Origin of the sequence: Pseudomonas sp. KCJK8993 (assembly GCF_046230915.1) — a bacterium.
Lineage (GTDB): Bacteria > Pseudomonadota > Gammaproteobacteria > Pseudomonadales > Pseudomonadaceae > Aquipseudomonas > Aquipseudomonas piscis.
In genome coordinates this window covers 1-47,888 of sequence record NZ_JBJJLO010000042.1, presented here as the reverse complement: position 1 = coordinate 47,888, position 47,888 = coordinate 1, and the positions used below count along the sequence as shown (strand labels likewise).

Annotated in this window: 49 protein-coding genes and 1 pseudogene; 24 read left to right on the top strand and 26 right to left on the bottom strand. The window is 66.1% G+C overall.

The genetic code is table 11. The annotated features are described in order from the left end of the window. Nucleotides 1-562: 562 nt before the first annotated feature. Nucleotides 563-925: a hypothetical protein gene (locus ACK6AU_RS15575; RefSeq protein WP_185701730.1), complete on the bottom strand. Its 363-nt coding sequence runs from the start codon at nucleotides 923-925 to the stop codon at nucleotides 563-565. A 218-nt stretch (nucleotides 926-1,143) separates the two neighbouring features. On the opposite strand from ACK6AU_RS15575, the gene ACK6AU_RS15570 reads away from it, so the two are divergent. Beyond that, complete coding sequence (locus tag ACK6AU_RS15570; protein WP_185701731.1) at nucleotides 1,144-1,320, top strand: hypothetical protein; 177 nt, start codon at nucleotides 1,144-1,146, stop codon at nucleotides 1,318-1,320. 252 nt (nucleotides 1,321-1,572) lie between these two features. Here ACK6AU_RS15570 and ACK6AU_RS15565 read toward each other — a convergent pair whose 3' ends face one another. Beyond that, nucleotides 1,573-2,331: an SDR family NAD(P)-dependent oxidoreductase gene (locus tag ACK6AU_RS15565; protein WP_185701732.1), complete on the bottom strand. Its 759-nt coding sequence runs from the start codon at nucleotides 2,329-2,331 to the stop codon at nucleotides 1,573-1,575. Nucleotides 2,332-2,474: 143 nt separating this feature from the next. Here ACK6AU_RS15565 and ACK6AU_RS15560 point away from each other — a divergent pair, with 143 nt between their 5' ends. Continuing rightward, nucleotides 2,475-3,395 carry a LysR family transcriptional regulator gene (locus ACK6AU_RS15560; RefSeq protein WP_409299890.1) on the top strand — a complete coding sequence of 307 codons (921 nt, stop codon included), beginning with the start codon at nucleotides 2,475-2,477 and terminating at the stop codon, nucleotides 3,393-3,395. Between the two features lie 143 nt (nucleotides 3,396-3,538). Next, a complete protein-coding gene (locus tag ACK6AU_RS15555) occupies nucleotides 3,539-4,186 on the top strand; it encodes a Qnr family pentapeptide repeat protein (protein WP_185701734.1) in 648 nt (215 codons plus the stop codon). A 33-nt stretch (nucleotides 4,187-4,219) separates the two neighbouring features. Here ACK6AU_RS15555 and ACK6AU_RS15550 read toward each other — a convergent pair whose 3' ends face one another. Next, nucleotides 4,220-4,873, bottom strand: a complete 654-nt coding sequence (locus ACK6AU_RS15550) for an acetyltransferase (protein ID WP_409299888.1) — start codon at nucleotides 4,871-4,873, stop codon at nucleotides 4,220-4,222. Nucleotides 4,874-5,064: 191 nt separating this feature from the next. On the opposite strand from ACK6AU_RS15550, the gene ACK6AU_RS15545 reads away from it, so the two are divergent. Then, nucleotides 5,065-5,763, top strand: a complete 699-nt coding sequence (locus ACK6AU_RS15545; RefSeq protein WP_409299886.1) for a pentapeptide repeat-containing protein — start codon at nucleotides 5,065-5,067, stop codon at nucleotides 5,761-5,763. 1 nt (nucleotide 5,764) lies between these two features. Here ACK6AU_RS15545 and ACK6AU_RS15540 read toward each other — a convergent pair whose 3' ends face one another. Then, a complete protein-coding gene (locus ACK6AU_RS15540) occupies nucleotides 5,765-6,670 on the bottom strand; it encodes a LysR family transcriptional regulator (RefSeq protein ID WP_185701737.1) in 906 nt (301 codons plus the stop codon). A gap of 95 nt (nucleotides 6,671-6,765) precedes the next feature. Between ACK6AU_RS15540 and ACK6AU_RS15535 the strand changes: the two genes are divergently transcribed. From ACK6AU_RS15535 to ACK6AU_RS15520, 4 genes are all read left to right on the top strand, one after another. Beyond that, nucleotides 6,766-7,953, top strand: a complete 1,188-nt coding sequence (locus tag ACK6AU_RS15535) for an MFS transporter (RefSeq protein ID WP_409299884.1) — start codon at nucleotides 6,766-6,768, stop codon at nucleotides 7,951-7,953. 1 nt (nucleotide 7,954) lies between these two features. Beyond that, nucleotides 7,955-8,308, top strand: coding sequence for a hypothetical protein (locus tag ACK6AU_RS15530; RefSeq protein ID WP_185701739.1), 354 nt, complete (start codon nucleotides 7,955-7,957; stop codon nucleotides 8,306-8,308). After that, complete coding sequence (locus ACK6AU_RS15525) at nucleotides 8,301-9,521, top strand: MFS transporter (RefSeq protein WP_409299881.1); 1,221 nt, start codon at nucleotides 8,301-8,303, stop codon at nucleotides 9,519-9,521. The genes ACK6AU_RS15530 and ACK6AU_RS15525 overlap by 8 nt, the downstream gene beginning before the upstream one ends. 178 nt (nucleotides 9,522-9,699) lie before the next feature. Continuing rightward, a complete protein-coding gene (locus tag ACK6AU_RS15520) occupies nucleotides 9,700-10,425 on the top strand; it encodes a GNAT family N-acetyltransferase (RefSeq protein WP_185701741.1) in 726 nt (241 codons plus the stop codon). 69 nt (nucleotides 10,426-10,494) lie between these two features. Here the strand turns inward: ACK6AU_RS15520 and ACK6AU_RS15515 are convergent, their stop codons facing one another. The 8 genes from ACK6AU_RS15515 to ACK6AU_RS15480 all read right to left on the bottom strand — a co-directional run bounded on the left by ACK6AU_RS15515 (nucleotide 10,495) and on the right by ACK6AU_RS15480 (nucleotide 17,896). Next, nucleotides 10,495-11,289 carry a helix-turn-helix transcriptional regulator gene (locus tag ACK6AU_RS15515; protein ID WP_185701742.1) on the bottom strand — a complete coding sequence of 265 codons (795 nt, stop codon included), beginning with the start codon at nucleotides 11,287-11,289 and terminating at the stop codon, nucleotides 10,495-10,497. A gap of 693 nt (nucleotides 11,290-11,982) precedes the next feature. After that, on the bottom strand, nucleotides 11,983-12,762 hold the full coding sequence (locus ACK6AU_RS15510; protein WP_185701743.1) for a helix-turn-helix transcriptional regulator: 780 nt from the start codon (nucleotides 12,760-12,762) through the stop codon (nucleotides 11,983-11,985). Nucleotides 12,763-13,175: 413 nt separating this feature from the next. Then, entirely contained in the window at nucleotides 13,176-13,592 is a 417-nt protein-coding gene (locus ACK6AU_RS15505) for a VOC family protein (RefSeq protein ID WP_185701744.1), read from the bottom strand. A 175-nt stretch (nucleotides 13,593-13,767) separates the two neighbouring features. Continuing rightward, nucleotides 13,768-15,234 carry a GDL motif peptide-associated radical SAM/SPASM maturase gene (locus ACK6AU_RS15500; protein WP_409299878.1) on the bottom strand — a complete coding sequence of 489 codons (1,467 nt, stop codon included), beginning with the start codon at nucleotides 15,232-15,234 and terminating at the stop codon, nucleotides 13,768-13,770. Nucleotides 15,235-15,369: 135 nt separating this feature from the next. After that, nucleotides 15,370-15,990, bottom strand: coding sequence for a DUF1842 domain-containing protein (locus tag ACK6AU_RS15495; protein WP_185701746.1), 621 nt, complete (start codon nucleotides 15,988-15,990; stop codon nucleotides 15,370-15,372). A 51-nt stretch (nucleotides 15,991-16,041) separates the two neighbouring features. Then, nucleotides 16,042-16,668, bottom strand: a complete 627-nt coding sequence (locus ACK6AU_RS15490) for a DUF1842 domain-containing protein (RefSeq protein WP_185701747.1) — start codon at nucleotides 16,666-16,668, stop codon at nucleotides 16,042-16,044. Nucleotides 16,669-16,704: 36 nt separating this feature from the next. Continuing rightward, nucleotides 16,705-16,893, bottom strand: a complete 189-nt coding sequence (locus ACK6AU_RS15485; protein ID WP_185701748.1) for a DUF1843 domain-containing protein — start codon at nucleotides 16,891-16,893, stop codon at nucleotides 16,705-16,707. Nucleotides 16,894-17,266: 373 nt separating this feature from the next. Continuing rightward, complete coding sequence (locus ACK6AU_RS15480) at nucleotides 17,267-17,896, bottom strand: HAD family hydrolase (RefSeq protein WP_409299875.1); 630 nt, start codon at nucleotides 17,894-17,896, stop codon at nucleotides 17,267-17,269. Between the two features lie 162 nt (nucleotides 17,897-18,058). On the opposite strand from ACK6AU_RS15480, the gene ACK6AU_RS15475 reads away from it, so the two are divergent. Together ACK6AU_RS15475 and ACK6AU_RS15470 are read left to right on the top strand one after the other, a co-directional pair. Continuing rightward, the gene (locus ACK6AU_RS15475) at nucleotides 18,059-18,265 is read left to right on the top strand and encodes a DUF6021 family protein (RefSeq protein WP_185701756.1); all 207 of its coding nucleotides are present in this window, start codon (nucleotides 18,059-18,061) and stop codon (nucleotides 18,263-18,265) included. Between the two features lie 93 nt (nucleotides 18,266-18,358). Then, entirely contained in the window at nucleotides 18,359-18,544 is a 186-nt protein-coding gene (locus ACK6AU_RS15470; protein ID WP_068584415.1) for a DUF2188 domain-containing protein, read from the top strand. A 242-nt stretch (nucleotides 18,545-18,786) separates the two neighbouring features. Here the strand turns inward: ACK6AU_RS15470 and ACK6AU_RS15465 are convergent, their stop codons facing one another. Next, the gene (locus ACK6AU_RS15465) at nucleotides 18,787-20,313 is read right to left on the bottom strand and encodes an MFS transporter (protein WP_409299872.1); all 1,527 of its coding nucleotides are present in this window, start codon (nucleotides 20,311-20,313) and stop codon (nucleotides 18,787-18,789) included. A 117-nt stretch (nucleotides 20,314-20,430) separates the two neighbouring features. Here ACK6AU_RS15465 and ACK6AU_RS15460 point away from each other — a divergent pair, with 117 nt between their 5' ends. After that, entirely contained in the window at nucleotides 20,431-21,312 is an 882-nt protein-coding gene (locus ACK6AU_RS15460; protein WP_260498109.1) for a LysR family transcriptional regulator, read from the top strand. Nucleotides 21,313-21,490: 178 nt separating this feature from the next. Here ACK6AU_RS15460 and ACK6AU_RS15455 read toward each other — a convergent pair whose 3' ends face one another. The 4 genes from ACK6AU_RS15455 to ACK6AU_RS15440 all read right to left on the bottom strand — a co-directional run bounded on the left by ACK6AU_RS15455 (nucleotide 21,491) and on the right by ACK6AU_RS15440 (nucleotide 26,179). Then, nucleotides 21,491-22,105, bottom strand: coding sequence for a hypothetical protein (locus ACK6AU_RS15455; RefSeq protein ID WP_409299870.1), 615 nt, complete (start codon nucleotides 22,103-22,105; stop codon nucleotides 21,491-21,493). 41 nt (nucleotides 22,106-22,146) lie between these two features. Beyond that, on the bottom strand, nucleotides 22,147-22,560 hold the full coding sequence (locus ACK6AU_RS15450; protein ID WP_185701758.1) for an LIC_13387 family protein: 414 nt from the start codon (nucleotides 22,558-22,560) through the stop codon (nucleotides 22,147-22,149). Between the two features lie 110 nt (nucleotides 22,561-22,670). Beyond that, nucleotides 22,671-24,443, bottom strand: a complete 1,773-nt coding sequence (locus tag ACK6AU_RS15445) for an acyl-CoA dehydrogenase C-terminal domain-containing protein (RefSeq protein ID WP_185701759.1) — start codon at nucleotides 24,441-24,443, stop codon at nucleotides 22,671-22,673. A 113-nt stretch (nucleotides 24,444-24,556) separates the two neighbouring features. After that, the gene (locus ACK6AU_RS15440; protein ID WP_185701760.1) at nucleotides 24,557-26,179 is read right to left on the bottom strand and encodes an acyl-CoA synthetase; all 1,623 of its coding nucleotides are present in this window, start codon (nucleotides 26,177-26,179) and stop codon (nucleotides 24,557-24,559) included. Between the two features lie 176 nt (nucleotides 26,180-26,355). Here ACK6AU_RS15440 and ACK6AU_RS15435 point away from each other — a divergent pair, with 176 nt between their 5' ends. Both ACK6AU_RS15435 and ACK6AU_RS15430 read left to right on the top strand, forming a co-directional pair. Then, the gene (locus ACK6AU_RS15435) at nucleotides 26,356-28,245 is read left to right on the top strand and encodes a PAS domain S-box protein (protein WP_409299868.1); all 1,890 of its coding nucleotides are present in this window, start codon (nucleotides 26,356-26,358) and stop codon (nucleotides 28,243-28,245) included. Further along, complete coding sequence (locus tag ACK6AU_RS15430) at nucleotides 28,242-28,877, top strand: response regulator transcription factor (protein WP_409299866.1); 636 nt, start codon at nucleotides 28,242-28,244, stop codon at nucleotides 28,875-28,877. Before ACK6AU_RS15435 ends, ACK6AU_RS15430 begins: the two co-directional genes overlap by 4 nt. Before the next feature lie 9 nt (nucleotides 28,878-28,886). Here the strand turns inward: ACK6AU_RS15430 and ACK6AU_RS15425 are convergent, their stop codons facing one another. Both ACK6AU_RS15425 and ACK6AU_RS15420 read right to left on the bottom strand, forming a co-directional pair. Further along, on the bottom strand, nucleotides 28,887-29,483 hold the full coding sequence (locus tag ACK6AU_RS15425) for a TetR/AcrR family transcriptional regulator (protein ID WP_409299899.1): 597 nt from the start codon (nucleotides 29,481-29,483) through the stop codon (nucleotides 28,887-28,889). Further along, nucleotides 29,476-30,327, bottom strand: coding sequence for a 3-hydroxybutyryl-CoA dehydrogenase (locus ACK6AU_RS15420; RefSeq protein WP_409299864.1), 852 nt, complete (start codon nucleotides 30,325-30,327; stop codon nucleotides 29,476-29,478). Before ACK6AU_RS15420 ends, ACK6AU_RS15425 begins: the two co-directional genes overlap by 8 nt. A gap of 170 nt (nucleotides 30,328-30,497) precedes the next feature. Between ACK6AU_RS15420 and ACK6AU_RS15415 the strand changes: the two genes are divergently transcribed. Then, entirely contained in the window at nucleotides 30,498-31,517 is a 1,020-nt protein-coding gene (locus ACK6AU_RS15415) for an AraC family transcriptional regulator ligand-binding domain-containing protein (RefSeq protein ID WP_409299862.1), read from the top strand. A 25-nt stretch (nucleotides 31,518-31,542) separates the two neighbouring features. Here ACK6AU_RS15415 and ACK6AU_RS15410 read toward each other — a convergent pair whose 3' ends face one another. Together ACK6AU_RS15410 and ACK6AU_RS15405 are read right to left on the bottom strand one after the other, a co-directional pair. Then, nucleotides 31,543-32,220 (bottom strand): TetR/AcrR family transcriptional regulator, encoded by a 678-nt coding sequence (locus tag ACK6AU_RS15410; protein ID WP_185701765.1) that lies wholly within the window; start codon nucleotides 32,218-32,220, stop codon nucleotides 31,543-31,545. A gap of 181 nt (nucleotides 32,221-32,401) precedes the next feature. Continuing rightward, nucleotides 32,402-34,273 carry a sigma-54-dependent Fis family transcriptional regulator gene (locus tag ACK6AU_RS15405; RefSeq protein ID WP_185701766.1) on the bottom strand — a complete coding sequence of 624 codons (1,872 nt, stop codon included), beginning with the start codon at nucleotides 34,271-34,273 and terminating at the stop codon, nucleotides 32,402-32,404. A gap of 342 nt (nucleotides 34,274-34,615) precedes the next feature. Between ACK6AU_RS15405 and ACK6AU_RS15400 the strand changes: the two genes are divergently transcribed. The 6 genes from ACK6AU_RS15400 (at nucleotide 34,616) to ACK6AU_RS15375 (ending at nucleotide 41,004) form a co-directional block, all read left to right on the top strand. Next, nucleotides 34,616-35,692 carry an ATP-NAD kinase family protein gene (locus ACK6AU_RS15400; protein ID WP_409299859.1) on the top strand — a complete coding sequence of 359 codons (1,077 nt, stop codon included), beginning with the start codon at nucleotides 34,616-34,618 and terminating at the stop codon, nucleotides 35,690-35,692. A gap of 2 nt (nucleotides 35,693-35,694) precedes the next feature. Beyond that, the gene (locus ACK6AU_RS15395) at nucleotides 35,695-36,672 is read left to right on the top strand and encodes a thiamine pyrophosphate-dependent dehydrogenase E1 component subunit alpha (protein WP_185701768.1); all 978 of its coding nucleotides are present in this window, start codon (nucleotides 35,695-35,697) and stop codon (nucleotides 36,670-36,672) included. Nucleotides 36,673-36,848: 176 nt separating this feature from the next. Next, nucleotides 36,849-37,865, top strand: a complete 1,017-nt coding sequence (locus ACK6AU_RS15390) for an alpha-ketoacid dehydrogenase subunit beta (RefSeq protein ID WP_185701769.1) — start codon at nucleotides 36,849-36,851, stop codon at nucleotides 37,863-37,865. Continuing rightward, nucleotides 37,862-38,974: an acetoin dehydrogenase dihydrolipoyllysine-residue acetyltransferase subunit gene (locus ACK6AU_RS15385; RefSeq protein WP_409299856.1), complete on the top strand. Its 1,113-nt coding sequence runs from the start codon at nucleotides 37,862-37,864 to the stop codon at nucleotides 38,972-38,974. Before ACK6AU_RS15390 ends, ACK6AU_RS15385 begins: the two co-directional genes overlap by 4 nt. Before the next feature lie 88 nt (nucleotides 38,975-39,062). After that, nucleotides 39,063-40,127, top strand: a complete 1,065-nt coding sequence (locus ACK6AU_RS15380) for a 2,3-butanediol dehydrogenase (RefSeq protein ID WP_409299897.1) — start codon at nucleotides 39,063-39,065, stop codon at nucleotides 40,125-40,127. A gap of 151 nt (nucleotides 40,128-40,278) precedes the next feature. Continuing rightward, nucleotides 40,279-41,004 carry a hypothetical protein gene (locus ACK6AU_RS15375; RefSeq protein ID WP_409299895.1) on the top strand — a complete coding sequence of 242 codons (726 nt, stop codon included), beginning with the start codon at nucleotides 40,279-40,281 and terminating at the stop codon, nucleotides 41,002-41,004. Between the two features lie 57 nt (nucleotides 41,005-41,061). Here the strand turns inward: ACK6AU_RS15375 and ACK6AU_RS15370 are convergent, their stop codons facing one another. Together ACK6AU_RS15370 and ACK6AU_RS15365 are read right to left on the bottom strand one after the other, a co-directional pair. Further along, nucleotides 41,062-41,490, bottom strand: coding sequence for a type II toxin-antitoxin system HicB family antitoxin (locus tag ACK6AU_RS15370; RefSeq protein WP_185701772.1), 429 nt, complete (start codon nucleotides 41,488-41,490; stop codon nucleotides 41,062-41,064). Between the two features lie 197 nt (nucleotides 41,491-41,687). After that, nucleotides 41,688-42,353, bottom strand: coding sequence for a TetR family transcriptional regulator (locus ACK6AU_RS15365; protein ID WP_409299854.1), 666 nt, complete (start codon nucleotides 42,351-42,353; stop codon nucleotides 41,688-41,690). 102 nt (nucleotides 42,354-42,455) lie between these two features. Here ACK6AU_RS15365 and ACK6AU_RS15360 point away from each other — a divergent pair, with 102 nt between their 5' ends. The 3 genes and pseudogenes from ACK6AU_RS15360 to ACK6AU_RS15350 all read left to right on the top strand — a co-directional run bounded on the left by ACK6AU_RS15360 (nucleotide 42,456) and on the right by ACK6AU_RS15350 (nucleotide 45,446). Then, entirely contained in the window at nucleotides 42,456-43,112 is a 657-nt protein-coding gene (locus ACK6AU_RS15360) for an O-methyltransferase (RefSeq protein WP_185701774.1), read from the top strand. A gap of 708 nt (nucleotides 43,113-43,820) precedes the next feature. Beyond that, nucleotides 43,821-44,591: pseudogene (locus ACK6AU_RS15355) on the top strand (MCP four helix bundle domain-containing protein); the annotation flags it as partial. After that, the gene (locus tag ACK6AU_RS15350) at nucleotides 44,583-45,446 is read left to right on the top strand and encodes a methyl-accepting chemotaxis protein (protein WP_409299893.1); all 864 of its coding nucleotides are present in this window, start codon (nucleotides 44,583-44,585) and stop codon (nucleotides 45,444-45,446) included. The pseudogene ACK6AU_RS15355 and the gene ACK6AU_RS15350, both read left to right, overlap by 9 nt. A 546-nt stretch (nucleotides 45,447-45,992) precedes the next feature. On the opposite strand, the gene ACK6AU_RS15345 is transcribed toward ACK6AU_RS15350, so the two are convergent. The 3 genes from ACK6AU_RS15345 to ACK6AU_RS15335 are packed head-to-tail and all read right to left on the bottom strand — an operon-like array spanning nucleotide 45,993 to nucleotide 47,516. Beyond that, nucleotides 45,993-46,424, bottom strand: a complete 432-nt coding sequence (locus tag ACK6AU_RS15345; protein ID WP_409299852.1) for a carboxymuconolactone decarboxylase family protein — start codon at nucleotides 46,422-46,424, stop codon at nucleotides 45,993-45,995. Nucleotides 46,425-46,452: 28 nt separating this feature from the next. Then, nucleotides 46,453-47,073 carry an FMN-dependent NADH-azoreductase gene (locus ACK6AU_RS15340; RefSeq protein ID WP_409299850.1) on the bottom strand — a complete coding sequence of 207 codons (621 nt, stop codon included), beginning with the start codon at nucleotides 47,071-47,073 and terminating at the stop codon, nucleotides 46,453-46,455. Beyond that, entirely contained in the window at nucleotides 47,070-47,516 is a 447-nt protein-coding gene (locus ACK6AU_RS15335; protein ID WP_409299848.1) for a GNAT family N-acetyltransferase, read from the bottom strand. Before ACK6AU_RS15335 ends, ACK6AU_RS15340 begins: the two co-directional genes overlap by 4 nt. An 87-nt stretch (nucleotides 47,517-47,603) precedes the next feature. On the opposite strand from ACK6AU_RS15335, the gene ACK6AU_RS15330 reads away from it, so the two are divergent. Further along, a partial coding sequence (locus ACK6AU_RS15330; RefSeq protein ID WP_409299846.1) for a GntR family transcriptional regulator occupies nucleotides 47,604-47,888 on the top strand: 285 nt, incomplete at its 3' end.

The window sequence follows — 47,888 nt, the reverse complement described above, 5'->3', positions numbered from 1 at the left end:
TGTCGGTTACGGCAGCGATTGACCGTCCCGGTTCATATGCTTGGATACCGGGGGCTCTATCGAGGCTGACGCTTAAGTCGGGAAGCTATAGGAGACCAGACTCTTTGCGGGCTGAGACTTAGCAACCTGTGTGCCAAGCCTGAGAGTTCCGTAAATCAAGGCCTCCCGGAAAGGAGGGCTGTGGCAAATGCAGAAAAGCGGCAATGGTTTTCCGCGCATTCTTTACAAAGTGGCAACGGCGTTGCCGCTTTATTCAGGGATTGACCAGCATGTATGCCCGAAACAAGTAACCGCCCCGACATTCCTCCTTGCGCAGGAAAGCCAACGATCTCCTGATCGTTACGACCGACTATCCAGCGAGTCTGCGGGTGGCCGTAGAGACGGAGGTTGTCGCGCCCTTGCTGTGGCGATAACGGTGGGCGGGTGGCAGACATCAACGAGGAGATCCATCGAGGCGACCAAGGGTAAACGCCGCGCTCGTCCGGGTAACAGCAAGCAGCATTAGACGGCCGGTTTCTCCAGGTTTGTCCAAGGTTCGACGACCTTCGCCTGTGACTGGCTGTCACCAACCCCCTGGAAACCACTGGCGAGCGAGCTTGACTGTCACTCGAAGTGCAACCTGAGCTTCATTGCACTGTGCTTCCTGCTCTTCAGTCGTTGCAGGTCTATGCCAGCGAGGGGTAGCGGAAAGACCTTTCGCATAGGTCTTTTCAAACTCAGGGCTGGCCGCCTTGGCCAGTTGCATCGCCTTGGCGTAGTCAGTTTCGAGGTCATCGGGCAGCGCTTTACAAGCCAGCTTGGCTTGCTGATATCTAACGGCGTACATGTAGCCGTCCGTTGGTGCCTGGTCGTAGTTGTAAGGGGATGGCTGCGCAGCCAGGGTTGGGGCGATGAATAGCGCGCAGAGATACAAGCGTCCGTGCATGGGGCTGATGCCTCGAAAAATCGGCGGATTATACCCAGCTCGTCGGCGCTGCGGATCTCCCTGCACTAGCTCGTTGGAATGCATTGATAAAAGGCGGCGCCGGTTGGCTCATGATGTTGCTCCAGATCTGCGCCATCGCCGTGCGGGTGACAATCCAGTTGCTCGTTTGGAAAGACCATGCCCCTCTGGTAGGTTCGCTCCCAAAGTGGGAGGACCCGATGAAGTACAAGCGTTTTAAGGTAGTGATCCTGTACGTCGGTGCTGGCGCCATGGTCGTACAGGCGGGGCGGCATCTGGCGGGCGGTTTCACTGACCTCGACAATGCAGCGCCTGCCTTGTTCGCCCTGGGCATCGCTTATTACCTGGTCAGGCGCGCAAGATCCTGTGCGGGGTAGCAAGAGGGATGGGGCTATTGCGGCCCTCCTGGTTCAATCCCTGGGGATTGCCACGTAGCCTCGAGCGCCGGCTTGCCATTCACATCCCCAGGCCTGGCCATCTCTCCTTGATAGCGGTTGACCCCATTGGGCACGAGCCACTCCACGAGCCCAATCGGCGCAGGTGCACAGCTCACTGGGCTTGGCTTGGGTCGAGCTCTCAATACCTTGGCTCCTGATGGGCGCAAGCAGGGAGCAGGTGCGTGACGCCACTCAATGCGCATGGAAATGCATGCCGCCATCGACGGGTATCACCGCCCCGGTGATATAGCGAGCCAGGGGCGAGGCGAGGAATGCGACCACCGGGGCAACATCTTGCGGTTCGCCGAAGTAACCGATGGGGATATGACGGGCAATGAATGCCTGCCGGCTGTCTTGCGTTGGGTGCAACCTTTCCAGCACCTGGGCGCTGTTGATTCGGCCGGGGGCGATACAGTTGACCGTGACCCCCTCGGAGGCCACCTCGCATGACAACCCCTTGGCCCAGAGATGCAGGGCGCCTTTGGCGGCGGTAGCGGCGTTCAGCGATCGGGGTTCCATCGAGCCGCTGAGGTTGATGATGCGGCCCCATTGGCGTGCCCGCATTGTTGGCAGTACAGCCTGAGTCAGTCGTCGCGCCGCGGAGAAGTTGAGGGCAAAGGCTTCCTCCCAGTCGTCATCGCAAGCATAAAGCCCGGTGGGGCGGGCGCCGCCAGCGCAATTGACCAGGATGTCGATGCCACCCAAGACCCTGGCGGTTTCGGCAGCGACATGGGCGACATCGCTTGCATTCGTCACATCTGCGCTGAGGACAATCGGCGCGGCAGCCCCCGCGGCTTCGATATGGGCGGCAACCTCTTGCAAGCGATCAGACTGGCGCGCGGTGAGGGCGATGCGTACCCCCTCCCGGGCGAGCACCCGCGCAACGCCAGCCCCGATGCCGTTGCTGGCTCCAGAAATCAGGGCCGTACGGCCTGCCAGATTCAAATCCATGATTTTCTCCTGTGAGAGCGTTCAGCCGCTTCTGTGGCCGGGTGGCCTCTATCCGATCGGCTGAGCGCTTGCGGAGAGTTTATTGATTACCTCAAGGAGATAAACTTGCATCCAGTTGCATGACTTGGAACCAGGAGTTTCGAATGGATTTATTGGACAGCATGCGGGTGTACGTCCTGACGGTAGAGAAGGGCAGCCTGAGTGCCGCCGCCGTTGCCCTGGGTATCTCCGCGGCCATGGCTGGCAAGCACCTGCGCTCCCTCGAGGCACGCCTGGCCATGCAACTGCTCAAGCGGACGACGCGGCGCCAGCATCTGACGAGCTTCGGTGAGGACTACTATCTGCGCTGCAAGGAAATCCTGCGGTTGGTGGCCGAGACCGACGAGCAAGCCCAGCACCAGCATCTGGCGCCCGTGGGCAAGCTGCGGGTCACGGCGCCGGTGACCTTCGCAACAGACGCGTTGATGCCGGTCTTGTCGAGCTACATGGATCGTTATCCCGAGGTCCGGCTCGAGGTGGTGCTCTGCGACCGGGTCACGGACCTGGCGGAGGAGGGCTTCGAGGTAGCCATTCGCATTGGCGCGCTGCCGGAGGATGCGCCGCTGGTGGCCAGGCCCCTGGCCCCCTACCGGCTGATGATGTGCGCCTCTCCGGGCTACCTGGCGCGTCGGGGCATGCCGCGAAGAATGGAGGACTTGCTGCATCACGAATGCCTGTCGTTCAGTCCGACAGCATTCAACGACTGGCCCGGCGCCCGGGAAGAGCTGGCCCACCGAGCGCCATCGGCGCGGCTGCAGGTCAACAACGGCCAGGCGCTGCGTGTCGCTGCCCTGCATGGCCTGGGGATCGTCCTGCAACCTGCGTTCTTGTTGCAGGCGGATGTCCAGGCGGGCCGCCTGGTGCAGCTGTTTCCCGAGCAGAGCCTGCCGGGCCGCCCGGTGCATGCGGTTTACCTGCCGGATCGCTATCACTCGACCAGGCTGCGCAGCTTCGTGGAGTTCCTTATCGAACAGTTTCCCCCTGAGGCCGGGGAGCCACGCCCTGGCCTCGTCGCTGTTTTATGAAAAGAACGGGCTCAGCTGTTCAGCTTCGCCGCCAATAGCGCTCGTTCCCGGGTGAGCGGCTTGAGACACAAAGGCTTCAAATGGCTCTGCCCGGGATGCTAGGTTTGTCGCGTTATCGGTCACGGATTGTGTAGGAAAGCGCCATGGAATCCCAAGTTTTTGAGAACAAGCGCATTGGCGCGGAGGAGTTTACCGGTCAGGTGGTCACGGGTATGACCTTCCTGGATTGCGATTTTTCCCGGGTCGACCTGTCGGAAACCCAGTTCATCGATTGCAGTTTCTATGACCCCGAGCGTCAGGTCGGCTGCAACTTTCGCAGCGCCAAGCTCAAGGGCGCCTCGTTCAAGCGCTGTGACCTGACGGTCTGCCTATTCAACTTCGCCAGCGCCCTGGGGTTGGAGATTACCGAGTGCAAGGCCCAGGGCGCCGACTTCAGCAGCGCCAGCTTCATGAACGTGATTTCCAGCAAGTCCTGGTTCTGCAATGCCTATATCAACAAGAGCAACCTGGCCTACGCCAACTTCTCCAAGGTCAACCTCGAGAAGTGCGAGCTGTGGGACAACCGCTGGACCGGTGCCAATGTCACCGGCGCCAGCTTTGCCGGGTCGGACTTGTCCGGTGGCGAGTTCAGCCTCCTGGACTGGCGATCCGCCGATTTCACCGGCTGCGACCTGACCAACTCGCAGTTGGGCGACCTGGATATCCGGCTGGTCAACCTGGACGGAGTCAAGCTCGATCGCGATCAGATGAGCCACCTCGCCGCGCGCCTGGGGATCAACGTGATCGGCTAGCGAGATCTACATCCAGCTAGCTGGCCGGCCAGGTCACTCCTTATGCAAAGGGCGGGCAGGGTTGCCGCAGACGGTGGTGTAGGGCGCTACGCTCTTGGTCACCACAGCCCCCATGCCGACCACGGCGCCCTGACCAATGACGATGGGGCGCTCCGGAGTGCCTTGCTTGATGATCGCCCCTGAGCCGATGTAGGCGTGGTCTTCGATCACCACGGCACCATTGCAATGGACGTTGGGAGCGAAGGTGACAAAGTCACCGATGATGCAGTCATGGGCGACATAGCTGTAGATGTTGGCGTGGAAGAAACGCCCGATCTTGGCGTTCGCCGTCACCATGGAAAAGGGGCACATGATGGCGCCTTCGCCAATTTCATTGCCGGCCAGGTCCTGGGCATTTTCCGCCGAGATGGCAAATGGCGAGGCACCTGCACTGATCAGCCGGTTAGCCAGAGTTTCACGAACCTTGCTGGAGGCGATGGCGATGTTGAAGTAGCGCCGAGCATCCAGGGCCAGGAACTCGTCGAAGGTCAATACGCTGAAACCGTTGACGGTGGAGCCGGCCAACTGGTCATCGACGAATACCAGGCGTGGCTGTTCTGGGTTGTCTACCTTGTGCAGCTGTTTGATCGCCAGAGGCATTACCTCGCGACCAAAACCTCCAGCCCCACAGATTGCGTAGACGTCCATAGGGTACGGTTCCTCGTTTCGATGTTGTGGTTACGTTGGCCGGCCGCGCAGCCTAACAGATTCACGATATTGAAGGAGGTACCCATCTGCTGGGGCGATCGTTCAGGCAGTTGTGTGTCCACTCCCAACCTTGACCTGCCGGTCCGCTATCCAGAAGATGCCTACCTTCAATCCCAGGCTCAGGAGAGGGCATGCAGGCGCAAGACGGCTACTTCGAAATCACCCCCGAGGATCTGCAAGAGCGCTCCCTGGCGCAACTGGCCGCCAGCCAACCGCTGCCCGTGCATGGCGTGGGCCTGGACCTGAGCGGCCAGGACCTGTCCCGCAGCGACCTGGCCGGTGCCCATTTCGAACGCTGCAGCTTCATGGGTAGCAACCTCACCGCCGCCAACCTGGCCAACAGCCGCTGGACCAGCTGCCGGGCCGGCCAGGCGACCCTGCGCTCGGCGGTGCTCACCGATGCCCGCTTCGAACGCTGCGACCTGAACAACACCCTGTGGCAACGCAGCAAGGTCGCCCATGTGCAGTTCGAGGGCTGCAAGCTCACCGGCGCCAACTTCGCCGATGTCTCGGCCCTGGGCCTGGGCTTCTCCGACTGCTTGCTTAACAGCGCCATGCTGTCCGGTATCTCGTTCTACAAGGCGCAGCTGTATCGCATCGATTTCAGCGAAGCGGACCTGACCTATTGCGACTTTCGCAAGGCCGTGTTCATCGAGGGGGGCAGCCTGTCCCTGGCCAGGGTGAACAATGCCCGTTTCGACGACGCCGACCTGCGTGAAGCCAGCCTGCAGGGCCTGCGGCTGGTGGACGCGAAGCTGTTCAAGGGCGCGATCATCTCCCGTAGCCAGGCCGGCATGCTCCTGGCCGGCCTGGGCCTGACGGTCCTCTGACTCAGGCCCGCCTGGCCTGGTGCAGGTTTTCCAGGACGCCGATGAAGGCCTGCGCCAGGGGGCTGCGCTTCTGGCTGTGGGTCAGGACCAGCAACGGAGCGGTAGCGCCCAGGTCCACCACCGGTCGGTAGCTCACGCCTTTTTTCGCCAGGGTCCGGGTGCAGCTGGGCACCAGGGCGATACCCTGGCCGGCGGCGACCAGGGCGATGATCGAGGTGATCTGGCGCCCGCTGGGCCCCGGCCGCAGGGGCAGGTCGTTACGACGGTACAGCTGCTCGATGGCTTCGTTGAGCCCCGAGCCATAGCCGGCCGGAAACAGGATCAGCGGCGCTTCGCTGAGCTCGGCCAGGGTCACCTCGGCCTGGGCCGCCAGCGGGCTGTCGCTGGCCAGCGCCGCCACCAGCGGCTCGTCCCCCAGGGACAGGGTATGGATCTCGGCCAACTCGTCCGGCGGCCGCATCCGGCTCAGGCCGATGTCGATCCGCCCATCGACGATCTGCGCCCACTGGCTGGCCGAGGCGCCTTCCACCAGCGTCAACTGCACCTCGGGAAAGCGCTGGGCGAAGGCCTGGATCGCCTCGCTGAACAACTCCGACAAGGCGATCGAGCTGGCATATCCCAGGGCCAGTTGCCCAGCGCTGCCGGCGGCCAGCTTGGCGGCCATGGCCTCGGCCAGCGCCATTTGCTCCAGCACCGCCCGGGCATAGGGCAAAAAATGCTGGCCCTGGGCCGTGAGGGTCACGCTGCGGCTGGTGCGATCGAACAAGCGAAACCCCAGCTCGCTCTCCAGCGCCGAGATCTGCCGGGTCAGAGGAGGTTGCGCCAGGTGCAGGCGCAACGCGGCGCGGCCGAAGTGCAGTTCTTCGGCGACGGTCAGAAAGTAACGCAGCCTGCGTAGATCGAGCATCCTGTTCCCTGGGTATTGATCGGTCGGAAATCGGTATTGGTCCTGCTCCAGCGGCGTATTTTATAAAAGCCTTTCGGCACAAAACGAGAGGTTTCATGTCCCCGCTTGCACGCCATGCCCGCCTGGCCCTGTTTCTATGTGGCTGCGCCGCCTTCCTCAACCTGTATGCGACCCAGGGCATCCTCCCGGTGTTCGCCGCGGATTTTGCCGTGAGCGTCAGGGAAGCGGGCTGGAGCATCACCGTCACCACCCTGGCGGTGGCTCTCGGGGCGCCATTCACCAGCCGCCTGACCAGTGCCTGGGATCAACGCCGGGTGATAGTGCTGGCGGCGCTGGCCCTGGCGCTGCCGGCTGGGTTGGTGGCCTGCGCTGGCAACCTGGCCCAGTTGCTGCTGTGGCGTTTCGTCGAAGGCCTGCTGATTCCCCTGGTCTTCGCCACCAGCGTTGCCTACATCGGCGACCGCTGGCGCGGCGGCCTGGTCACCGAGGTCACCAGCCTGTATGTGGCCGGCACCGTGCTCGGCGGGTTCGCCGGGCGCTTGCTCACCGGTGTCGCGACCCAGTACCTGGGCTGGCGCGAGGCCTTCGCGCTGTTGGCGGGCCTGAGCCTGCTGCTCGGCCTGGCCATCCACTGGCTGTTGCCGGCCAATCCGCCGGCGGCCGAGCGCCATCTTGCCGAGCGCCGTGGCAGCTGGCGCCCACTCTGCGGCAAGCCCTTGCTGGCGTCCTATGCCGTGGGGTTCTGCGTGTTGTTCGCGCAAGTCGCCACCTTCACCTACGCCGGGCTCTACCTTGGGCTGCCGCCATTCGAGTTGGGACCGGCGGCCCTGGGCGCGCTCTATGGTGTGTTCCTGCTGGCGCTGGTGGTGATCCCGCTCGCCGGGCGCCTGAGCAAGTCCCGGCCCCAGGCCGAGCTGTTGCTGGTGGCGGCGTCGCTGGGTGTCTGCGGCTCGGCCCTGAGCCTGTTGTCGTCATTGTGGCTGATGGTGCTGGGCCTGGCCCTGAGCTCCACCGGGGTGTTCCTGGCCCAGGCGGCGGCCAATGCCTTCATCAGCGCCAGCGCCGGGCCGGACAAGGCCAGGGCGGTGGGGCTGTACCTGACCTGCTACTACCTGGGCGGCAGCGCTGGCGCCGTGCTTCCGGCAGCACTCTGGAACCGCTGGGGCTGGCCGGGCTGCGTGGCGTTGATCCTGGTGTCCCAGGTGCTGGCCCCGCTGATCGGCTGGCACGGTTGGCGCGCGCCGCGGCCACGCCAGCAACTGGCCCCTCCAAGGACTACCTGAGATGAGCCTGAGCGATTGGCCGCTGCGCCAGAGCCAAGTGTTGAAATTCGTCGAGCCGTTGCTCAACGACATGCCCGCCAGTGCCTGCAAGCATGCGCTGTTCGAGGGATTCTGGAACCAGCGGCGCGGCCTGCTGGCCATCGAGGATGCCTGCTTGAAGCTGGTCGAATACCCGGGGCTGGGGCTGGCAGCCGTCGACGCCTGCACCGAGGCCATGGCGATCGCCTCCGACGAGCCCGCCGCCCGCAACCTGTTCGCCCGGTACCTGCAGCGCCGCTCCCGGGCCATGTTCGATCGCGCCCGGGCATTGTCCGCTGACTCTTCCCCCAACCCATCCGGCCACCCCCATGAATGACCAGAACCCCGCGATTCCCGCTGTAGCCTCCGCCAGCGCTGCCCAGGTGCGGCGCCGCTCGCTGCTGGCCGGTTGCAGCGCCCATGCCGTGCACGATGGCCTCACCGATGTGATCTATGTCCTGTTGCCGGTGTGGCAGGCCCAGTTCGCCATGAGCTATGCCCAGGTCGGCCTCTTGCGCGGGGTCTATGCCGGGATGATGGCCGGCGTCCAACTGTTGGCCAGCCGCGCGGCCGGGCGCTGGGGGCGCGAGCGCCTGCTGGTGGCAGGAACCGCGCTGGCCGGCCTGGCCTATCTGCTGGCCGGGCAGGCGACCGGCCTGGGCGTGCTGTTCCTGGCGCTGTTGCTGGGCGGCCTGGGGGCCAGTACCCAGCACCCGCTGGCCTCCTCGCTGATCACCGATACCCATGAGGCCGGCGGCGGGGTCAAGGAGGCCCTGGCGCAATACAACTTCGCCGGCGATATCGGCAAGACCCTGGTCCCCGGCGTGGTGGGCCTGTTGCTGGCGCTGGTCAGCTGGCGCGCCAGCGTGACCCTGGTGGGCCTGCTGGGGTTGGCCGCGGCGTTGCTGCTGTGGTGGTTGCTCCCGTCCCGGGCCAGCACTTGGGCCCTGCGCGACAAGGCGCCCACGGTCCTCAGCGGCCAGGGTTCGGCCGCTGGCCTGTGGGCGCTGATCGTCACCGGCACCCTGGACAGTGCGGTGCGCATGGGCTTCTTGACCTTCCTGCCGTTCCTGCTCAAGGCCAAGGGGGCCGGCAGCGCCGGAATCGGCCTGGCCCTGACCCTGCTGTTCATCGGCGGCGCGTTCGGCAAGCTGTTCTGCGGTTACCTGGGGGCACGCATCGGCATGATGCAGACCGTCTGGCTGACCGAATCCAGCACGGCGTGCCTGATCGTCCTGGCGGTGTTCCTGCCCTATGGCGCCCTGATGGTGGCGCTGCCGCTGCTGGGCCTGGTACTCAACGGCACGTCGTCGGTGCTGTATGGCGCAGTGCCGGACCTGGCGCGGGCCGGCAAGCGCGAGCAGGCATTCTCGCTGTTCTACACCGGCACCATCGGCGGCGGCGCGTTGGCCCCGATGTTGGCCGGACTGCTCAGCGATGTCGCCGGCGTGGCGCCGGCGGTGATGGTCCTGGCGGCGCTCCTGCTGCTGACGTTGCCCCTGTCCTGGCAGGTGCAGCGCGGGCTGTCAGCTGAAGCTGGCGCGCCATGAACGAAGGCTCGAGGACGGGAAGAGACCAGGGCATGGCGCGGCTGGCGTGGTGTTCCTGCACTGTTTTTCACACAGATTTACAGCGGCCGGAACAGCACCGCGCTAGCCTGGACACTCGCAGGCCACCAGCCAGGAGAGGAGTGTGGTCACCCAATGACAACCCCGATGGATGACCCTGATGAGCCTGTTTGCAACGACTATTGACCACTACTGGCAATCCTGCTTGCGCGCCCCTGAAGGCTTGCGCGAGGACGGCGGCTTCAGCGTGCGGGTCGATCCCGGGCTGGCAGACCCATCGCGCCTGATGCTGCTGCGCACTCCCGGCGGCAGCCAGGCAGTGTTGACCCCGGGCTTGGCGCAGATCCTCGGCCTGGCCGAGGGGCCGGTGGATACCGAGGCCGCCTTCCTGGCCCGCCTGGAGCAGGCCGGTATCCGCCTCAACGGCGCCGACCATGTGTTCTATTACCCCCGGCAACGTCACGCCGAGCTGTTGCGCGATACGGCCCTGGGCGATACCCGGGCATTGTCGGCAGCGGACGAGCAGCGGTTCGCCCGCTTCCAGTCCAGTGCCAGCGCAGAGGACCTGGACAATGCCTATGTCGAACTGGATCACTGGGCGGTGTTCGGCGCTTTCGAGCAGGACCGGCTGGTGGCGGCGGCGAGCATGTATGCCTGGGACGGGTCGCCACTGGCCGATCTGGGCGTGCTGACCCTGGAGGCGTTTCGCGGCCGGGGCCATGCCCGCAGGCTGGTGCGGGCGATCTGTCGGCATGCCCTGGCGCAGGGCCAGGAGCCGCAGTACCGCTGCCAGGTCGATAACCTGGCCTCGGTGGCGCTGGCTCGGGCCGCGGGGCTGGAGCTGTTCGGCCAGTGGCGGGTGATCCACCCCGATTGCGAGATCTGACGGCTCAGTGGTACAGGCGGGCGCGGCCCGGGCCGGGGATATCCTCCCGGGAGTCCGGGCCGTGCCGGTTCAGGCGCCCACCATCCACTTGGCCAGGCCGTGGCGGCCACTGACCCCGAGCTTGGCGGCGGCGCGCTTGAGGTAGGTCTCGATGGAGCTGTTCTTCACGCTCAGGCGCTGGGCCATCTCCGGCACGGTGCCGCCGGTGAGCAGCCCCAGGCAGACTTCTTTTTCCCGGGCCGAGAGGGTGATGTCGCCCAGCGACAGGCGTTCGTCGAACTCGCGCTGCAATGGCGACTGCTCCTGGTTGTCCCGGGGCCGGCTGGTCCAACTGCGCAGGTTCTTCAGGGCCTGCTGGCGATGCATCTGGGCATGGCGTTCCAGCAGCGGCAGCAGGGTCGAGGACAGGCTCTTGAGGAACGACAGCTCGGCCAGGGAAAATCCACTCTGGGTCGATTCGCGGTAGAGCGCGATCACGCAGCGGCGGTTGGCCTTGCGTGACACCAGGTGGCACTGGTGCGGGGTATTGCGCGCTTGCCGGGCATGGACCTGGGCGTTGATCTGGATCAGCAGCGAATCGTCCATTTCCAGCATTTTGTGCAGCAGCGGTTCTTGGCGCCGGGCGGCTTCCGGCAGTTGTTCCGGCTGTCCGGCACGTCCCAGCAGGGTGATTTCCTCGGCGCGGGTCTGGCGCTCGTCGAGGGTCCATTCACTGAGCACCAGGTGATCGGCCGGCACCAGTTTGTTCACCAGCTCGAGCATGTTCGCAGCGAACTGGCCCTGGCCGGTGTTGGAGATCAACTGCCCCAGTTCCAAGTAGAAATTCGGTGTTTCCAGGTTGGCGATACTGCTGGTCAGACTCATATCCCTATCATCCTTGATCAAGGCAAATCGCTGATCGAAGCCTTGAAACCTTATTGCGACGGCACACCGCAGCAGGTCCTCCATGAACCCGATCCGGTCAGATGCGTCTGATTTAAGCCTAAGCATTTGCTTCGCGTCTGTAAGGGTAAACCGGGACAGGAAACCCCGGGCCGGGCTCGCCAAGCCCCGGCGCCGGTCCCTGGCCAGTGCTCCGCAGACCCGTGGACACGGGACTGCAGCAAGTTGCAACGGACTTCGGCGACAGGTTTTGCAAAGAGTTCGGGGCTGGACTGGCGCGTCAGGAACCTCAGGTACGGATGGTCAATTTCCTACAGCTAATTCAGCTGATCCGTAAACCATCGCCAACCTCTCGACAGCCGCCAGGGCCGCGCCCCGGCGGTCGGCAGCCGGTGGGCTGTCCGGGTTCGGGGTGACATGCCGCCCAGGGGCTGGTGCTTGAATCTCGCTCGCCGCAGGCCGTCATGAACGCCGCTGACCGCCGGGCAACGGAGCTCTGGCTCGACCAGCTCAGCCGTGGCGACTCGCTCTTCATGACCGCGCTCGCCTGTTCGACGCTGATCGGGGGTGGTTTTCAGGGCCGTCCCGGCGCACTTGGGGCCGAACCAGGCCCTGGTCCGCGATTGACGCCAGGCGACGCGGCGCCGGTGCACAAGACCGGTGCCGCGGGGGCCTTTACTCGGCGTTGGCGGCGACCGGCGCGGCGGCTTCCTGGGGCGAGTACATCCAGCGCAGCAGCGAGTGCCGGCCGCTGATGCCCAGCTTGATCGCCGCGCGCTTGAGATAGCTCTCGACGGTGTTGACCTTGAGCTGGCACTGCTCGGCCAGCTGTGGCGCGGTGCGCCCGGCTAGCAGGCCGACGCAGACTTCCATCTCGCGGTTGGACAGGCTCAGGCCGGACTGTGCCAGGCGGTCGGCGAAACGCAGGCGCAGGGTCTGCAGGCCCTCGATGGCGGTGTTGTCCTGCTCGCCGTCCTGGCCGCGGGGCTGCAGGGCACTGATGTGCTTTTCCACCATGGGCAGCAGCAGTGGCGAGAAGTCTTCGAGCAGCAGGCGTTCCTGGGGCGAGAAGCTGCGGGCCTGGTTGCTGCGGTACACCGAGAGCACGTACTGGTAGGCATCCTTGCGGACGGTCAGGTGCAGCTGCGCCGGGTCCTTGCCGGGGCCACGGCGCCGCAGGAGGGCGGGGCCGGACTCGGCGCTCTGCTCGGGAAAGGCCGCGCGCAGCAGCGGATCGTCGTTGGCCGGCTTGTCGTGCAGGGGGTGGCGGTGGTGCACGGCACTGCGCCGATGACCTTCGCTGGCCTGTTCCGGATCTGCCCGCAGCTGGGTAATGTGGGTGGCGTCCACCGGCAACTGGGTGAGGATCAGGTCGTGCAGCATGCGTGGAAAACGCCGGCTGCCGGTACTGGCGATGACCTTGCCGATATGGGGGAACAGTGCTTGTGAGTTCATCATTTCATCCATGAATGTGAAGTGTGGAAAGGTTGCCTTATAGCAACGGGTTTGGTCGACTGCCTGTTTAACTCCTGTTTCATGCAGATCGACCAAAGGGCGCTTCGTATCCTAGTACAGGGATTAAGTGGCTGTTTGATGAAGTTGCGCAAAAATCTGCGATCTAGAGCGCCGCACTGCCCGCAAGGCGCCGGCTGGCGGGCGGATCGCGGCTTTTTGCCGGGGTAAAATTTTTTTCGATCGGGCCTTGCCGGCACAAGAGTCGTGCTCGTCCTGGCGTTTTGTCAGCCACGTCCGCTGGCGAGGCTGGCCGGCTTGATGACCCTCACGGGATCAGCCGATGAGTGCGCTGCTGGCGCTACCGCGCCAGCGCCTGGAGCGCGAGGCTGTGCCGCCGTCGGTTGGGGGGCGGGCTAGTGGGTTTTTTTCTCGCAGTTGATCATCCATGACACGCCGAATTTATCTTCGAGCATGCCGAAACGCTCGGCCCAGAAGGTTTCCTCCAGGGGCATGCGGACGCTGCCTTGCTGGAGCAGGGCATTGAATACCCGTTCGGCTTCGGCGGCGTTGTCGATGTTCAGCGCGATCGAGCAACCCCGGATGCCGGCGTAGGGCAGGTCCGGGGTGCTGTCCGAGGCCATCAGCACCTGGTCGCCGACATTGAGCCGGGTATGCATGATGAGGGCGTGGCAGTTGGCCGGCAATTGGTCGCGGGCCGGGCTCTCGCCGAAGGTCAGCATCATTTCCAGGGTGCCGTTCAGGCACTGGGCATAGAAGGTGAAGGCGGCCCGGCAATCGCCGTTGAATACCAGGTAGGGATTGATCTTCATCGCGTACTTTCCTTGTGCGGCCAGGGCGGACCCTGGAGAAACCGACAGCCTTGGCGGCATCGGTGGACACTGCATAGCAAAGCGTCGAACGAGCAGGCGCGAGCGGTTTTTTTAGACGCTTTTCCTATGGTTCGCCCAGGACTTATAGCCGGCCGTCCGAGGACGGCCGGCCTCACTACAGGCGGGGCTGTTCCTGGGGCAGGCCGAGCAACTGGTGCAGGGTATTGATCAGCGCCTGCTGGCGCAGGCGGTCTTCCTGGTGCCGGGCCTCGGCGCTGGCGACATCGGCCTGGCAATGCGGGCAGGTGGTCTCATGGGCATGGATGTACTGCAAGCAGGCGCGGCACAGGGCCAGGCGCGGCGGGACGCGTCCTTCCTCGGGGGACGCGTGGCCCTGGTTGACCCAGGCCAGCTTGATCACCTGGCCACTGTCGCTGACGCTGGAGACCGTTTCGCCGCTGTCGATGCGTTCGGTGATCAGGTCGAAGCGGCCCACGGAGAACGAGGCCGGACCTGCGTCCTCAAGCTTGACGATGCGTTCGCGCAGGCCCTTTTTCGCCAGGTCCAGGGTCCGGTAGTGGCAGTAGGGGTTGTTGCCCGGCTTGCCCAGCAGCGAGTGCGAGGTCCAGGTGCAACCACCCCGGCAGACATCGTTGTAGTAGCAGGTGCGGCAGTAGCCCCAGAGATCGTCCACCGAGCGCAGCCGGCCGAAGTGGATGCCTTCGCTGTAGTGCCAGATGTCGTGCAGGTTCATGGTGCGCACGTTGCCGCCGGAGAAGCCCACGGTGGCCAGGGACGGGCAGCCCTTGACCGTGCCGTCGGCCTCCAGGGCCAGCACCGTCTGCCCGGCGGCGCAACCGCTCCAGTGCACGCGCTCGTCGCCGAAGCCGCGCCACAGGTGTTCGTAGGGGCCGTAGTAGCCGATGTTGTTGCCGACGTTCATCAGCAGCCCGCGTTCGCTGCCTTCGCGGTACAGCCGGGCCAGCAGCGGCATGACGTCCAGCAACTGGTAGGGCTGCAACAGCAGCTCGGGGTGATCCACGGCGTTGCCCATGGCCACGGTCAGCTGGATCTGCCAGTGGCTGGCGCCGGCCTCGATGATCAGCTCCATCAGGGCCGGCAGATCGGGCAGGGTGGCGGCGCCGATCTGGGTGTTGACGCTGACCTTGAGCCCGGCGTGCCTGGCCCGGTGCAGGGTGTCCAGGGCCTTGGCGAAGGAGCCGGGAACGTTGCGCACCGCGTCATGCAGCGGCGCCAGCCCGTCCAGGGATACGCCGACTCCATCGAGCCCGGCGTCTATCGCCGCCTGCATCTTGGCCGGGGTCAGGTTGCGCCCGCCGGTCTGGATCGCCACGTACATGCCATGGTCGTGGATGGCCTGGATCAGTCGGGTCCAGTCCTTGCGCAAATAGGCTTCGCCACCGATCAGGGTGACTTCCCGGGTGCCCAGGGCGGCCAGGGCGTCGATCACTTCCAGGCACTCGCCGGTGTTCAACTCGCCGGGGCGCCGGTGGCCGGCCCGGGAGCCACAGTGCAGGCACTTGAGGTCGCAGGCGAGGGTGATTTCCCAGACCACGTGTACGGGCACGTAGCGCTTGATATCGCTTTCGCTGAGGTAGCGGGCGGGGAGACGGTCTGACATGAAAGATCCTTGCGCACCCAGCGGTGCGCTGCACCAACCCGTGGAAATAGGCGCGCCTTCCTTGAGCGACGATGGCGCGGTCGGTTGTCCCGCGGCCCGGGGCCGGCCGTGCTGGACCGGTCCCGGAAGCCGGGTTCAGCGTTGTTCCAGGCGGTTGATCTCTACCTGCAACTGCTGCACGGCCTTGCTCAGCCGCTCACCGTTGGCCACCTGCTGCTCGGCCTGGACCACCAGGGCCTTGAGCCGGGCCAGGTCGCCGCTGGCCTGGGCCTGCTGCAACGCCACGGCATACAGCGGATGGGGGTGCAGGTGCGCGTGCTCGGCGGCATTGCCTGTCCGGCCCTGGGGCTCGACCTGCGCCGCCTGTTCCACCGGGGCCGGGCTGACGGCGGCGTGTTGCACCACATGCCAGTGGCCCAGGTAGTTGTAGCGATAGCTGGCGAAACCACTGGCCCAGTCCAGGCCGAGGATGCCCTGCAGGTGGAAGGTTTCGGCGGTCTGGCTACCCGGGCCGCTGGGGTTGCCCGCGAGGTTGAGCACCAGGTGTCCCTCGCTGGATTGGTCGAGCTTGATCTGCGAGTAGTTGCCCCAGACGTCGGCGCTGAAGCGCACCGGCGGCGACGTGCTCTGGGTCACCTGGGCCAGGCCGGAGACGGTTTTCTGCACGGTGTTGACCAGCAGGTCGAGGGTCAGGATCGGTGCGCCGACCACGGGGTTGGTGATGATCAGGCGGGTATGGAACAGTCCAGTTGTCATGCTGCTACTCCTTGGCGTGATGGATGCGTCGAAGTGCGCCGGGCCCGGAGCTCAGCGTCGCTCCTGCCTGGCGATCTCGGACTTGGCGGCGTCCAGCGCGGTACGGATCAGCGGCAGCTGCTCCAGTTGCTGGGTCGCCAACCGGTGTAGGCTCTTCATCTGCGCCAGGTCGCCGCTGGCGATGGCGCCGTGGATCGGGGCCGCGTACAGCGCCGCCATTGGGGGCAGCGGATGCTGGGCATGGCCGTGGGGCTGGGGCCGGGACAGGCTGCTGGACTGGATGTTGTTCTCCAGGTAGGCCGGTACGTTGTTCACCGTCGACCAGCCATGGCCGTTGTAGAACTGGTAGTTGGCGACGCCTTGCTTCCAGTCGTCGTCGACCACCAGTTGCAGCTTGAAGGTGATGATCGAGTTTGCGCCCGGACCACCCTGGTTGCCGGCGACGCTGAGGAGGATCTTGGTGCTGGACGTCACGGTCAGGTAGGTGTACTGGCCCCAGTCGTCGGTTTGCAGGTCCAGCGGCGGACTGCCCGCCTGGGTGATCGACGAGCTGCCACGCAGACTTTGCTCGGCGGTATAGGCCAGCAGGTTGAGTTGCAGGTTCGGTGCCCCGGGTTGCGAGGTGCCGATGCGATAGCTCAGCGGGAACAGGCTGTCTTGTGCGTTGGAACCGGACATTTGCTTTGCCTCCATTCGGTGACAGGGGAACAGCGGTCAGTGCCGTTCCAGGCGGGCGACTTCCTTGGCCAGTTGTTCGTAGGCGGCACGCAGTTCCGCAGGTTCGGCCTGGTTGTTGTCGCGCTTGGCCAGCAGGGCTTTCATCTGCGGCAGCTTGCCTTCGGAGATCGCCGATTGGATCGCTACCCCATAGGGGGGAATCACATGGTGTGGTGCATTGCTCATGACGTGTGCCTTCCGTGGTGATCAGGGGAAATGCTGCGGTACTCGGCAGCTTTTGCAGTTAAGCAGCGCCGTTGGAAAAGGCCGGCTAATGTCACACGGATTCCAGGGGTTTCCGACCGGTGGAATCACGGGGGATGAACGGTTATTCACTGAGCGGGCTGGTGATTCCAAAGAGCGATAGAAACGATTGCCCGGGGCGATAGCGCGGGTGTTTTGTAGCCGCTGTCGAGCCTGCGCACGAGCGTGCAGCGGCCCAGAGGCGGACGGCGCGGTGTGTCAGGCCGAACCGGGCGCCAGTCGTTGCCACTGGTGCCGAGCCGTGCGCAGCCTGCGGCAGCCCTAGCCGCTGCCGGATCGAGGGTTGGCCAGGAGGTCAGAGGGAGACGCCCACGCCCAGCGCCTGCAGTTGTGCTCGGGTCTGCTGCGCGCTGAGGTGGTGGATGGCATTCCAGCCCAGTGCCCGGGCCGCGACGATGTTCGGTTGGTGGTCGTCGATGAACGCCAGTTCACCGGGGGCGATGTCCGGCAGGTGGGCGCGGATGCGTTGCAGCGTGGTGTGGTAGATCGGCGGCTCGGGCTTGAGCTGGTGCTCCTGGCCGGAGACCACGATGTCATCGAAGCGCCGCAGGAAGGGGTAGTTGTCCCAGGCATGGGGGAAGGTCTCGCGGGACCAGTTGGTCAAGCCGAACAGCGGCATCCGCGCCTGGTGCAGCTCCTCCAGCAGGGCCACGCCGTCGTCCAGCTGGCCGCGCAGCATTTCCGTCCAGCGCCCGTAATAGGCTTGGATCAGCGATGCCTGTTCGGGGTGTTCGGCCAGCAGGCTGCGAGTGCCCTCGGCCAGGCTGCGGCCGGCGTCTTGCCGGGTGTTCCAGGCCTGGGTGCAGATGGTGTCGAGGAACCACTGGCGACGCTGGTCGTCGGGGATCAGTTGCCGGTACAGATGATGGGGACTCCAGTCGAACAGCACGCCACCGAAGTCGAAAACCACAGCACGAATCGTCATGAACATGTCCTGAAGCGGTTGGGGGGCCAGGGCGTCATCCTGCGGTGCCGGCTGGTGCGTTGCAATGCCGCCACGCCATTGGTCCGGTCGACGGCACCCTCGCGGCTGATGACGATCTATGTCTTTAACCGCCGCCCAGGCGCCCCGAGCAGGAGGAGTCCCATGAGCACCAAGCCACCCACCGGACCCCGTTCGTCCGAGCACGCCACCGACCGCCATGACCTGGGTTTCGACCCGGATTCGCCGGATCTCGAGGACCCCCAGGTCGACCCCGTGGGCCCGGCCAGGGCACCGCTGGACCGGCCACGCCCCGAGCACGAGCGCAAGCGCTCCCGGGCCTACGATCCCCTGGCCAACCTGAAGAAGTGAGCCGTCGCGCCGACATGTGGCGGTCGCCGCGGCGTTGGGCGGGTGTAAGGTGGACCGGCCAGCCCCAGGCTGACTGACGAGAGGGAGGTGTGTATGAGTACGCCACTGCTGAACAAGATGCAGATCAATGGCTATCAGGTACTGAGCGTCAATAACGGACCCTGGAAGGTCTGCACCCCGGGCGACCGGCTTGCCACCTTCGGCACCCGCGAAGAGGCTTTGGCCTTCGCCGCTGCCTTGCCGGTGCGCAAGGACCGGCCCAGGCCCACCGCACGGTAGCTGACTGGCAACGAGAAGCCCCGGATCGTCCTTAGTGCTGTTCAGTTAAGGCAACGAGGCTTGCCCGCGATGGACTTCAGGGCGCTGCGTTTACCCCGTAAACATGCGCTACCAACGTCCATCGCGAGCAATCGAGCGTCGCTCGGCTGCTCCTGCAGCAGATCACCTCGTTTAACTGATCGGCATGACGGTTCGTCCGGGGCTTTTCGTCGGGGAGCGCCGACGGTGATCGGTGACCCCCGCTAGTCGAGCCCGGCCACTGGCAAGAGGCTGGCTCGGCGATACTTGCCAAAGACCACCCGCGCCAGCAATGCCAGGGCCAGGGTGGCGCTGGCGCCGTAGCCCAGGACCCAGCCGATGCCATGCATCAGTGCGCTACGCGCCACGTCGGTGGGAACCCCCAGTGTTTCACCGGCCGTCAGATTGCCTGCGCAGATGGCGTCCACCAGGGCACGACCCGCCTGGATCCCGAGAGGGGCCAGGCTTTGCTCCAGCGACCAGGAGACTCCCAGGCCCAGGATCGATCCCATTACGGCGATGTTGATGGACAGCGAAATCATCCGCGCACTGAACTCCATGCCAGAGGCCATGCCTGCGCGCTCCGCTGGGAGGGCCCCGGTGGCGGTGTTGGTGACGCAGGTGGTGGTCAGGCCGACTCCCGCGCCTGCCAGCAGGCAGCCGGGCAGCAGGCTGGTCCAGCCGGCGTAGGACGTGGTGGCGACAAGGCCCAGCAGCCCAAATCCCAGGGCGATGGCGAACATCCCCAGGGGGATCACCCAGCCAGGGCCGCGCTTGGCCAGCATCTTCTCCGCCAAGGGCGGCACGAGGCAGATCGGCAGGGTGTAGGTGAGGACGATCAGCCCGGACTGCACACCGTCATAACCCAGGGCCGATTGCAGGTAGAGGGGAAAGTAGACGATGAAGGGCCAGAAGCTGAAGTTCATGGCGCAGGCCCCCAGCAGCGCCCCGGAGAAGTTGCGGATACCAAAGGCCTTGAAATCGAAGATGGGCCGTTCGACCCGGCGCTCGATCACGACGAACAGCAGCAGGCAGGCGAGGCTGGCTACCAGCACGCCCATTGCACCGGCACTCCCGAGGCCGAGCTCCTGACCCTGGGTGATCAGGTAGACGAAACCGAACACCGCCAGTGGCAAGGTGATCATGCCGCCGAGGTCGATACCGGTGGCCTGGGGGTCGGCCGACTCTTGCACCCCGCGTTGGGCCAGGACGACGGTCAGCACCGCCAGGACCCCATGGATCAGGAACACCCACTGCCAGCTCGAAATCGCCAGGATCGCCCCGCCAACGACCGGGCCGATGCCCAGGCCCAAGCCGAAGACCACGCCCCAGCAGGAGAACGCCACGCCCCGTTCGGGGCCTTGGCGAAACTGTTGGGAGAGGATCGCCACCTGGCAGGCCAGCATTCCGGCGGCACTGACGCCCTGGCCGAAGCGCGCGGCAATCAGCAGCGGGGCATTGCTGGCCAGGCCGCAGATCAGCGACGCCACGCCGAAGGCCACGACGTTGAGCAGGAACAGGCGCTTGCGGCCATAGCGGTCGGCCAAGGCGCCCATGGCGATGAGCATGGCGCACATCGCGATGGTGTAGGCGTTCATGATCCATTGCAGTTGCCGGAAGTCGGCGGCCAATGTGTGTTCAAGCGTGGGCAGGATGGCGGGGATGCTGGTGATTTCCAAACCGAGCATCGTGGCGGACAAGCAGACCGCCAGCAGGGCGATGCGGTTTCTGGATGATGCGATTGCGATCATTGTGCGTTTCACTCCTATCGACTCAGCGCGGGTGAAGGAACCCCCAGGACGCCTGGGCAGCGCTGAGCAAGCGCTAGTGATCCTAAGCGCAACGAAATAGAATGGCTCGCCATATCTATGACAACAATCTGGGATGGTTCCATGGTCGCCAACTTCACCCTGGACGTGGACTCGGTCCGGGCTTTCGTGGTCATCGCTGACTCGCAGAGTTTCACCCGTGCCGCGCAATTCCTCGGCACTACCCAGGGGGCGCTCAGCGTCAAGCTCAAGCGCCTGGAGGACAAGCTCGGGCATCGCCTGATCGAGCGCACCCCGCGCCACGTCCGGCTGTCCACCAAGGGCGAGTTGTTCATCGAGTCGGCCCGGGACTTTCTCGCGGCTCACGAGCGGGCGCTGGCCAACCTCGCGACCCAGCGCAAGCACCTGAAGCTCGGCATGGCCTGCCATGTCGTGGGGCCGGAGATCACCACGCTGCTGGCTCGGTTGAAATCCATGGACCCGGGCTTGTCCATCGAGGTACGGCTCGACAGCGTCGGGCCGTTGCTCGCTGACTACGATGCCGGGGCCCTGGATGCGGTGATCATCCGCGACTGCGAGGACCGCCGTGACGGCACTTTGTTGTGCGTCGAAACCTTCGGCTGGTTCGCCGCCGCAGACTTCGAATTCAACCGGGACGAGCCCTTGCGCATCGCCAACCTGAGTCCGCAATGCGGCGTGCGGGATCTTGCTGCGCTGTCGCTCGATCGTGCCGCCATCCCTTGGATCGAGGTGTTCGTCGGTGGCGGGGTGTCCACCGTCATCGCGGCGATCTGCGCCGGGCTGGCGGTGGGCGTCTTGCCTTGCCGCCTGGCTCCGGCGGAACTGGTGGAGGTCTCGCAGCGTTTCGACCTGCCCGGCCTGCCATCGTCGAAGCTGGTGGTGCATTCCAAGTTGTCGGACACCCGCACCCGTGAGTCCCTGCGAGTCATCGCCAGCGCCTTTCGCGAACCGCGCGGCTAGGCTCGCTCGGGCCCCGGGGTGTTCGACGAGCTGCAGGCGCAGGGGCCCGAGGCCGGCTTCGAATAGGGCGGGACTACCCGATCACCGGCCTGGGGCCAAATTGAATACTCAATCGGACCGGGCGACGGCGCAGGGACGCTGCGCCGCACAGCGGTTTCGACCGGGCCGCTGACAGGCGTCAGTCGACGATCACCCGCTCCTCCGGACCACCGCCCAGGCATACGCTCAACTGCTCGCCCGCCTTGTTGAAGGCGCAATAGGGCAGGGCCCGCTGGCGCATGGCGTTCAAGGGAGGAAGGATGAACAGCGCCGCGAGGATCAGTGCCCAGACGGTGCGCAGGAACAGCACATCGGCGCTGGTGGCCGCAGGGCGTGGTCCCAGGCATCGTCGACGCAACAGTTGCACGCCGCTGTAGATGAAGGCGCAGCCCATGGCCATGGCGTAGTCCAGCTCCCGGGCCATGGGGCTGAACATCAGGTTGCCGTCGGCATCGTCCGGGTAGTTGATCCGCCACCAGGCGCCCAGCAGCAAAGGCGCCACGCCCGCGCCGATCCAGGCCAGGCGAGCCCCGGGCACCCGGGTCAGCAAGGCCAGGCCCAGGCCCAGGGCACACGCCAGCCAGATGCTGAGGTACAGGATGAAGCCCATCGAGCCGCCGAACAGGGTGCCGCCGACATCCCGCGGGACAATCAATTGCACGTCGCAAAACACCATCAGCGCCAGCGGCGCCGCGACGGCGACCCAGCACAGGGGGTGGTAGAGCCAGGACCAGAAGGCGAACAGGCGGGGCATGGGCAAACTCGATGAAGGTGAAGGGTGGTTGCGGTGCAGGTTCAGGCGAGTGCCAGTGCACTGCCGACGGCGAACAGCAGCAAGGCCAGGCTGATGCCCAGCAGCGGGATGCGGAACCAGTAGCGCACGGCCAGGACCCACAGCCCGGCGAGGAAGGCCAGGCCCAGGTACAAAAGCCCCGGGGCCTGTTGCAGCAGCTCGGGATGCAGCCAGGCCAGGTAGCCATAGACCAGGCCAAAGAGCATGGCGCCCAGGCTATGGCTGGCGTTGAAACCGATCCAGGCGCGCCACAGGCTGGTCTGGGCGCTGATCACCGGGGCGACCGCGCGCATGCGTTCGGCCAGGGCCGGGTCGCGGGGCTGGAACTTGTCGGTGGCGAAGGTGTAGATCAGGTGCAGGGTACCGAGCAGCAGCACGATGGCTGAGCCGGCGATGAGCAGGGCAGGTGCCGACACGGTTCATCCTTGGGTGGTGGGCAGGGGCGCCGAGTATGCCGGGGCGCCCGGGGTTTTGCACCTGCTTGTGCAAGGGGCCGGGCAGGGCGCCGCACGCCCGGCCCGGTGCTTCAGAACTGCTCGTCGGCGAGGCTGAACAGCGGCGAGCTACCGGCACGGATGCTCTGCTCCAGGCCAAGGATGCGCGGCAGCAGGCGGCTGAAATAGAAGTCCGCGGTGCCCAGCTTGGCGCCGTAGAAGCGTTCGTCCTCGGCGCGCTTGTGCCCGGCCACCTGGGCCATGCGCGCCCACAGGTAGGCGTAGGCCACATAGCCGAACAACTGCAGGTACTCGACGCAGGCGCTGCCCACGGCGTTGGGGTTCTGCACGGCCTGTTGGCACAACCAGTCGCTGAGCTCCTCCAGGCGCTGCACGGCATCGAGCAACTGCGCCGAATAGGCCGCGCCGGGCAGGTAGGCGTAGTCGCGGATCTCGCTGGTGAACAGGCGCAGGGCCACGCCGCCGTTGGCCACCACCTTGCGCCCCAGGAGGTCCAGGGCCTGGATACCGTTGGTGCCTTCGTAGATCTGCGCAATGCGCACGTCGCGCACCAGTTGCTCCTGGCCCCATTCGCGGATGTAGCCGTGGCCACCGAATACCTGCTGGCCCAGTACGCAGCTGTCCAGGCCGTTGTCGGTGAAGAACGCCTTGGCCACCGGGGTCAGCAGCGCCACCAGGGCTTCGGCGTTGTGCCGCTCGTGGGGCTGGTCGGCGAACTTGGCCAGGTCCAGCTGCTGGCCGACGTAGCTGGCGAAGGCCCGGCCACCCTCGGTCATGGCCTTCATCGACAGCAGCATGCGCCGCACGTCCGGGTGATTGATGATCGGGTCGGCGACCTTGTCCTTGGCCACCGGCCCCGACGGGGCCCGGCTCTGCAGGCGTTCGCGGGCATAGGTACGGGCGTTCTGGTAGGAGTTCTCGGCGCAGCCGATGCCCTGGATGCCGATGGACAGGCGCTCGTAGTTCATCATGGTGAACATCGCCGCCAGGCCCTTGTTGGCCTCGCCCACCAGGTAGCCGCTGGCGCCGTCGAAGTTCAGCACGCAGGTGGCCGAGCCCTTGATCCCCATCTTGTGCTCGATGGAACCGCAGCTCACGGCGTTGGCCTGGCCCAGCTTGCCGTTGGCGTCGACATGGATCTTGGGCACCAGGAACAGCGAGATGCCCTTGGGCCCGGCTGGGGCATCCGGTAGCTTGGCCAGCACCAGGTGGATGATGTTCTCGGTCAGGTCCTGCTCGCCGCCGGTGATGAACATCTTGCTGCCGCTGATGCGGTAGCTGCCGTCGGCCTGGGGTTCGGCGCGGGTGCGGATGATCCCCAGGTCAGTGCCGGCGTGGGCCTCGGTCAGGCACATGGAACCGGCCCAGCGGCCTTCGTACATCGCCGGCAGGTAGCGCGCCTTGAGTTCCTCGCTGGCGTGGGCGTCGATGGCCAGGCAGGCGCCGGAGCTCAGGGTCGAGTACAGGGCGAAGCTGGAGTTGGCGCCGTAGAGCATCTCCTCGAACTGCACCGCGAGCATCTTCGGCATGCCCATGCCGCCGTAGGCCGGGTTGCCGCCCAGGCCGACCCAGCCGCCCTGGATGTAGGTCGCGTAGGCCTCCTTGAAGCCTGTGGGGGTGCGCACCTGGCCGGCGTCCCAGGTGGCGCCTTCTTCGTCGCCGCTGCGATTGAGCGGGGCCACCAGGGTGGCCGTGACCTTGGCCGCTTCCTCGAGGATCGCATCGGCGATGTCGCCGTCCACGGTGTCCGCCAGGGCCGGCAGCCGGGCCCAGAGCCTGGGGGCGTTGAACACTTCATGCAGGACGAAGCGCATGTCGCGCAGGGGAGCGTTGAATTCGGGCATTGCAGGAAACCTCGTGCAAGGGTGGAGGTTGCACGGCCGTGGCCGCGTGATTCGCAAGGGGCTGGCCCCGCGAACATGGCGGGGCCAGCATGCGCGGGGAGGGTGTATTCAGGCTAGAGGTTTTTCGCCATGTCGCGCAGGACGAACTTCTGGATCTTGCCGGTGGAGGTCTTGGGCAACTGGCTGAAGACCACGGTGCGCGGCACCTTGAACCCCGCCAGGTGCTCGCGGCAGAAGGCGATGATCTGGGCTTCGCGCACGTCCTGGTGGTCGGCCTTGAGGGTGATGAAGGCGCAGGGTGTCTCGCCCCATTTTTCGTCCGGCCGGGCCACCACCGCCGCTTCCAGTACCGCCGGATGGCGATAGAGCACGCCTTCGAGTTCGATGGTGGAGATGTTCTCGCCTCCGGAAATGATGATGTCCTTGAGCCGGTCGCGGATCTCCACGTAGCCGTCCGGATGGGTCACGCCCAGGTCGCCGGTGTGGAACCAGCCGCCTTCGAAGGCTTCGGCGGTGGCGGTGGGGTTCTTCAGGTAGCCCTTCATCACCGTGTTGCCGCGCATGAAGATCTCGCCGATGGTCTGGCCGTCCCGGGGCGTGGGTTCCAGGGTCTTCGGGTCGGCCACCATCACCCCTTCCAGGGTCGGGTAGCGCACGCCCTGGCGCGCCTTGATCTGCGCCCGCTCTTCCAGGGGCAACGGGTCCCAGGCGGCGTGCCAGGCGCACAGGGTCACCGGGCCGTAGACCTCGGTCAGGCCGTAGACGTGGGTGACCTGGATGCCCATCTCTTCCACGGCGCCGATCACCTTGGCCGGTGGCGCGGCCCCGGCCACCATGGCCTTGACCGGGTGGTCGATGGCCGCCTTGGCCGACTCCGGCATGTTCACCAGGGCGTTGAGCACGATGGGCGCGCCGCACAGGTGGCTGACCTGGTGCTCGCGGATCAGGTTGAGGATCTTCTGCGGGTCGACCCGGCGCAGGAACACGTGGACCCCGGCCAGGGCGGTGACGGTCCAGGGGTAGCACCAGCCGTTGCAGTGGAACATCGGCAGGGTCCACAGGTACACCGGGTGGTTGCCCATGGCCCAGGTCATCTGGTTGCCCAGGGCGTTGAGGTAGGCGCCGCGGTGGTGATAGACCACGCCCTTGGGATTGCCGGTGGTGCCGGAGGTGTAGTTCAGGGCGATGGCCTGCCACTCGTCATCCGGCCACTGCCAGGCGAACTCCGGGTCGCCCTCGGCGAGGAACGCCTCGTAGTCCAGGTCGCTGACCGGCTGGCCCTCGCCGTACTCCGGGTCGTCGAGGTCGATCACCAGCGGCGGCTGGTCGAGCAGGGCCACGGCGGCCTGGATCACTGCATGGAACTCGCGATCGGCGATCAGCACCTTGGCCTCGCCGTGGGCCAGCATGAAGGCGATGGCCTCGGCGTCCAGGCGCACGTTGAGGGCGTTGAGCACGGCACCGATCATCGGCACGCCGAAATGCGCCTCCAGCATCGCCGGAATGTTGGGCAGCATCACCGCCACCGTGTCGTTCTTGCCGATCCCGCGCCCGGCCAGGGCCGAGGCCAGGCGCCGGCAGCGACTGTAGGTCTGGGCCCAGGTGCGACGGATCGAACCATGGATCACCGCCGGATAGTCCGGATAGACCGCGGCGGTACGCTCGATGAAGCTCAGGGGCGAAAGGGCGATGTGGTTGACGGCAGACGGCGCAAGGCCTTGCTCGTAGATGGACATGGTTCGGGCACCCGGTGGCTGATTGTTAGCTCTATTGACCGAGGCGCTCGCTGGCGCCTCGGTGACTTATCCGGAAGCTTTTATATACTGTTTGCGGATTGATATGGAAGTAATACCTGAGTTGTATGGTATTAATACTATATTGATCGCCGATGATCCCTAAAGGTCCAACGATGATGCAACGCTCCGCTCACTTGAGCCATTGGCTGCGCCAGCAGCGCGAAGGCCACCTGCCGGATTCGCCCTGGCTGGGCCATGACCCGCAGCCCAGTGCGCTGCTGGATGCCGACGCCCGGGCGCTGGACCTGAACCCGGCGCTGCGCCAGTGGCTGGAGGGCGCGGCAGGGGATGGCTTGGCGGCCTGGCTGCCGGTCAACCACCCGGCCCTGGTGCGGGCCTGCCTCGACCAGCAACGGCCGATCGAGGACGTCGAGGCCCCGTGCGGCGAGCGGATCCTGCTCTGGACCTTCATCCCCGACCCGTATCGCCAGCGGGTCCTGGCCCGGTGCCGCGAGGCCACCGCCCAGGTGCAGGCCGAGCGCGAGTCGGCCAGGGCCCGGCGCCTGTACCGGCTGATCACCGAGAACACCACCGACCTGATTTCCCGGCACACCCCCGATGGCTGCTTCCTCGACGCTTCGCCTGCGTCCTGGACCCTGCTCGGCTACTGGCCCGAGGAGCTGCGCGGCATGCCCGCCCGCAGCCTGTTGCACAGCCGCGGGCTGGCCGGGCTGATGCAGCGTACCGGGGATGCCCTGGAGCAGGACGGCTACCACACCATGACCTATCGCATCCGCCATCGTGACGGCCACTACCTGTGGTTCGAGACCGCTTGCCGGGCGATCCGCGAGACCTACACCGGAGCGGTGGTGGAGGTGGTGGCGGTCTCCCGGGACATCACCGCCCGGGTCCAGGCCGAGGAGAACAAGCGGCGCCTGGCCGAGGTGGTGGAGGCCAACCCCGATCCGGTGCTGTTCGTCCAGCCGGGCGGCAGCGTCACCTACCTCAACCCGGCCGCCCGGCGCGCCCTGGGCCTGGAGCCCGGGCAGGTGATGCCCGAGCTGGCGGCGATCCTCAGTCCGGCGGTGCTGCAAAGCCTGCAGCGAGAGGGCTGGGAATGCGCCGAGCGCACCGGGCGCTGGAGCATCGAGACTCGCTTGCAGCCGCCCTCGGGCGGTGACTCGGTGGCGGTGTCGCTGATGCTCCTGGCGCACCGGGCGGCCAGCGGCGAGCGCTTCTATTCCCTGGTGGCCCATGACCAGAGCGAGCGCGAATTGCGCGAAGCCCAGCAACGTCATCACCAGGACGAGCTGGCCCATACCGCGCGTTTGGTGACCCTGGGCGAGCTGGCCTCGGGCATCGCCCACGAGATCAACCAGCCGCTGGCGGCGGTGGTCAACTACGCCAATGCCAGCCAGCGCTACTTGCAGGCGCTGGACACCCAGCCCCAGGCCGCGCGGAAGGTGGCCCAGGGCCTGGAGCGCATCGCCGAGCAGGCGACCCACGCCGCCGAGGTGATCAAGCGCCTGCGGGCGTTCCTGCGCAAGGGCGGGCGGCGGCTCCAGGCCCTGGACAGCGCCGAGGTGGCCCGGGAAACCGTGCGCCTGTGCGCCTGGGAAGCCCAGGCGTGCCAGGTGGTGATCGAGCTGCGCCTGGCGGATAATCTGCCGCCGGTCTACGCCGACCGGGTGCTGCTGGAGCAGGTGCTGCTCAACCTCTTGCGCAACGCCATCGAGGCCAATCGCGAGGTCCATGCGCAACAGGCCTCGCAGATCCTGCTCCAGGCCGTGGCCGGCGCCGAGGGTGGGGTCTGCATCAGTGTCAGCGACCAGGGCCCCGGGGTTTCTACCCAGCAGCTGGCGCAGTTGTTCACCCCGTTCTACACCAGCAAGGCCAATGGCCTGGGCCTGGGGCTGTCCATGAGCCGCAGCATCGTCGAGGGTTTCGGTGGCGACTTGCAGGCCCGGCCCCAGGCCCGGGGCCTGCGCATGGACTGCTGGCTGCCGGCCACGGCCCCGCTCGAGGCCGACCCATCCATTTCCCCGAATACAGGAGCAAGGCCATGACGAGTGCGACGCAGCAGCTGGTGTACGTGGTCGACGATGACCCGGCCATGCTCGACTCCACGGTCTGGTTGCTGGAGTCGGTGGGCCTGGCGGCCGTGCCCTTCACCAGTGGCCGCGAGTTCCTCGAGCATTGCGATCCGAGCCGCAACGCCTGTGTGCTGCTGGATGTGCGCATGCCCGGCATGGGCGGGCTGAACGTCCAGGAAGAGCTGCGCCAGCGGGAAATCGACCTGCCGCTGATCTTCGTCAGTGGCCATGCCGACGTGCCCATCGTGGTCCGCGCGTTCAAGGCCGGGGCGGTGGACTTCATCGAGAAACCCTACAACGAGCAACTGCTGCTCGATAGCGTGCAGCAGGCGCTGAACCGCGCCGGCAGCCGCCAGCGCCAGGGCGCCGGGCAGGCCCGGGTGCTGGAGCGCCTGGAGAGCCTGACGCCACGGGAAAAGGATGTGCTGCTGCCGCTGGTGCGGGGCTACACCAATCGCGAGATCGCCGAGCAGCTGGGGGTCAGCATCAAGACCATCGACCTGTACCGCTCGCGGGTGATGAAGCGCATGCAGGCCGAGCATCTGCCGGCGTTGGTGGGCATGGCCATCGCCGCCGGCCTGGTGGACCCGCTGCAATTGCGCTGAGGCCAGGCCTCAGGCCACGGCGCTGTGGCTCGGGCCTGTGCCCAGCAGGCGTTCGATGGCGCCGCTGAGCAGGCTCTCCAGCAAGGCTTCGCGCTCGCGCTCGTCCAGGGGCTGTTCCTGGAACCAGCTGGGGGCGGTATTGAGCAGGTTGGCCACCGCATGGGCGGTGGCCCGGCGCGCGGCTTCCCCTTGCCCGACCGGCGTGCCCAGCAGTTGCAGCAACTGCTGTTCGTAGCCTGTGCGCAATTGCTCGACGCGCAACTGCTGGTCGGGGTTCAGGCAGCCGCTGTCGCGCTCCACCAGGCGAAAGTGCCGGGGCAGTTCCCGGTGCAATTTCAGGTGGGCGCGGATCAGCGCCGCCAGGCAGTCGCCCTGGAGCTTGCGCCGCTGCAGGCGCTTGAGGGTGCCGTGCAGCTCGTCGAAGAACTCCTCGATCAGGTCCAGCAACAGGTGCTGCTTGCTCGGGTAGTGGTGGTACAGCGAACCCGGCGTCAGCCCCAGGTGGCTGGCCAGCTCGCGCATGCCGACCTGGCCGAAGCCCTTGCTGGCGAACAGCTCCAGGGCCTTGTCGCGGCTTTGCGCGAAGCGCGAGCAGCGTTCAGCCATAGGCATGGAAGCCGCGTCCGGTCTTGCGGCCCAGGTAGCCGGCGGCAACCATTTCCTTGAGCAGCGGGGCGGGGCGGTACTTGCTGTCGTTGAAGCCCTCGTAGAAGGCTTCGAGGATCGCCAGCAGGGTGTCCAGGCCGATCAGGTCGGCCAGGGCCAGCGGGCCGATCGGCTGGTTGCAGCCCAGGCGCATGCCGGCGTCGATGTCCTCGGCGCTGGCCAGGCCTTCCTGGAACACCAGGATCGCCTCATTGATCATCGGCACCAGGATGCGGTTGACCACGAAGCCCGGGCGGTTGCCGGCGGTGATCGCGGTCTTGCCCAGGCGCTGGGCCATGTCCAGGGCCAGGGCATGGGTCGCATCGCTGGTCTGCAGCCCGCGAATCACCTCGATCAGGCCCATGACCGGCACCGGGTTGAAGAAGTGCAGGCCGATGAAGCGCTGCGGGGCGCTGACGCTGGCCGCCAGCTGGGTGATGGACAGCGACGAAGTGTTGGAGGCGATCACGCACTCGGGGCCGACCTGGGCGGCGATCTGCTGCAGCACCTTGAGCTTGAGCTCGAGGTTCTCGGTGGCGGCCTCGATCACCAGCTGGACATCCTTGAGCGTGGCGTAGTCGGTGTTGATGCGGATGCGTTCCAGGGTCGCGAGCTTCTGCTCCTCGCTCAGCCCGCCCTTGGCCACCTGCCGGTCGAGGTTCTTGCCGATGGTGGCCAGGGCCTTTTCCAGGGCGGGCTGGGCGATGTCCAGCAGGGTCACGGCAAAGCCCGCCTGGGCGCAGACCTGGGCGATACCGTTGCCCATGGTGCCGGCGCCGATCACACCGATGTTCGCAAGATTCATCTTCGACTCTTCCTTTGTTCGTTGCCTTCGCGGAGCATGGCGGCCATGCCTTGCACGGCCCATTGTCGAGCACGAGTCTAGGGCCCCGCACGGGGGCCGGACTATGCCGAAAGCGGTCAACCGTGCTGGCGTTTTTTGCCACAACGGCCATGCCGGAGGACAGCTGCCAGATGCGCGAAACCGATTCGGTCGCCGCTTATTACCTGCGGGTCATGACCCACGCCCTGCAATCGCGGCCGGCACGCCTGGCGGCGCTGCTGACCGAGGTCGGGATCGACCCCGCGCTGCTCGAGCAGCCCCGGGCGCGGGTGCCTGGCAGCGCGTTCGCGGCCCTGTGGCTGATGCAGATCCGTGAATTGCACGACGAGTTCTTCCAGCTCGATTCCCACGGCTTGCCGCCCGGGGCCTTTGCCCTGATCTGCCGTGGACTGATCCAGGAACCGAACCTGGAAAAGGCCCTGCGCCAGTGCCTGAACAACTTCGGCCTGTTCCTGCGCGACCTGCGCGCCAGCCTCAGCTTTCGCGGCAAGCGTGCGGTGATCAGCCTCCAGAGCCAGGGCGCCGATCCGCTGCGCGCGCATTACGCCGAGGAAACCCTGCTGGTGCTGGTCATCAGCTTGCTGTGCTGGTTGGGTGGACGGCGGATTCCCATCGATCGCGCGGAGTTTCGCCACGCTCGCCTCAGCCTCGACGACGACGCGCTGCTGTGGGGCGGCAACCTGAGCTGGAACGCCGGGCGCACCGAGATCGAGTTCGCCAGCCGCCTGTTGCGCCTGCCGGTGGTCCAGGACCTGGCTTCGCTGAAGGTGTTCCTGCGCAGCGCCCCGCAATGGCTGGTGATCCGCTTTCGCAACCAGCATGGCCTCACCACCCAGGTGCACCAGCGCCTGCGTGGCAGCCACTACAGCCAGTGGCCGACCCTGGAAGCCTTCGCCAGTGAACTGCAAATGAGCCCCAGCACCCTGCGCCGGCGCCTGGAGCGCGAGGGGGGCTCCTACCAGGAGATCAAGGACGAGGTCCGCCGCAACGTCGCCGTGGACCTGCTGCGCCGCTCGTCCGCCAGTATCGGCGAGATCGCCGAGCTCACCGGGTTCCAGGAGCCCAGCGCTTTCCACCGGGCCTTCAAGAAATGGATCGGCGAGAGCCCCGGCCGCTATCGCGCGCGTTTCTCGCCCGTGGGGCCGGGCTAGCCAGCGGCGCCGCCTGGCCGGTTCTTTACCGGGGACGGGGCCTATAGGGCGCCACCAGCACCACCACGGCGTCGAGCAGCGCTTCCTGGCGCTGCGGGGCGAAGCGATCCGGTTCCACCGGCTGGACCATCTTCCAGCCATCGCCCATGGCACAGATCTGGTCGGCCAGCAGCTCGGCGTCGATATCGTCGCGGATATCGCCCTGGGCCTGGCCCTTGGCCAACATCGCGGCGAAGGACTGGCGGAAGCGGCAATAGCGTTGCTGGAAGATATCGGCCAGGGCCTGCTCGTGGCGGGCGTGGGTCAGCAGATGGAAGAGGGCGGCGAGCAGGGCGTTGGTATCGCCGCCCTTGCCCCAGCTCAGCCAGCTGGAAATGATCGTCTTGATGTCCACCCGGGGCTTGGCGGCTTCGCCTTCGAGCACGGCATCGAACTGGTCGAACAGGTCCTGCGCGGCGGCGGCGAGCATCTCTTCCTTGTTGGCGAAGTAGTAGGTCACCGCGCCAGTGGTGCAGTTGGCATGTTGGGCGACGCGGCGCATGGAGGTGCCGATATAGCCCTCTTGCGCCACCACGGCGACCACCGCTTTGAGCAGCTCTGCGCGCTTCTCCTCGTGGTTGCCGAGCGGGCGTCCCCGTCGCGCCGGACTGCCGGATTTGCCGCTTGCTGTCGTGGGGGATGGGGAGAGTCGAGAATCATGCATAGGAATGAGTGGGGTCTTTGGCTTGCCTGTCGGGGGGAAGCGGACTTCCTTGTGAGCCGCCAGCATAGGTAATTTCCGGGGTAAAAGCATCCGCGACCAATGGACGAAACAGCCCGTTTTCGGGGTGAAAGCGCCGTGCTAGAGCGCTTGCCGCCATGTGCCCAATACTCCGGGCCGATACTCAGGAGCAACTGCGCCCAGGCATCTGGATGCCATGCTGCCGGACCCGGCGGTACAAGGTCGCGCGGGAGATGCCCAGGGCCTGGGCGGCGGCCACGGGCTTCCAGCGATGACGCACCAGGGCATCCAGCAGCGCCTGGCGTTCCGGGCTGCTCGCCGGGTCCGGGGCCTGGGTAGCGATTGCCTGGGTACTGGCGCGGTGCAACTGCTCCGGCAGGTCCTGCAGTTGGATCACCGGCCCTTCGCACACCGCACAGGCATAACGCAGCACATGGCGCAGCTGGCGCACGTTGCCCGGCCAGCGATAGCCCAGCAGGCACTCCAGGGCCGCGTCGCCCAGTTGCAGGGGCGTGCCGCAACGCTGGGACTCTTCCTCGACGATCTTGGTGATCAGCGCCAGGCGGTCGCTGCGCTCGCGCAACGGCGGTAGCTGGAAGCGCGCGCCGCCCAGGCGGAAATACAGGTCCTCGCGAAAGCTGCCGTCGGCCACCAGCGTCTCCAGGTCGCGGTGGGTGGCGCAGATCACCTGGATGTCCACCGCCTGGCGCCGCGCGGCGCCCAGCGGCGCCACTTCGCCCTCGGCCAGCACCCGCAGCAGGCGGGTCTGCAAGGCCAGGGGCATGTCGCCGATCTCGTCCAGGAACAGGGTGCCGCCGTCAGCTTGTTGCAGCAGGCCCTGCATGCCCTTGCTGGAGGCTCCGGTGAAGGCCCCGGCGACATAACCGAACAGTTCGCTTTCGATCAGGTTTTCCGGAATCGCCGCGCAGTTCACCGCCACGAACGGCCGCTCGCGGCGCTGGCTGGCCTGGTGCAACTGGCGGGCGAAGACTTCCTTGCCGCTGCCGGTTTCGCCCTGGACCAGTACCGGCAAGTGACGATCCTTGACCCGCACCGCCAGGCGCAGGCTCTGCTCCACCCTGGGGTCCAGCGCCTGCCCGGCCCGTTGCAGCCGTGGCCGGCTGGCCGGCCTGCGCGGCGCTTGCAGGCGACCGTGCAGCTCGCCATCCAGGGGCCACAGCGCCTGGTCCCTGGCGCGCTGCAGCAGCTGGGTGTCGAACACCTGGGCGATGTGCCGGGGCACCTGGCCGTGGCGGCGCAGCAAGTAGGCCCGGGCGGCGGGGTTCAGCGCTTGCAGGCAACCGTCGTCGTCCCAGGCCAGCAGGAAGTCCGGCTGGCTGTCGACATAACCCGGGCTGGCGTGGGCCCGCAGGACCCAGTAGCCCTGGGCGCTGCTCATGAAGAACGCCTGCTCGATCGCCCGCGCGCTCTGTACCACCAGCTGGCGGATCAGGTGCTGGGAACGGCGATCGTCCGGCGAGCGCACCGCCGAGACGTCCAGCACCCCCAGCAACCCGCCCTGGGGGTCGAAGACCGGGGCGGCGGAGCAGGTCAGGCCGATGAAGGCGGCGCGAAAGTGATCGCGCTTGTGCACCGTCACCGCCGCGCCGCTGGTGAGCACCGCGGCCACGCCGCAGGTGCCTTCCTCGCCCTCCGACCAGCAGGTGCCCAGGTACAGGCCGGCCTTGCGGCAATCGTTGCGGATGGCGGACTCGACCCGGTAGTCGATGGTGCGGCCCTGGGCGTCGGTGAGCAGCACGCAGTAGTCGGCATCGCGCACCTGGCCATGCAGGCGCGCCACTTCTTCGCTGGCGATGCGCAGGAACAGCTCCGAGCGCTCGCGGCACTGCTTGAGCAGGTCTTCGGAGAGGATGCGCGGCCCCTGCAGCGAGGCGGGGTCCAGATGGTGCTGCTCCATGGAGCGACGCCAGGAATCGAGGATCAGGTTCGGCACCGGCGCCTGGGGCAGGTGCGCGGCGTTCTTCAAGACCCGGCTGACGCAGTCGACGTGGGCGCGGGAATGAGCGGAAAGCATGACAGGCCTCCGGTTGCAGCTTCTTGGCGTTGTGGACGCATTAAGCGCCGAACCGCGCCCGCGGACAAGCACCGGCTGGCCCGGCGGCGGGGTTGAGACGCAACGTCTCAAGGTCTCGCCGCTGCCCCGTGCAACCTGATATGCAACGTCTCATGCACGGGCTTTCCCGGCACCCGGGCGACAGCACGGCAACCGCTCTGCGACAGGCGTTTTCACAGGTCTTTCGACAATTGGCACCGGCCTTGCTCTGGCTCTTGGCAACCAGCGCCGACTGGCCCATCGAAGAATAAGAACGAGGTGCCCGATGCTTTCTCCTGCCTGTGCTCCGCCCGCGGTGAGCCCATGAGCCGCCGCCCCCTGACCGTCGGCATCATCGCCAACCCCGCCTCGGGCCGCGATGTGCGCCGCCTGACCGCCAATGCCGGGCTGTTCTCCAGTACCGACAAGGTCTGGGTGATCCAGCGCCTGCTGGCGGCCTTCGGCGCCACGGGTATCGAGCGGGTGCTGATGCCCACCGACATGACCGGCATGGTCGCCGCGGTGCAGAAGAACAGCCGCAGCCGCCAGGCCCGCGAGCAGCACTGGCCGGAGCTGGAGTTCCTCGACCTGACCCTGCGCCAGAGCGTCGAGGACACCCGCCAGGCGGCGCGCTGGATGGCCGGGCGCGAGGTGGCGCTGATCGCCGTGCTCGGTGGCGACGGCACCCACAAGGCGGTGGCGGCCGAGGTCGGCGATATCCCGCTGCTGACCCTGTCCACCGGCACCAACAACGCCTTTCCGGAACTGCGCGAAGCCACCAGCGCCGGCCTGGCCGGCGGGCTCTACGCCAGCGGCCGGGTGAGTGGCGAGATCGCCCTGCGGCGCAACAAGCGGCTGCTGGTGCGCGAGCCTTCCCGGGGGCTTTGCGAAGTGGCCCTGGTGGACGTGGCGGTGTCGCCCCTGGCCTTCATCGGGGCCCGGGCCATCAGCCGCGCCAGCGACCTGGCCGAGGTCTTCGTGACCTTCGCCGAGCCGCAGTCCATCGGTATTTCCGCGCTCTGCGGGCTGTGGCTGCCGGTGACCCGGCAACAGCCCCACGGCGCCTGGATGCGCCTGGCACCAGGTTCGCCCGAGGCGCTGCTGGTGCCCCTGGCCCCGGGGCTGTTGCAAGGTTGCGGGGTGCTGGAGGCCGGCTACCTGCCACCCGGTGAGCCCCAGCCCCTGTGCCTGGGCGCCGGCACCCTGGCCCTGGATGGCGAGCGCGAGATCGAGTTCAACCCCGGCGACCGGCCCACGGTCACCCTGGATGCCGGCGGCCCGCTGAGCATCGACGTCAACGCGGTCCTGGAACACGCGGCGCGCCAGCGCCTGCTGGCCATCGACCGCAGCCACCGGCAACACCCCATGAACCTTCAGCCTGAAGACACCCCTGGAGAATAAAAATGTCGACACCCCTGAACGCTGACCAACTGCTGCACGCCTATCGGGTGATGCGCACCATCCGCGCTTTCGAAGAGCGCCTGCACGTGGAGTTCGCCACGGGCGAGATCCCTGGTTTCGTCCACCTCTACGCCGGCGAGGAGGCCTCGGCCGCCGGGGTCATGGCCCACCTGCGCGATGACGATTGCATCGCCTCCAACCACCGTGGCCACGGCCATTGCATCGCCAAGGGCGTGGACGTCTACGGGATGATGGCCGAGATCTACGGCAAGAAGACCGGGGTCTGCCAGGGCAAGGGCGGCTCCATGCACATCGCCGATTTCGAGAAAGGCATGCTCGGCGCCAACGGCATCGTCGGTGCCGGGGCGCCGCTGGTGGTGGGCGCGGCCCTGGCGGCCCGGCTGCAAGGCAGCGACGGCGTGTCGGTGGTGTTCTTCGGCGACGGCGGCTCCAACGAGGGCGCGGTGTTCGAAGCCATGAACATGGCCTCGGTGTGGAACCTGCCGTGCCTGTTCATCGCCGAGAACAACGGCTATGCCGAGGCCACCGCTTCGAACTGGTCGGTGGCTTGCGACCACATCGCCGACCGTGCCGCGGGTTTCGGCATGCCCGGGGTGACGGTGGACGGCTTCGATTTCTTCGCCGTGCATGAAGCCGCCGGCGCCGCCGTGGAGCGCGCCCGGGCCGGGGAGGGGCCGTCGCTGATCGAGGTCAAGCTGACTCGTTACTACGGCCACTTCGAGGGCGATGCCCAGACCTACCGCGCCCCGGACGAGGTCAAGCATTACCGCGAGCACAACGATTGCCTGATGCAGTTTCGCCAGCGCACCACCCGCTCGGGCCTGGTGCAGGCCAGCCAGCTGGACGGCATCGATGTCGAGGTGCAAGCGCTGATCGAGGACGCGGTGCGCAAGGCCAAGAGCGATCCCAAGCCGAGCCCGGCGGACCTGCTTAGCGACGTGTACGTCGCCTACCCCTAAGAACCTGCCCACGATCTGCTGCGCTTAGCTCATGCGGCGTTAAAAATGGCTTCGAAATGGCTCATTTAGGGCCCTGAATTGCGCTTTCTCAGCCATTTTTGCCTTGCCTGAGCGTCGCTCGCTAGATCGTGAACAGGTTCTAAAACCCTCTCCAAGAACAACAAGAGACCACCATCATGGCGAGAAAGATCAGTTACCAGCAGGCCATCAACGAAGCCCTGGCCCAGGAAATGCGCCGCGACCCCAGCGTGTTCATCATGGGCGAAGACGTGGCGGGCGGTGCCGGCGCACCCGGCGACAACGACGCCTGGGGCGGCGTGCTCGGGGTGACCAAGGGCCTCTACCATCAATTCCCCGGGCGGGTGCTGGATACCCCATTGTCGGAAATCGGCTACGTCGGCGCCGCCGTGGGCGCGGCCACCCGGGGCGTGCGTCCGGTGTGCGAGTTGATGTTCGTCGACTTCGCCGGCTGCTGCCTGGACCAGATCCTCAACCAGGCGGCCAAGTTCCGCTACATGTTCGGCGGCAAGGCCCAGACCCCGCTGGTGATCCGCACCATGGTCGGCGCCGGCCTGCGCGCCGCGGCCCAGCATTCGCAGATGCTCACCTCGCTATGGACCCATATCCCCGGGTTGAAGGTGGTCTGCCCCTCGTCGCCCTACGACGCCAAGGGCTTGCTGATCCAGGCCATCCGCGACAACGACCCGGTGATCTTCTGCGAGCACAAGCTGCTCTACAGCCTGCAAGGCGAGGTGCCGGAGGAGTCCTACGCGATTCCCTTCGGCGAGGCCAACTTCCTGCGCGACGGCAAGGACGTGACCCTGGTGTCCTACGGGCGCACGGTGAACACCGCGCTGGACGCGGCCCGCAACCTGGCCGGGCGGGGCATCGATTGCGAGGTCATCGACCTGCGCACCACCAGCCCGCTGGATGAGGACAGCATCCTGGAAAGCGTGGAGAAGACCGGACGCCTGGTGGTCATCGACGAAGCCAACCCACGTTGCTCCATGGCCACCGACATCTCGGCGCTGGTGGCGCAAAAAGCCTTCGCCTCTCTCAAGGCGCCGATCGAGATGGTCACCGCGCCCCATACCCCGGTGCCGTTCTCCGACGCCCTGGAAGACCTGTACATCCCCGACGCGGCGAAGATCGAAAACGCCGTGCTCACTGTGATCGAGTGGAGCCGCCGATGAGCCAGATCCATACCCTGACCATGCCCAAGTGGGGCCTGTCGATGACCGAGGGCCGGGTCGATGCCTGGCTCAAGGAAGAAGGCCAGCGCATCAGCAAGGGCGACGAAGTGCTGGATGTGGAGACCGACAAGATCTCCAGCAGTGTCGAGGCGCCGTTTTCCGGCGTGCTGCGCCGGCAGGTGGCGCGCCAGGACCAGACCCTGGCGGTGGGCGCGCTGCTGGGCATCGTGGTGGAGGGCGAGGCCAGCGACGCCGAGATCGACGCGGTGATCGAGCGCTTCCAGGCCAGCTTCGTGCCCGGCGACAGCGCCGCCGAAGAGAGCGGCCCGGCGCCGCAGAAGGCCGAAGTCGGCGGCCGGCTGATTCGTTACTTCGAGCGCGGTGAAGGCGGCACGCCGCTGGTGCTGGTGCACGGTTTCGGCGGCGACCTCAACAACTGGCTGTTCAACCACGAAGCCCTGGCCGCCGGGCGCCGGGTGATCGCCCTGGACCTGCCGGGCCACGGCGAGTCGGCCAAGGCCTTGCAGCGTGGCGACCTGGACGAGCTGAGCGAAGTGCTGCTGGCGCTGCTGGATCACCTGGACGTTGCCCAGGCGCACCTGGTGGGGCATTCCATGGGCGGCGCGGTGGCCTTGAACGCCGCGCGCCTGGCGCCGCAGCGGGTGCGTTCCCTGAGCCTGATCGGCAGCGCCGGGCTGGGGGCCGACATCAACGGCGATTACCTGCGCGGTTTTATCGAGGCCGGCAATCGCAACGCCCTCAAGCCGCAGCTGGTGCAGCTGTTCTCCAACGCGGAACTGGTGAATCGGCAGATGCTCGACGACATGCTCAAGTTCAAGCGCCTGGAAGGCGTGGACACGGCCCTCGGGCAGCTTGCGGGCACGCTGTTTGCCGACGGTCGCCAGCAGGCCGACCTGCGCCCCGTGGTGCAGGACGGTGGGCGGCCGGTGCTGGTGATCTGGGGCAGCGACGACCGGATCATTCCGGTGAGCCACAGCGCCGGCCTCAAGGCGCAGATCGAGGTGCTGCCGGGACAGGGGCACATGGTGCAGATGGAAAGCGCGGAGCAGGTCAACCGCCTGATCCTCGACTTCATCCAGCAGCACTGAGGTTCGCTGCGCCGGCCAGGGGGCCGTCGCAGCTCTACGACAATCAGGAGAAGCCACGATGAGCGTTTCCCTCAAGCCTGTTGCCAGCATGCGCGCCGCGGTCTGGCACGGCCGCCACGACATCCGCGTCGAAGACGTGCCCCTGCCCGAGGCGCCGCCTGCCGGCTGGGTGCAGATCCGCGTCGACTGGTGCGGCATCTGCGGTTCCGACCTGCACGAATACGTGGCAGGCCCGGTGTTCATGCCGGTGGACGCGCCGCACCCGCTGACCGGGATCAAGGGCCAGTGCATCCTCGGCCACGAGTTCTGCGGCCAGATCGTCGCCCTGGGCGAAGGGGTCCAGGGCTTCAGTGTTGGCCAGGCCGTGGCGGCGGACGCCTGCCAGCACTGCGGCACCTGTTATTACTGCACCCATGGGCTGTACAACATCTGCGAGAACCTGGCCTTCACCGGGCTGATGAACAACGGCGCCTTCGCCGAACTGGTCAACGTGCCGGCCAACCTGCTGTACGCCTTGCCGGCCAACTTTCCCGCCGAGGCCGGGGCGCTGATCGAGCCGCTGGCGGTGGGCATGCATGCGGTGAAAAAGGCCGGCAGCCTGCTGGGGCAGAACGTGGTGGTGGTCGGCGCCGGGACCATCGGCCTGTGCACCATCATGTGCGCCAAGGCTGCCGGAGCGGCCCAGGTGATCGCCCTGGAAATGTCCGGGGCGCGCAAGGCCAAGGCCCTGGAGGTGGGCGCCAGCCTGGTGCTCGATCCCAAGGCGTGCGATGCCCTGGCCGAGGTCAAGCGCCTGACCGGTGGCCTGGGGGCCGATGTCAGCTTCGAGTGCATCGGCAACAAGCACACCGCCAAGCTGGCCATCGACCTGGTGCGCAAGGCCGGCAAGTGCGTGCTGGTGGGGATCTTCGAAGAGCCCAGCGAGTTCAACTTCTTCGAACTGGTGGCCACCGAGAAGCAGGTGCTCGGAGCCCTGGCCTACAACGGCGAGTTCGCCGACGTGATCGCCTTCATCGCCGATGGCCGCCTGGATATCACGCCGCTGGTGACCGGGCGCATCCAGCTGGAGGACATCGTCGGCCAGGGCTTCGAGGAACTGGTCAACAACAAGGAGCACAACGTCAAGATCATCGTTTCACCGAGTCGGCTCTAGCGCTCGATCGCGGGCGATTTGGCGATGGCCGGCCACGGCCATCGCACTTTTTTACCGTTTTGCGTTCTATGGGCAGGCCTGGCTGCGCCGATCCCCGCTGCAGCCCGTGAATGTCGACCCGGTGCCGATGGCCTACGCTCCCTCTTCTTGCATGATGCAAACCCCGTTTCCCACCTGGTTATTGGCAGGCCTGCTGATGCTCGGCGCCACTGGCTGCACCCAGCAGCAGGGGCGTGATATCGCCAACCAGTTTCGCAATGGCAAGGCCGACGAGTTCTTCCAGACCAGCGTCGATCGCATGGCCACCATCGGCATGCGCGACAACCTGCAGAGCCTGTACCTGCTGATGGGCAAGCTCTACCTGCGCAACCCCAGCCAGTGGCGCAAGTCCGGGTATGCCGATGGCACCGCGGCGCAGCGGGCGATCCGCAATGCCATCGAACAGCGCCAGCCGTTGCCGGCCCTGGGCGATCGCCGGGACCTGGCGGCCTTGAGCTATTCCCTGAGCCCGGAGTTCCAGGGCGATCGGGTCGGTGCCTTCATCTACGCCATCGGCAGCATGCTGGTGACCGCCCACGGTGGGCGCACCGAGTTCTACATGACCGACACCCTGGACCCGCAATTCATCAGCAACGCCGCGCGCAATATCGAGAAAGCCACCTGGATGCTGGGCCAGCGCCAGGATGCCAGCGGGGTATTGCTGCTGTTCTCCAACGAGATCTCGGAGGAGGGCAGCAACCTGAGTTTCGCCGTGGAGTTCGGCAAGATCGTCGCGCGCCTGGACCTGCTGACGCAGATCCTCGACGAGCGTTACCGGCGGGTGGGGCTCAACTATGCGCAAAGCCTGTTGCTGATGAATTTCCTGCCGGTGCAGTAGCACCGTGGCTATCGATTTGGCGGCCCGTGCCGGGCCGTGCGCAGCCTGCGGCAGCGGCTACACGGCGTTTTTTACCACCGTTAGCTCGATCCGCCATCCCAGCACGCGCAACGCCTGCTCCACCTTCTCGATCTTCGATCGGTGCAGCAGGTTCACCAGCCGGTCCACCTGGGGTCGGTTCACCCCCAGGCGCCTGGCCAGCTCCGCCTTGCTCACCCGCTGCCTGAGCATGGCATTCCACAGCGCCACCTTGGCCACGCTCAGCGCCGGCAGGCGCACCAGCTTTTGCCCCGCAGGGCAGGGCGAGGGCAGCGGAATGGCCATCCGCTGCAGCACATACAACGACAGCGCCATCTCCAGGGCGACCACCGCATCGGCCATGGCTTGCTCCGGCGTCTCGCCGACACAGGCCATGCCGGGTACGTCGATGCAACTGATCCGCGGCTGGCCGTTTTCCAGGTTCATGATCACAGGGTATGCGTACATGGCTGCTTATCCTTCTATAGGGCCGGACTTCATTCCTTAAAGAAGCAATTGCAAGGGCAGGCTTAGCCGCCAGATCGCACTATAAAAATGATGCAAAGGTCGGCACAACGAAGCTTGGCCGGGCAATGTTTGAATGTTTATGTCCAAGGCTCTAGGTCGAGGGCCCGAGGCGGTGGCAGGCAAGCAGCCTGAAAACCTCAGCTGTGGACAAGAGTGCGCGCGGACGCCGGCCGGGGTTGGGCGAGCGCCAGGACGTAGGCGCTGAACATGTCCGCCAGGCCGTCGGCACGTTCGGTCATGGCGTTCTTCGTGTGGGGCTTGCTGGAGAAATCCTTGCCCACCGAACTGAGGGTGCAGAGGATCAGCTCGCAGGCCGCGGCGCGGGTCGCCTCGCTGGCATCGGGCAGCAGCTGGAGCATGAAGCCGGTGAAAATCTGCCGTCCCGCCGCACGGGCGGCGCCCGCTTCGGGGGCGTCGCGATACAGCGGCGCGGCCTCGTTCAAGGCACTGCGCAACGGCGCCTCCTCGCACTCCGAGCGGATGAAGGCATGCACCAGGCTGCGCAGGCGCGCCAGGGGCGGTTGTGCCGGGTCGTCGAGGATCCGGCTCAGCATCTGCCGGGTTTGCAGCCACTCATCGCTTTGCAGGCGGAACAGGATCGCCGCCTTGTTGGGAAAATACTGGTACAGCGAACCAATGCTCACCCCGGCCTTTTCCGCGACCCGCGCGGTGGTGAAGCGCTTGGCGCCCTGTTGGGTCAAAACCTGAATGGCGGCCTGCAGAATCGCTGCTACCAGCTCGGTGGAGCGCGCCTGTTGCGGCTGTTTGCGTGAGGAAATACGGGGGTTCTGGCGCTTGTTCATGGACAGTTCGGACGTGCCTGGAAATGCGAATAGCGGATGGGCCGAATCGCTCCCATCATGGTCGTGACTCAACATCTTAGCCCCATCCGATGGAAGACCAGCATGACGACCCTCACCAGCGAGCCCTTGGCGGGCTTGATCGAACGCCTCTACACCCTGGCCGATGCCGCCACCAGCCCGGCCCTCGATGACGTGCCCCGGGAAGAACGCGAACGGCTGATGCACAGCAAGACCGACTACCTGAAGCTCTACGGGCTGCTCAAGGACCTGTGGCTGCCGGTCTCGCGGGATACCGGCAAGTTGCTGTACCTGCTGGCGCGCAATGCCAAGGCCAGGCACATCGTCGAATTCGGCACCTCGTTCGGCCTGTCCACCCTGCACCTGGCGGCTGCCCTGCGCGACAACGGCGGCGGCCTATTGATCGGCAGCGAATTCGAAGCCTCGAAGGTCGCCATGGCCCGCGAGCACATGCTCGAGGCCGGCGTCGGCGACCTGGTGCAGATTCGCCAGGGCGACGCGCTGGTGACCTTGGCCCGCGACCTTCCGGACAGCGTCGACCTGCTCCTGCTCGATGGCGCCAAGGCGCTGTATGGCGAGGTCCTGGGCCTGGTGGAACCGCACCTGAAGCCTGGCGCGCTGGTGCTGGCGGACAACACCGACTACTGCCCCGAGTACCTGGCCCATGTCCGGGCGCCAGAGAACGGCTACCTGTCCGTGCCGTTCGCCGATGATATCGAGTTGAGCATGCGCCTGGGCTGAGGCGCCGGGGGCGCTGTGATGGTTCAGCGCCCGGTTTTTTCCTGCGCGGCATCGGCCAGGGGGCTCGAGCGGCCCTTGATGTCGTGCTCCCAAAACGGTCGATGCGCTGGATCTCATGCCCCGGCAAGGCCACGTTGGCCCTTTCGGTTTTGCCCGGGTAGGGCGTGAGGTCGAGATCCAGCCTGTCCCAGCCCAACCTGTCCATGCTTTTCACCTGACTTGATGCGGTCCTGTGTGCCTGTCCGTTGCTGCGGGTGTGGCCACTGGCGGTTCCGTTCTGGCAGCGGCTCACGTTTGAGAATCCGGAATACCGGCCCAGACAAAAGTAAGCAAAACGCTCTGCCCCCTCACTCGGTGCCTCGCATAGCGAGGCATGCCCTCTCTCCGGTTGGTCCGTGGGCGGCCGCTCCCGGCTCAATACCTGCGTTCGGCCATCGTGTTTAAAGGGGCGAGTGGATCAAGATCAAAAGCCAAAGCCGGCGGAGCGGCTGCTGCCGTGCCTGGAACGCTCCAGGCCTCAACCCACGAAAATTTCACACCAGCAAAATGGTTTTGTGACAAGGCTGGAACTATCGTGATGACAAAGTGCAATCGCCTGTAGCCATCGCTGTTTGGCCCAACCTGGCATCGGTGCCCTGTCCCGATCCCTGGCGCCGACAGCGTGCAACCACGAACCGCCAGCCTTCTATCTATAAAGAGAGATCACCAATGAACGTCAGGACAATGAACCTCGCTCCCAGGTTTGCCGTGTTTTTCTCGCTCATTATCCTGGTGGTCTTTGCCCTGGGAGTGGTCGCGGTGTTGCAGATGGGCAAGCTGCGCGAGTCCGAGCAGGATGTGGAAAACAACTGGATGGCGAGCATCCGGGAAATCGGCAAGATGAAGGCCGGCACCTTGCGCCTGCGCCTGGAAAGCCTGCGCATTACCGTGACCACCGACGAGCAGCAGCGCCAGACCCGCATCGCTGCGTTGAGTGGTTATCGCAGTACCCTGCAGGACACCCTGAGCCAGTACGAGCCGCTGATCACCGGCCCGGCGGAGCGGGAGTTGTACCAGGCGGTGGCTGGGGATGCGCAGGCCTACTTCAAGCTGCTGGACGAGCTGGAGCCGCTGTTGCGCAGCGGCGACAACGCGGCGGCCATCACCCTGATCAACACCCGCATCAGCCCCATGACCAATTCCCTGCAGGACAAGATGGACAAGCTCTCGGACTTCAATGAGGAGGGGGCCAAGGGCGCCGGGGTACGGGCGACCTCGATCTACAGCGGCGGCGTCAGCCTGGTGGTCGGCTTGCTGGCGGTCACCGTGCTGCTGACCGTCGCCCTGGCGGCGGTGCTGACCCGCAGCATCACCGCGCCGATTGGTGATGCCCTGGCGGTGGCCGAACGCATCGCCGGCAGCGACCTGTCCCGGGACATCGGCGTAAGCGGCGGCGACGAAGCCGGCCGGCTGTTGGCCGCACTGGCGAAGATGCAGGCCAACCTGCGGGAGACCATCGCCCATATCGCCGACTCCTCGACGCAGCTGGCTTCGGCCTCGGAAGAAATGACCGCGGTGACCGAAGACGCCAGCCGTGGGCTGGTGCGGCAGAACGACGAAGTCAGCCTGGCCGCCACCGCCGTGACGCAGATGAGCGCTGCGGTGGATGAAGTGGCGCGCAACGCCGAGGCCGCCGCGCAGTCTTCCCGCGAGTCGCTGGAGTTCACCCGCTCCGGCATCGAGAACGTGGCCCAGACCCTCAAGGCCATCGAAGGCCTGGCCGGCAACGTCGCCAGCACCGGCGAGCAGGTCAAGGCCTTGTCCAGCAGGGCCCAGGACATCAGCAAGGTGGTGGAGGTGATTCGCGCCATCGCCGAGCAGACCAACCTGCTGGCCCTCAACGCCGCCATCGAAGCGGCGCGGGCCGGCGAGCAGGGCCGTGGCTTTGCGGTGGTGGCCGACGAGGTGCGGGCGCTGGCCCACCGGACCCAGCAGTCGACCCAGGAGATCGAGCAGATGATCAGCGCGATCCAGGCCGACTCGACCCAGGCGGTGAGCGCCATGAGCGTCAGCGCCGAGATGGCCAACAACTCGATCTCGGTGGCGCAGAACGCCGACCAGTCGCTCAAGCAGATTGCCCAGGCCATTACCCAGATCAACGAACGCAACCTGTTGATTGCCACCGCCTCGGAAGAGCAGGCGCAAGTGGCCCGCGAGGCCGACCAGAACCTGACCAGCATCCGTGAGCTGTCGGTCCAGAGTTCGGCGGGGGCCAGTCAGACGGCCAGTGCCTGTGGGGAGATGGCCAACCTGGCGACGGAGTTGAATCGACTGGTTGCGCGGTTCAAGGTCTAGGCAGCGCTGCTGCCTATGGAGAGCCGCCCCATTAGCCTGTAGCCGCTGTCGAGCGCAGCGAGGCTGCGCACGAGGATGCAGTCCTCGCCAAACCTGGCGATGCTCTTCACCTGACTTCACGCGGTTCTGTGTGCCTATCCGTTGCTGCGGGTGCGGCCACTGGCGGTTCCGCTCTTACTGCGGGTCACTTTGGAAAAGCCGGAATGCCGGCCCAGCCCAAAGTAACCAAAGGGCTTCTGCCCTCTCACTCGGTGCCTCGCCCAGGCTCGGCATGCCCTTTCTCCGGTATTGCTCCGTGGGCCGCCGCAATGGGCCATCCATGGCCCAGCGCGGCTAACCCGGCGTCCTGCCGGGTTGCCCACGGCTCAATACCTGCGTTCGGCCATCGTGTCTAAAGGGGCGGGTGGATCAAGATCACAAGCCAAAGCCAGGTGACGCTGTTGTCGTCACGGTCGAAGGTTGTGCTCGGCTCGGCTGGAGTCGCCAGGGCGTCTGCCGTGTTGTTCAGCCTAATCCTCGCGATCTGGCCCATGGGGGATCTCGCCCTTAGAGCTTCATCCCCACCGCCAGCCGGTTGAAGGCGTTCATCAAGGACACGGCCAGCGTCAGGTCGGAGATCTCGACGTCGCTCAGGTGTGCTTTCAGTGGTTCGTACAGTTCGTCCGGCGCGCCTTTGTCGTGGACGTAGGTGAGGCTTTCGGCCCAGGCCAGGGCGGCGCGTTCGCGGTCGTCGAACAGTTCGCTGACACGCCAGCCGGCGAGGCAGTCCAGCTTGTCTTGCGTCACTCCATTCTCGCGCAGGGTCTGCGAGTGCTTGCCCAGGCAGAACGAGCAGCCGTTGATCTGCGAGACGCGCAAGTACACCAGTTCCAGCAAGGGCAAGCCCATCGGGCTGGCGGCGAGCGCGGTGTTGGTGGCGAGCAGGCCTTGATAGGCGGCAGGCGACAGGGAGGCAAAGGGCAGTCTGAGTTGGCTCATGCTGAAACTCCGATGGAGAAAAAAGTGATCAAGCACCCACGAGAGGGTTGAACAGGGGCTTGGAGAACAATGCAGTGCGGGCTTCTTCGATGGTCTGCCGCACGGCGTCGTCTCCGAGCACCAAGCCCTGGAGGTAGGTGAACCGCAGGTCGAACAGGCCGAGGGTGTTGAGCACATGGCGCAGGTACGGCGTCAGGAAGTCCGGTTGGCGTGCCCGCTCGCCCTGGTGAACGCCGCCGGAGCTCACCAGCACCTGCACCGGGCGGTCCTCGAGCAGGCCGACCTTGCCCTCCGGGCCGGAGCTGAAGGTGCGGTGAATGCGCAGGACATAATCGACCCAGAGCTTGAGCGCGGCCGGCAGGGTGAAGTTGTGCATGGGCGTGGCAATGACCAGGGCATCGCTGCGCTGCAACTCGCCGATCAACCGTTCGGACACCTCGAACAGCGGCGCGTCGAAGGGCGTGGGGCTGGTCAGGGCGTGGGCGTAGTCCGGGCCCAGGGGTGGCAGCGGCTGCGCCGCCAGGTCGCGTTCGACGAGTTCGAGGTGCGGATAGCGGTGGCCCAGGGCGCTCGCCAGTTCCAGGGCCAGCTGGTGCCCGTGGGAAACCTGGCCGTGGGGGCTGGCGTTGATCAGCAGCAGGTTGTTCATGCCGGCTCCTCACCGCGCAGGCGCTGGGTGAAGTGCATGCCGCGGGCCAGCAAGCCCTGGCGAAAATAGAAGCGCTGGGCCAGGGGCATGTGCAGGCCGGTATCCAGCACCACGTGCTCGCATTGACGTTGCACGGCTTCATCCCGCACGGCGCTCAGCAGCCGGGCGCCCACGCCGCTGCGCTGAAGCTGTGGGCACACCACCAGGTCATCGACGTAGATGAAGTGCCCGTAGAGCAGGTTTTCCAGCGTGCGGTAACCCGCCAGGCCGACGATGTGCTCTGCCTCCCACGCGGCGAGCAAGCGGTAGCCCTGCTCGGTTTGTCGGGCCACTTGGGCGACATAGGCTGCCGGGCTGCTGAGCTGCGGGCGCAAGACCCGCATCAAGTCGAAACTGGCCGCCAGGGCCGCCTCGCTATCGAGGTGTTGAAGGGTGTAGGACATGTCCGTCATCCGCTGAAAAGAGATGACCCACCTTAGAAGGGCGATGGCTTAAGCTATAGAGCCAAAAAGTGCATAAATGACTAGGCCATGATGCTTGCATTCGAACTGGACCGCAGCCAGACGGCGCCAATCTATCGCCAGCTTTATCAACGGTTTCGCGAGTCCATCGCCGATGGCCGCCTGCGTCCGGGAGACCGCGTACCGGCGGTGCGCGCCCTGGCGGCGGAACTGAACCTGGCGCGTGGCACCGTGGAAGCGGCCCACCCACTGCTGATGGGCGAGGGGTACCTGGCGGCTCGCGGGGCCGCCGGGACCCTTGTGACCCCGCCGTTGGCGCCGGTTTGTGTGCCCTCGCGGCACGTCCCGGTGGGC

Coding starts and splice junctions, on each gene's coding strand:
- ACK6AU_RS15575 (WP_185701730.1), bottom strand. CDS start 925: ATGCACGGACGCTTGTATCTCTGCGCGCTATTCATCGCCCCAACCCTG.
- ACK6AU_RS15570 (WP_185701731.1), top strand. CDS start 1,144: ATGAAGTACAAGCGTTTTAAGGTAGTGATCCTGTACGTCGGTGCTGGC.
- ACK6AU_RS15565 (WP_185701732.1), bottom strand. CDS start 2,331: ATGGATTTGAATCTGGCAGGCCGTACGGCCCTGATTTCTGGAGCCAGC.
- ACK6AU_RS15560 (WP_409299890.1), top strand. CDS start 2,475: ATGGATTTATTGGACAGCATGCGGGTGTACGTCCTGACGGTAGAGAAG.
- ACK6AU_RS15555 (WP_185701734.1), top strand. CDS start 3,539: ATGGAATCCCAAGTTTTTGAGAACAAGCGCATTGGCGCGGAGGAGTTT.
- ACK6AU_RS15550 (WP_409299888.1), bottom strand. CDS start 4,873: ATGGACGTCTACGCAATCTGTGGGGCTGGAGGTTTTGGTCGCGAGGTA.
- ACK6AU_RS15545 (WP_409299886.1), top strand. CDS start 5,065: ATGCAGGCGCAAGACGGCTACTTCGAAATCACCCCCGAGGATCTGCAA.
- ACK6AU_RS15540 (WP_185701737.1), bottom strand. CDS start 6,670: ATGCTCGATCTACGCAGGCTGCGTTACTTTCTGACCGTCGCCGAAGAA.
- ACK6AU_RS15535 (WP_409299884.1), top strand. CDS start 6,766: ATGTCCCCGCTTGCACGCCATGCCCGCCTGGCCCTGTTTCTATGTGGC.
- ACK6AU_RS15530 (WP_185701739.1), top strand. CDS start 7,955: ATGAGCCTGAGCGATTGGCCGCTGCGCCAGAGCCAAGTGTTGAAATTC.
- ACK6AU_RS15525 (WP_409299881.1), top strand. CDS start 8,301: ATGAATGACCAGAACCCCGCGATTCCCGCTGTAGCCTCCGCCAGCGCT.
- ACK6AU_RS15520 (WP_185701741.1), top strand. CDS start 9,700: ATGAGCCTGTTTGCAACGACTATTGACCACTACTGGCAATCCTGCTTG.
- ACK6AU_RS15515 (WP_185701742.1), bottom strand. CDS start 11,289: ATGAGTCTGACCAGCAGTATCGCCAACCTGGAAACACCGAATTTCTAC.
- ACK6AU_RS15510 (WP_185701743.1), bottom strand. CDS start 12,762: ATGAACTCACAAGCACTGTTCCCCCATATCGGCAAGGTCATCGCCAGT.
- ACK6AU_RS15505 (WP_185701744.1), bottom strand. CDS start 13,592: ATGAAGATCAATCCCTACCTGGTATTCAACGGCGATTGCCGGGCCGCC.
- ACK6AU_RS15500 (WP_409299878.1), bottom strand. CDS start 15,234: ATGTCAGACCGTCTCCCCGCCCGCTACCTCAGCGAAAGCGATATCAAG.
- ACK6AU_RS15495 (WP_185701746.1), bottom strand. CDS start 15,990: ATGACAACTGGACTGTTCCATACCCGCCTGATCATCACCAACCCCGTG.
- ACK6AU_RS15490 (WP_185701747.1), bottom strand. CDS start 16,668: ATGTCCGGTTCCAACGCACAAGACAGCCTGTTCCCGCTGAGCTATCGC.
- ACK6AU_RS15485 (WP_185701748.1), bottom strand. CDS start 16,893: ATGAGCAATGCACCACACCATGTGATTCCCCCCTATGGGGTAGCGATC.
- ACK6AU_RS15480 (WP_409299875.1), bottom strand. CDS start 17,896: ATGACGATTCGTGCTGTGGTTTTCGACTTCGGTGGCGTGCTGTTCGAC.
- ACK6AU_RS15475 (WP_185701756.1), top strand. CDS start 18,059: ATGAGCACCAAGCCACCCACCGGACCCCGTTCGTCCGAGCACGCCACC.
- ACK6AU_RS15470 (WP_068584415.1), top strand. CDS start 18,359: ATGAGTACGCCACTGCTGAACAAGATGCAGATCAATGGCTATCAGGTA.
- ACK6AU_RS15465 (WP_409299872.1), bottom strand. CDS start 20,313: ATGATCGCAATCGCATCATCCAGAAACCGCATCGCCCTGCTGGCGGTC.
- ACK6AU_RS15460 (WP_260498109.1), top strand. CDS start 20,431: ATGACAACAATCTGGGATGGTTCCATGGTCGCCAACTTCACCCTGGAC.
- ACK6AU_RS15455 (WP_409299870.1), bottom strand. CDS start 22,105: ATGCCCCGCCTGTTCGCCTTCTGGTCCTGGCTCTACCACCCCCTGTGC.
- ACK6AU_RS15445 (WP_185701759.1), bottom strand. CDS start 24,443: ATGCCCGAATTCAACGCTCCCCTGCGCGACATGCGCTTCGTCCTGCAT.
- ACK6AU_RS15440 (WP_185701760.1), bottom strand. CDS start 26,179: ATGTCCATCTACGAGCAAGGCCTTGCGCCGTCTGCCGTCAACCACATC.
- ACK6AU_RS15435 (WP_409299868.1), top strand. CDS start 26,356: ATGCAACGCTCCGCTCACTTGAGCCATTGGCTGCGCCAGCAGCGCGAA.
- ACK6AU_RS15430 (WP_409299866.1), top strand. CDS start 28,242: ATGACGAGTGCGACGCAGCAGCTGGTGTACGTGGTCGACGATGACCCG.
- ACK6AU_RS15425 (WP_409299899.1), bottom strand. CDS start 29,483: ATGGCTGAACGCTGCTCGCGCTTCGCGCAAAGCCGCGACAAGGCCCTG.
- ACK6AU_RS15420 (WP_409299864.1), bottom strand. CDS start 30,327: ATGAATCTTGCGAACATCGGTGTGATCGGCGCCGGCACCATGGGCAAC.
- ACK6AU_RS15415 (WP_409299862.1), top strand. CDS start 30,498: ATGCGCGAAACCGATTCGGTCGCCGCTTATTACCTGCGGGTCATGACC.
- ACK6AU_RS15410 (WP_185701765.1), bottom strand. CDS start 32,220: ATGCATGATTCTCGACTCTCCCCATCCCCCACGACAGCAAGCGGCAAA.
- ACK6AU_RS15405 (WP_185701766.1), bottom strand. CDS start 34,273: ATGCTTTCCGCTCATTCCCGCGCCCACGTCGACTGCGTCAGCCGGGTC.
- ACK6AU_RS15400 (WP_409299859.1), top strand. CDS start 34,616: ATGAGCCGCCGCCCCCTGACCGTCGGCATCATCGCCAACCCCGCCTCG.
- ACK6AU_RS15395 (WP_185701768.1), top strand. CDS start 35,695: ATGTCGACACCCCTGAACGCTGACCAACTGCTGCACGCCTATCGGGTG.
- ACK6AU_RS15390 (WP_185701769.1), top strand. CDS start 36,849: ATGGCGAGAAAGATCAGTTACCAGCAGGCCATCAACGAAGCCCTGGCC.
- ACK6AU_RS15385 (WP_409299856.1), top strand. CDS start 37,862: ATGAGCCAGATCCATACCCTGACCATGCCCAAGTGGGGCCTGTCGATG.
- ACK6AU_RS15380 (WP_409299897.1), top strand. CDS start 39,063: ATGCGCGCCGCGGTCTGGCACGGCCGCCACGACATCCGCGTCGAAGAC.
- ACK6AU_RS15375 (WP_409299895.1), top strand. CDS start 40,279: ATGATGCAAACCCCGTTTCCCACCTGGTTATTGGCAGGCCTGCTGATG.
- ACK6AU_RS15370 (WP_185701772.1), bottom strand. CDS start 41,490: ATGTACGCATACCCTGTGATCATGAACCTGGAAAACGGCCAGCCGCGG.
- ACK6AU_RS15365 (WP_409299854.1), bottom strand. CDS start 42,353: ATGAACAAGCGCCAGAACCCCCGTATTTCCTCACGCAAACAGCCGCAA.
- ACK6AU_RS15360 (WP_185701774.1), top strand. CDS start 42,456: ATGACGACCCTCACCAGCGAGCCCTTGGCGGGCTTGATCGAACGCCTC.
- ACK6AU_RS15350 (WP_409299893.1), top strand. CDS start 44,583: ATGCAGGCCAACCTGCGGGAGACCATCGCCCATATCGCCGACTCCTCG.
- ACK6AU_RS15345 (WP_409299852.1), bottom strand. CDS start 46,424: ATGAGCCAACTCAGACTGCCCTTTGCCTCCCTGTCGCCTGCCGCCTAT.
- ACK6AU_RS15340 (WP_409299850.1), bottom strand. CDS start 47,073: ATGAACAACCTGCTGCTGATCAACGCCAGCCCCCACGGCCAGGTTTCC.
- ACK6AU_RS15335 (WP_409299848.1), bottom strand. CDS start 47,516: ATGTCCTACACCCTTCAACACCTCGATAGCGAGGCGGCCCTGGCGGCC.